The 57,554-nt window shown below is 52.6% G+C and carries 57 protein-coding genes, 1 rRNA gene and 1 pseudogene (1 of these 59 running past the window's edge); 35 read left to right on the top strand and 24 right to left on the bottom strand.

Features of this window, described 5'->3' with window-relative positions:
- Positions 1-11, top strand: partial view of an L-rhamnose/proton symporter RhaT gene (gene rhaT / locus WC7_RS01360; protein WP_016155202.1) — the 3' end only. It extends 1,024 nt beyond the left edge of the window; 11 of the gene's 1,035 nt are visible here — the last part of the coding sequence; its start codon lies off the left edge, out of view; it ends in the stop codon at positions 9-11.
- Here rhaT and rhaR read toward each other — a convergent pair.
- Together rhaR and rhaS are read right to left on the bottom strand one after the other, a co-directional pair.
- Positions 8-856: an HTH-type transcriptional activator RhaR gene (gene rhaR / locus WC7_RS01365; protein WP_016155201.1), complete on the bottom strand. Its 849-nt coding sequence runs from the start codon at positions 854-856 to the stop codon at positions 8-10. The two genes, rhaT and rhaR, sit on opposite strands and share 4 nt — an antisense overlap.
- A gap of 105 nt (positions 857-961) precedes the next feature.
- A complete protein-coding gene (gene rhaS / locus WC7_RS01370; protein WP_016155200.1) occupies positions 962-1,810 on the bottom strand; it encodes an HTH-type transcriptional activator RhaS in 849 nt (282 codons plus the stop codon).
- A gap of 300 nt (positions 1,811-2,110) precedes the next feature.
- On the opposite strand from rhaS, the gene rhaB reads away from it, so the two are divergent.
- The 5 genes from rhaB (at position 2,111) to rhaM (ending at position 7,393) form a co-directional block, all read left to right on the top strand.
- Complete coding sequence (rhaB, locus tag WC7_RS01375; RefSeq protein ID WP_016155199.1) at positions 2,111-3,580, top strand: rhamnulokinase; 1,470 nt, start codon at positions 2,111-2,113, stop codon at positions 3,578-3,580.
- Positions 3,577-4,836, top strand: coding sequence for an L-rhamnose isomerase (gene rhaA / locus WC7_RS01380; RefSeq protein WP_016155198.1), 1,260 nt, complete (start codon positions 3,577-3,579; stop codon positions 4,834-4,836). The genes rhaB and rhaA overlap by 4 nt, the downstream gene beginning before the upstream one ends.
- 143 nt (positions 4,837-4,979) lie before the next feature.
- Positions 4,980-5,807 carry a rhamnulose-1-phosphate aldolase gene (gene rhaD, locus WC7_RS01385; RefSeq protein WP_016155197.1) on the top strand — a complete coding sequence of 276 codons (828 nt, stop codon included), beginning with the start codon at positions 4,980-4,982 and terminating at the stop codon, positions 5,805-5,807.
- 126 nt (positions 5,808-5,933) lie between these two features.
- Positions 5,934-7,082: a lactaldehyde reductase gene (fucO, locus tag WC7_RS01390; protein ID WP_016155196.1), complete on the top strand. Its 1,149-nt coding sequence runs from the start codon at positions 5,934-5,936 to the stop codon at positions 7,080-7,082.
- On the top strand, positions 7,079-7,393 hold the full coding sequence (gene rhaM / locus WC7_RS01395; RefSeq protein WP_016155195.1) for an L-rhamnose mutarotase: 315 nt from the start codon (positions 7,079-7,081) through the stop codon (positions 7,391-7,393). The genes fucO and rhaM overlap by 4 nt, the downstream gene beginning before the upstream one ends.
- A 290-nt stretch (positions 7,394-7,683) precedes the next feature.
- On the opposite strand, the gene WC7_RS01400 is transcribed toward rhaM, so the two are convergent.
- Together WC7_RS01400 and WC7_RS01405 are read right to left on the bottom strand one after the other, a co-directional pair.
- Positions 7,684-9,081 carry a carbohydrate porin gene (locus tag WC7_RS01400; protein ID WP_016155193.1) on the bottom strand — a complete coding sequence of 466 codons (1,398 nt, stop codon included), beginning with the start codon at positions 9,079-9,081 and terminating at the stop codon, positions 7,684-7,686.
- A 336-nt stretch (positions 9,082-9,417) separates the two neighbouring features.
- Positions 9,418-9,966 carry a helix-turn-helix domain-containing protein gene (locus WC7_RS01405; protein ID WP_016155192.1) on the bottom strand — a complete coding sequence of 183 codons (549 nt, stop codon included), beginning with the start codon at positions 9,964-9,966 and terminating at the stop codon, positions 9,418-9,420.
- Positions 9,967-10,067: 101 nt separating this feature from the next.
- Between WC7_RS01405 and WC7_RS01410 the strand changes: the two genes are divergently transcribed.
- From WC7_RS01410 to WC7_RS01435, 6 genes are all read left to right on the top strand, one after another.
- A complete protein-coding gene (locus tag WC7_RS01410; RefSeq protein WP_016155191.1) occupies positions 10,068-10,727 on the top strand; it encodes an AzlC family ABC transporter permease in 660 nt (219 codons plus the stop codon).
- The gene (locus WC7_RS01415) at positions 10,727-11,050 is read left to right on the top strand and encodes an AzlD domain-containing protein (RefSeq protein ID WP_016155190.1); all 324 of its coding nucleotides are present in this window, start codon (positions 10,727-10,729) and stop codon (positions 11,048-11,050) included. The genes WC7_RS01410 and WC7_RS01415 overlap by 1 nt, the downstream gene beginning before the upstream one ends.
- 182 nt (positions 11,051-11,232) lie before the next feature.
- The gene (locus WC7_RS01420) at positions 11,233-11,679 is read left to right on the top strand and encodes a PTS fructose transporter subunit IIA (RefSeq protein ID WP_016155189.1); all 447 of its coding nucleotides are present in this window, start codon (positions 11,233-11,235) and stop codon (positions 11,677-11,679) included.
- Between the two features lie 10 nt (positions 11,680-11,689).
- Positions 11,690-13,135: a PTS fructose-like transporter subunit IIBC gene (locus WC7_RS01425; protein WP_016155188.1), complete on the top strand. Its 1,446-nt coding sequence runs from the start codon at positions 11,690-11,692 to the stop codon at positions 13,133-13,135.
- Positions 13,125-14,195: an aminopeptidase gene (locus WC7_RS01430; RefSeq protein ID WP_016155187.1), complete on the top strand. Its 1,071-nt coding sequence runs from the start codon at positions 13,125-13,127 to the stop codon at positions 14,193-14,195. The genes WC7_RS01425 and WC7_RS01430 overlap by 11 nt, the downstream gene beginning before the upstream one ends.
- Positions 14,195-15,940: a putative frv operon regulatory protein gene (locus tag WC7_RS01435; protein WP_016155186.1), complete on the top strand. Its 1,746-nt coding sequence runs from the start codon at positions 14,195-14,197 to the stop codon at positions 15,938-15,940. Before WC7_RS01430 ends, WC7_RS01435 begins: the two co-directional genes overlap by 1 nt.
- Before the next feature lie 56 nt (positions 15,941-15,996).
- Here WC7_RS01435 and WC7_RS01440 read toward each other — a convergent pair whose 3' ends face one another.
- Together WC7_RS01440 and fdhD are read right to left on the bottom strand one after the other, a co-directional pair.
- Positions 15,997-16,209: a YdgH/BhsA/McbA family protein gene (locus tag WC7_RS01440; RefSeq protein WP_003825262.1), complete on the bottom strand. Its 213-nt coding sequence runs from the start codon at positions 16,207-16,209 to the stop codon at positions 15,997-15,999.
- 128 nt (positions 16,210-16,337) lie between these two features.
- Positions 16,338-17,174, bottom strand: coding sequence for a formate dehydrogenase accessory sulfurtransferase FdhD (fdhD, locus tag WC7_RS01445; RefSeq protein WP_049040549.1), 837 nt, complete (start codon positions 17,172-17,174; stop codon positions 16,338-16,340).
- A 194-nt stretch (positions 17,175-17,368) separates the two neighbouring features.
- Here fdhD and fdnG point away from each other — a divergent pair, with 194 nt between their 5' ends.
- The 4 genes from fdnG to fdhE are packed head-to-tail and all read left to right on the top strand — an operon-like array spanning position 17,369 to position 22,892.
- The gene (gene fdnG, locus WC7_RS01455) at positions 17,369-20,419 is read left to right on the top strand and encodes a formate dehydrogenase-N subunit alpha (RefSeq protein WP_155849813.1); all 3,051 of its coding nucleotides are present in this window, start codon (positions 17,369-17,371) and stop codon (positions 20,417-20,419) included.
- 12 nt (positions 20,420-20,431) lie between these two features.
- Entirely contained in the window at positions 20,432-21,334 is a 903-nt protein-coding gene (gene fdoH / locus WC7_RS01460; RefSeq protein WP_016155183.1) for a formate dehydrogenase O subunit beta, read from the top strand.
- Entirely contained in the window at positions 21,331-21,966 is a 636-nt protein-coding gene (gene fdoI, locus WC7_RS01465; RefSeq protein ID WP_003028686.1) for a formate dehydrogenase cytochrome b556 subunit, read from the top strand. The genes fdoH and fdoI overlap by 4 nt, the downstream gene beginning before the upstream one ends.
- Positions 21,963-22,892: a formate dehydrogenase accessory protein FdhE gene (gene fdhE, locus WC7_RS01470; protein WP_003028685.1), complete on the top strand. Its 930-nt coding sequence runs from the start codon at positions 21,963-21,965 to the stop codon at positions 22,890-22,892. The genes fdoI and fdhE overlap by 4 nt, the downstream gene beginning before the upstream one ends.
- Positions 22,893-22,928: 36 nt before the next feature.
- Here fdhE and WC7_RS01475 read toward each other — a convergent pair whose 3' ends face one another.
- Both WC7_RS01475 and WC7_RS01480 read right to left on the bottom strand, forming a co-directional pair.
- Entirely contained in the window at positions 22,929-23,303 is a 375-nt protein-coding gene (locus WC7_RS01475) for a type II toxin-antitoxin system VapC family toxin (protein ID WP_016155182.1), read from the bottom strand.
- Positions 23,303-23,545 (bottom strand): ribbon-helix-helix domain-containing protein, encoded by a 243-nt coding sequence (locus tag WC7_RS01480; protein WP_016155181.1) that lies wholly within the window; start codon positions 23,543-23,545, stop codon positions 23,303-23,305. The genes WC7_RS01475 and WC7_RS01480 overlap by 1 nt, the downstream gene beginning before the upstream one ends.
- 205 nt (positions 23,546-23,750) lie before the next feature.
- Here WC7_RS01480 and WC7_RS01485 point away from each other — a divergent pair, with 205 nt between their 5' ends.
- From WC7_RS01485 to WC7_RS01495, 3 genes are all read left to right on the top strand, one after another.
- Positions 23,751-24,659: an alpha/beta hydrolase gene (locus WC7_RS01485; RefSeq protein WP_016155180.1), complete on the top strand. Its 909-nt coding sequence runs from the start codon at positions 23,751-23,753 to the stop codon at positions 24,657-24,659.
- 64 nt (positions 24,660-24,723) lie between these two features.
- Positions 24,724-24,966, top strand: coding sequence for a type II toxin-antitoxin system ParD family antitoxin (locus tag WC7_RS01490; RefSeq protein WP_016155179.1), 243 nt, complete (start codon positions 24,724-24,726; stop codon positions 24,964-24,966).
- Positions 24,959-25,246, top strand: a complete 288-nt coding sequence (locus WC7_RS01495; RefSeq protein WP_016155178.1) for a type II toxin-antitoxin system RelE/ParE family toxin — start codon at positions 24,959-24,961, stop codon at positions 25,244-25,246. Before WC7_RS01490 ends, WC7_RS01495 begins: the two co-directional genes overlap by 8 nt.
- 5 nt (positions 25,247-25,251) lie before the next feature.
- On the opposite strand, the gene fabY is transcribed toward WC7_RS01495, so the two are convergent.
- The 6 genes from fabY to WC7_RS01525 form a co-directional block, all read right to left on the bottom strand.
- On the bottom strand, positions 25,252-26,193 hold the full coding sequence (fabY, locus tag WC7_RS01500; protein ID WP_003825286.1) for a fatty acid biosynthesis protein FabY: 942 nt from the start codon (positions 26,191-26,193) through the stop codon (positions 25,252-25,254).
- Positions 26,194-26,237: 44 nt separating this feature from the next.
- A complete protein-coding gene (dtd, locus tag WC7_RS01505; RefSeq protein ID WP_016155176.1) occupies positions 26,238-26,675 on the bottom strand; it encodes a D-aminoacyl-tRNA deacylase in 438 nt (145 codons plus the stop codon).
- Positions 26,672-27,544 carry a virulence factor BrkB family protein gene (locus WC7_RS01510; protein ID WP_019077938.1) on the bottom strand — a complete coding sequence of 291 codons (873 nt, stop codon included), beginning with the start codon at positions 27,542-27,544 and terminating at the stop codon, positions 26,672-26,674. Before WC7_RS01510 ends, dtd begins: the two co-directional genes overlap by 4 nt.
- Entirely contained in the window at positions 27,538-28,137 is a 600-nt protein-coding gene (gene yihX, locus WC7_RS01515; RefSeq protein WP_016155174.1) for a glucose-1-phosphatase, read from the bottom strand. Before yihX ends, WC7_RS01510 begins: the two co-directional genes overlap by 7 nt.
- Positions 28,138-28,241: 104 nt before the next feature.
- On the bottom strand, positions 28,242-29,045 hold the full coding sequence (locus tag WC7_RS01520) for a DeoR/GlpR family DNA-binding transcription regulator (protein ID WP_016155173.1): 804 nt from the start codon (positions 29,043-29,045) through the stop codon (positions 28,242-28,244).
- A gap of 33 nt (positions 29,046-29,078) precedes the next feature.
- Positions 29,079-29,975, bottom strand: a complete 897-nt coding sequence (locus tag WC7_RS01525; RefSeq protein WP_016155172.1) for a sugar kinase — start codon at positions 29,973-29,975, stop codon at positions 29,079-29,081.
- A 166-nt stretch (positions 29,976-30,141) separates the two neighbouring features.
- Here WC7_RS01525 and yihU point away from each other — a divergent pair, with 166 nt between their 5' ends.
- From yihU to ompL, 8 genes are all read left to right on the top strand, one after another.
- Positions 30,142-31,032, top strand: a complete 891-nt coding sequence (gene yihU / locus WC7_RS01530; RefSeq protein ID WP_016155171.1) for a sulfolactaldehyde 3-reductase — start codon at positions 30,142-30,144, stop codon at positions 31,030-31,032.
- A gap of 19 nt (positions 31,033-31,051) precedes the next feature.
- On the top strand, positions 31,052-31,927 hold the full coding sequence (yihT, locus tag WC7_RS01535; RefSeq protein ID WP_016155170.1) for a sulfofructosephosphate aldolase: 876 nt from the start codon (positions 31,052-31,054) through the stop codon (positions 31,925-31,927).
- Positions 31,928-31,939: 12 nt separating this feature from the next.
- A complete protein-coding gene (gene yihS / locus WC7_RS01540; protein ID WP_016155169.1) occupies positions 31,940-33,181 on the top strand; it encodes a sulfoquinovose isomerase in 1,242 nt (413 codons plus the stop codon).
- 18 nt (positions 33,182-33,199) lie between these two features.
- A complete protein-coding gene (locus WC7_RS01545; RefSeq protein ID WP_016155168.1) occupies positions 33,200-34,075 on the top strand; it encodes an aldose-1-epimerase in 876 nt (291 codons plus the stop codon).
- Between the two features lie 52 nt (positions 34,076-34,127).
- Entirely contained in the window at positions 34,128-36,164 is a 2,037-nt protein-coding gene (locus WC7_RS01550; protein ID WP_016155167.1) for an alpha-glucosidase, read from the top strand.
- Between the two features lie 45 nt (positions 36,165-36,209).
- Positions 36,210-37,592 carry an MFS transporter gene (locus tag WC7_RS01555; RefSeq protein WP_016155166.1) on the top strand — a complete coding sequence of 461 codons (1,383 nt, stop codon included), beginning with the start codon at positions 36,210-36,212 and terminating at the stop codon, positions 37,590-37,592.
- Between the two features lie 46 nt (positions 37,593-37,638).
- Positions 37,639-39,060 (top strand): MFS transporter, encoded by a 1,422-nt coding sequence (locus WC7_RS01560; protein WP_016155165.1) that lies wholly within the window; start codon positions 37,639-37,641, stop codon positions 39,058-39,060.
- 66 nt (positions 39,061-39,126) lie between these two features.
- Positions 39,127-39,819 carry a porin OmpL gene (gene ompL / locus WC7_RS01565; RefSeq protein WP_016155164.1) on the top strand — a complete coding sequence of 231 codons (693 nt, stop codon included), beginning with the start codon at positions 39,127-39,129 and terminating at the stop codon, positions 39,817-39,819.
- A 69-nt stretch (positions 39,820-39,888) separates the two neighbouring features.
- On the opposite strand, the gene typA is transcribed toward ompL, so the two are convergent.
- Positions 39,889-41,712: a ribosome-dependent GTPase TypA gene (typA, locus tag WC7_RS01570; RefSeq protein ID WP_008786988.1), complete on the bottom strand. Its 1,824-nt coding sequence runs from the start codon at positions 41,710-41,712 to the stop codon at positions 39,889-39,891.
- Between the two features lie 380 nt (positions 41,713-42,092).
- Here typA and glnA point away from each other — a divergent pair, with 380 nt between their 5' ends.
- The 4 genes from glnA (at position 42,093) to WC7_RS26885 (ending at position 46,399) form a co-directional block, all read left to right on the top strand.
- Entirely contained in the window at positions 42,093-43,502 is a 1,410-nt protein-coding gene (glnA, locus tag WC7_RS01575; protein ID WP_003028638.1) for a glutamate--ammonia ligase, read from the top strand.
- Between the two features lie 203 nt (positions 43,503-43,705).
- A complete protein-coding gene (gene glnL, locus WC7_RS01580; RefSeq protein WP_016155163.1) occupies positions 43,706-44,755 on the top strand; it encodes a nitrogen regulation protein NR(II) in 1,050 nt (349 codons plus the stop codon).
- Between the two features lie 11 nt (positions 44,756-44,766).
- Positions 44,767-46,176, top strand: coding sequence for a nitrogen regulation protein NR(I) (gene glnG, locus WC7_RS01585; RefSeq protein ID WP_016155162.1), 1,410 nt, complete (start codon positions 44,767-44,769; stop codon positions 46,174-46,176).
- Positions 46,177-46,288: 112 nt separating this feature from the next.
- A complete protein-coding gene (locus WC7_RS26885) occupies positions 46,289-46,399 on the top strand; it encodes a YshB family small membrane protein (RefSeq protein ID WP_003028631.1) in 111 nt (36 codons plus the stop codon).
- An 87-nt stretch (positions 46,400-46,486) separates the two neighbouring features.
- Here WC7_RS26885 and hemN read toward each other — a convergent pair whose 3' ends face one another.
- The 3 genes and pseudogenes from hemN to WC7_RS26190 all read right to left on the bottom strand — a co-directional run bounded on the left by hemN (position 46,487) and on the right by WC7_RS26190 (position 48,912).
- The gene (hemN, locus tag WC7_RS01590; protein WP_016155160.1) at positions 46,487-47,860 is read right to left on the bottom strand and encodes an oxygen-independent coproporphyrinogen III oxidase; all 1,374 of its coding nucleotides are present in this window, start codon (positions 47,858-47,860) and stop codon (positions 46,487-46,489) included.
- A gap of 188 nt (positions 47,861-48,048) precedes the next feature.
- The gene (gene yihI, locus WC7_RS01595; protein WP_019077947.1) at positions 48,049-48,558 is read right to left on the bottom strand and encodes a Der GTPase-activating protein YihI; all 510 of its coding nucleotides are present in this window, start codon (positions 48,556-48,558) and stop codon (positions 48,049-48,051) included.
- A gap of 105 nt (positions 48,559-48,663) precedes the next feature.
- Positions 48,664-48,912: pseudogene (locus tag WC7_RS26190) on the bottom strand (hypothetical protein).
- A 209-nt stretch (positions 48,913-49,121) separates the two neighbouring features.
- Here WC7_RS26190 and yihA point away from each other — a divergent pair.
- Positions 49,122-49,754: a ribosome biogenesis GTP-binding protein YihA/YsxC gene (gene yihA / locus WC7_RS01600; RefSeq protein ID WP_005121851.1), complete on the top strand. Its 633-nt coding sequence runs from the start codon at positions 49,122-49,124 to the stop codon at positions 49,752-49,754.
- Positions 49,755-50,087: 333 nt separating this feature from the next.
- Here yihA and polA read toward each other — a convergent pair whose 3' ends face one another.
- Both polA and WC7_RS27225 read right to left on the bottom strand, forming a co-directional pair.
- Positions 50,088-52,874 carry a DNA polymerase I gene (polA, locus tag WC7_RS01605; RefSeq protein WP_016155158.1) on the bottom strand — a complete coding sequence of 929 codons (2,787 nt, stop codon included), beginning with the start codon at positions 52,872-52,874 and terminating at the stop codon, positions 50,088-50,090.
- Between the two features lie 215 nt (positions 52,875-53,089).
- Complete coding sequence (locus WC7_RS27225; protein ID WP_019077950.1) at positions 53,090-53,425, bottom strand: hypothetical protein; 336 nt, start codon at positions 53,423-53,425, stop codon at positions 53,090-53,092.
- Here WC7_RS27225 and WC7_RS01610 point away from each other — a divergent pair.
- On the top strand, positions 53,310-54,179 hold the full coding sequence (locus WC7_RS01610; protein WP_231390995.1) for an acyltransferase: 870 nt from the start codon (positions 53,310-53,312) through the stop codon (positions 54,177-54,179). The genes WC7_RS27225 and WC7_RS01610 overlap by 116 nt on opposite strands.
- 13 nt (positions 54,180-54,192) lie before the next feature.
- Here WC7_RS01610 and dsbA read toward each other — a convergent pair whose 3' ends face one another.
- The 3 genes from dsbA to WC7_RS01625 all read right to left on the bottom strand — a co-directional run bounded on the left by dsbA (position 54,193) and on the right by WC7_RS01625 (position 56,165).
- Positions 54,193-54,816, bottom strand: coding sequence for a thiol:disulfide interchange protein DsbA (gene dsbA, locus WC7_RS01615; protein WP_016155156.1), 624 nt, complete (start codon positions 54,814-54,816; stop codon positions 54,193-54,195).
- 16 nt (positions 54,817-54,832) lie between these two features.
- A complete protein-coding gene (locus WC7_RS01620) occupies positions 54,833-55,819 on the bottom strand; it encodes a serine/threonine protein kinase (RefSeq protein ID WP_016155155.1) in 987 nt (328 codons plus the stop codon).
- Positions 55,820-55,895: 76 nt separating this feature from the next.
- Positions 55,896-56,165: a YihD family protein gene (locus tag WC7_RS01625; RefSeq protein ID WP_003028616.1), complete on the bottom strand. Its 270-nt coding sequence runs from the start codon at positions 56,163-56,165 to the stop codon at positions 55,896-55,898.
- Between the two features lie 69 nt (positions 56,166-56,234).
- On the opposite strand from WC7_RS01625, the gene mobA reads away from it, so the two are divergent.
- Positions 56,235-56,819, top strand: coding sequence for a molybdenum cofactor guanylyltransferase MobA (gene mobA / locus WC7_RS01630; RefSeq protein ID WP_016155154.1), 585 nt, complete (start codon positions 56,235-56,237; stop codon positions 56,817-56,819).
- Positions 56,801-57,319: a molybdopterin-guanine dinucleotide biosynthesis protein MobB gene (gene mobB / locus WC7_RS01635; protein WP_029139699.1), complete on the top strand. Its 519-nt coding sequence runs from the start codon at positions 56,801-56,803 to the stop codon at positions 57,317-57,319. Before mobA ends, mobB begins: the two co-directional genes overlap by 19 nt.
- A gap of 121 nt (positions 57,320-57,440) precedes the next feature.
- Here the strand turns inward: mobB and rrf are convergent.
- A 5S ribosomal RNA gene (gene rrf / locus WC7_RS01640) occupies positions 57,441-57,554 on the bottom strand; the annotation flags it as partial.

Below are 57,554 nucleotides of genomic sequence, written 5' to 3'. Positions count from 1 at the left end.
TGGCCAGCTAATCATGTTGGGTACTGAGATGACGCCACTGGCTCGGCGTCATCCCGGTTTCGCGCGTGAATACCACCGAAAAGTAGTTACTATCCTCAAAGCCGCAGCGCATGGAAATCTCACTAATCATCAACCGACTATGCTTGAGCAGATACTGTGCATGGCACACCCGCACCTGGCGCTGATACTGGTTGATAGTCATCCCGGTCTGGCTGCGAAACTGCTGGCGCAAAACGCGTTCGCTGCACCGTTCACGCTCGCAAAACGTATCCAGTTCGAACGCATGCTCATGGCTACCGGCTAACGCGGTGATCAGTTTATCCAGCAGCGTTTCACTTGACGTCGCCGGGAGCGTATCCGTGGCATAACGATGACGTTTAAGGTGAGTTACCAGTTGACCAAACAGCAGCTCAGCCATGGTAAAGGCCTGCGCATCGCGCTGATTACTTTCATGCTCAAGCTGGCTTATCACCTGTCTGGCCTGGGTCATGCCAACGCTGCCTAGTCGCCAGTGCGGCTGCCTCGGCGTACCGTCAAATCCGGGGATCGCCCCTTGCCAGTCAACATTCAGCGTTAACCGCTCCGGGCAGTAGATGATATTTTGCAACACAAGGTCGTTAACGGAGGTGTAGGAGTGTTTATCTTCGGCGCGAATATAAAACAGATCGCCACGGGTTATCCGGTACGGACGATCGTTAAGGACATGCAGACCATTGCCGCGCCAGACCAGAACCAGCTCGCAAAACTCGTGGGTATGCTCAGCAAAGACATCCTGCGGATAACGATCGGCCACGGCGACAGCCTGCTGCTCATGCGCAAAAAAGTCTGATTTCAAAAGAACCAGATGATTCGCCATCACATCACCTCAACCTGTACGCTTGCCGGATGCGCTGCGCTTATCCGGCATGAAAGGGTATGATTATCAGCAAACGGACGGTAAAAAACGTTGATAGCTTTCGCGTTACTGAAGGCTGCTTCCCGCTATAAGGTCACGCCCCTGACGAATATCGCGTGGCGACCACTCGAACTCACGGCGAAAAAGCGTCGAAAAGTGGTTACTGTCACCGAAACCGCAGAGATAAGCGATATCAGTCACGCTGTCATCACTGTGGCGGAGCAGATGTCGGGCTTTAATCAGTCGTAGACGGTTAAGGTAGCGCTGCGGCGTCAATCCTGTTTGCTGTTTAAGCTGGCGATGCAGAGTGCGTAAAGAGAGCGAAAACTTCTCGGCCAGCGCCCCCCAACACACCTCTTCGGCAAAGTTATCCTCCAGCCATGCCATCAAAAGGTTAAGCCGCGCATCGTTATCGGTCGCCGCTTCCATCAGGCTGCTTTTACGCAGCAGTACCAGCAACTGCATAAACAGGATCTCGCGATTTGCCGCCGTGGGCGTATCCATCTCCTCGCCGAGCGTCTCCATCTGCCCCACCAGGTGACGAACCTGCTGCAGTACGCCCTGGTTTACGCGCCAGTGGGAGGGATACTGCCCATTTTGTTCCTGAGGTAAAAGCTGATTCAGCCCGGCCAGAAATTGAAACGCATCCGGAGAGCGATACAACACATTGGTCAGACACAGATTGTCAGTATGTTCATATAAATGCCTGTCATGATCGCGGACGAAACACACCGTACCGCCGCTGATGGTGTAAGGCTGTCCGTTGAACACATGGATCCCCGTTCCATGTTCGACCACCACAATTTCATGAAAATCATGATGATGTTCAGGAAACGCGGGCTGAGGAAGCCGCGGTTCAATAGCCACAGGCGCTTTACCTGTCGGAAAAAAATCCACGCAATGCAGTACGGTCATGACGGCTCCCCCTGATTAACGAATATGGCTGAATAGTAATTAAGGGTTCCTACCCTCACCTTAATTTTTTGACGCCAAAGTGCGTAAACACGGTTAATTCTTCAAGAAATGGCGGGAAAGATCGGGAAATGCGGAAGGCGTCACATCCGCCAAAATCCGCGCGATTAGTGGAAACTGTGAACAACATCACGTTCACCTTTGCCATGTTGCCAGCCGCTAATTGGGGCTGTCACTGTCAAGAAGGTACGCTTTATTCGGGGTTCTTAGACTGAGTGCAATAAAACTCAGAAGGACCTCGCCATGACTTTTCGCCATTGTGTCGCTGTCGATCTCGGCGCATCCAGTGGGCGCGTAATGCTCGCACGTTACGACAGTAAACACCGCACCCTGACGCTGCGTGAAATCCACCGCTTCGTTAACTGTCTGCAAAAAACGGACGGTTTTGACACCTGGGACATCGACAGCCTGGAAAACGACATTCGCCTTGGCCTGAAAAAAGTCTGTGATGAAGGCATTCGGATAGACAGCATTGGCATTGATACCTGGGGCGTGGATTACGTATTGATCGATAACGCCGGCCAACGTGTTGGTCTGCCGGTCTCTTACCGTGACAGCCGCACGACCGGCATTATGTCACAGGCGATGGCGCAGCCAGGTAAAGGTGAAATCTACCGCCGTAGCGGCATTCAGTTTCTGCCGTTTAACACCTTGTATCAGCTACGTGCGCTGGTTGAACAGCAGCCAGAACTGCTTGCGCAGGTGGCACATGCTCTGCTGATCCCCGACTACTTCAGCTTTCGCCTGACCGGCAAATTGAACTGGGAATACACCAACGCCACCACCACCCAGTTAGTCAATATCAACACCGACGACTGGGATGACACGCTGCTGGCGTGGACCGGGGCAGACAAAGCCTGGTTTGGTCGCCCGACGCATCCGGGGAACGTCATTGGTCACTGGATTTGCCCGCAGAAAAACCAAATTCCGGTTGTGGCCGTCGCCAGTCACGACACCGCCAGCGCGGTCATCGCTTCACCGCTGGCCGATAAAAATAGTGCGTATCTCTCTTCCGGTACCTGGTCGCTGATGGGCTTTGAGAGCAGAACGCCGTATACCAACGATGCGGCGCTGGCGGCGAACATCACCAACGAAGGGGGCGCGGAAGGGCGCTACCGCGTACTGAAAAACATCATGGGACTGTGGCTGCTCCAGCGCGTTTTAAAAGAGCGCCAGATTACCGACCTGCCAACGCTTATTGCCCAAACGCAAGCGCTGCCGGCCTGCCAATTCCTGATAAACCCGAACGACGATCGCTTTATCAACCCCGACGATATGAGCGCGGAAATTCAGGCGGCCTGTCGTGAATCGGGTCAACCCGTTCCCCAGCAAAACGCCGAACTGGCGCGCTGTATCTTCGACAGCCTGGCATTGCTATACGCTGACATTCTGCAAGAACTGGCACAGCTGCGTGGTGCAGCATTTAGCCAACTGCACATCGTTGGCGGCGGCTGCCAGAACGCCCTGCTGAACCAGCTGTGCGCGGATGCCTGCGGTATTCGCGTGATGTCCGGGCCGATTGAGGCCTCCACGCTCGGCAATATTGGCATCCAGTTGATGACGCTGGACGAGCTTAACAACGTCGATGATTTCCGTCAGGTGGTGCGTGCCAACTACGACCTGACCACCTTCATTCCAAATCCTGAAAGTGAAATTGCCCGCTACCAGGCGCAGTTTCCATCACTACGACAGACAAAGGAGCTTTGCGCATGACCACTCAACTTGAACAAGCCTGGGAACTGGCAAAACTGCGTTTCGCCGCGGTAGGCATTGATGTCGAGACGGCCTTACGCCAGCTCGATCGTCTGCCGGTCTCCATGCACTGCTGGCAAGGCGATGATGTCGCCGGTTTCGAGAATCCGGAAGGCTCGCTCACAGGCGGTATTCAGGCTACCGGCAACTATCCGGGCAAAGCGCGTAACGCCACCGAACTGCGCGCCGATCTGGAGCAGGCGCTGAGCCTGATCCCGGGTCCAAAACGTCTGAATTTGCACGCGATCTATCTGGAGTCCGATACGCCGGTTGCCCGTGACCAAATCAAACCTGAACATTTTAAAAACTGGGTCGAGTGGGCGAAAGCAAACCAGTTAGGGCTGGATTTCAACCCATCTTGCTTCTCTCACCCGCTGAGCGCCGACGGCTTCACGCTGGCCCATGCCGATGACACTATTCGCCAGTTTTGGATTGACCACTGCAAAGCCAGCCGTCGCGTCTCAGCGTATTTTGGCGAGCAGTTGGGTACGCCGTCGGTGATGAATATCTGGATCCCGGATGGCATGAAAGACATTACCGTTGACCGGTTAGCGCCGCGCCAACGTCTGCTTGAAGCACTGGATGAAGTGATCAGCGAAAAACTCGACCCGGCGCACCATATCGACGCCGTCGAGAGCAAGCTGTTTGGCATCGGCGCCGAAAGCTACACCGTGGGCTCCAACGAGTTCTATATGGGTTACGCCACCAGCCGTCAGACTGCGCTGTGCCTGGATGCGGGTCACTTCCATCCGACTGAAGTGATTTCCGACAAAATCTCCGCCGCCATGCTGTACGTACCGCGTCTGCTGCTGCACGTCAGCCGTCCGGTGCGCTGGGACAGCGATCACGTGGTGCTGCTGGATGACGAAACGCAGGCGATTGCCAGCGAGATCGTCCGCCACAACCTGTTCGACCGCGTACACATCGGCCTCGACTTCTTCGACGCCTCTATTAACCGCATCGCCGCGTGGGTTATCGGCACCCGCAATATGAAAAAAGCCCTGCTGCGCGCGCTGTTAGAACCGACCGAACAACTGCGTCAGCTTGAAGCCAGCGGCGACTACACCGCACGTCTGGCCTTGCTGGAAGAGCAAAAATCGCTGCCGTGGCAAGCCGTCTGGGAGATGTACTGCCAGCGTCACGACACGCCAGCAGGAAGCCAGTGGCTGGACAGCGTGCGCGCCTATGAGAAAGAGATTTTGAGCAAACGTAGCTAACCGTGACACCAGGCTTACAGGCCGGATAAGACGCCCCACGTCGCTATCCGGCAATGAATGAAAGACGATTGCCGGATGGATCTTCACTTATCCGGCCTACGTAAGACCCGATAACGATCGGGCAATCAACAGGATCACCGAATATGCAAAACATGACTAATTCCTGGTTCGTCCAGGGGATGATCAAAGCCACTTCCGACGCGTGGCTGAAAGGCTGGGACGAACGTAACGGCGGCAATCTGACGCTGCGTCTGGATGAGGCTGACATTGCGCCATTTAGCGCCGATTTCCACGAAAAACCGCGCTATATCGCGCTAAGTCAGCCAATGCCTTTGCTGGCGAACACGCCGTTTATCGTCACCGGTTCCGGTAAATTTTTCCGTAACGTTCAGCTCGATCCCGCGGCAAATTTGGGCGTGGTGAAAGTAGACAGCGACGGCGCGGGCTACCACATCCTTTGGGGCCTGACCCACGAAGCGGTGCCAACCTCCGAGTTGCCGGCTCACTTCCTCTCCCATTGCGAGCGTATTAAAGCGACGAACGGCAAAGACCGCGTGATCATGCACTGCCATGCTACCAACCTGATCGCCCTGACCTACGTGCTGGAAAACAACACCCCGCTGATTACCCGCAAACTGTGGGAAGGCAGCACCGAGTGTCTGGTGGTGTTCCCGGATGGCGTCGGCATTCTGCCGTGGATGGTGCCGGGTACGGATGAAATCGGCCAGGCAACCGCCGAGGAAATGCAGAAACACTCGCTGGTACTGTGGCCGTTCCACGGCGTGTTCGGCAGCGGTCCCTCCCTCGACGAAGCATTTGGCTTGATAGATACCGCAGAAAAATCCGCCGAAGTTTTAGTCAAAATCTATTCGATGGGCGGTATGAAGCAGACCATCACACGTGAAGAGCTGGTAGCACTGGCTAAACGCTTTGGCGTGACCCCGCTGGCCAGCGCCGTAGAGCTGTACTGATACCTGCCAACTCAACGCCGGATGCGGCTTCGCTTTATCCGGCCTACATGACGATGCACGTTTCACCGTCGGCCCGATAAGCGTAATGCCATCGGGCACCAGGGATTTTTTTTAAGGAGAATAGTGATGAGCTTTATGTTGGCACTGCCAAAAATTAGCCTGCATGGCGCCGGCGCGATTGCCGATATGGTGAATCTCGTGGCGAATAAACAATGGGGCAAAGCGCTGATCGTCACCGATGGTCAACTGGTGAAGCTGGGCCTGCTGGATAGCCTGTTTGCCGCACTGGATGAACATCAAATGTCTTACCACCTGTTTGATGAGGTGTTCCCGAATCCGACAGAAGAGCTGGTACAGAAAGGTTTTACGGCATATCAGGGGGCAGAATGTGACTACATTATCGCTTTCGGCGGCGGCAGCCCGATCGATACCGCCAAAGCGGTGAAGATCCTGACCGCCAACCCAGGCCCTTCTACCGCTTACTCCGGCGTGGGCAAAGTGAAAAATGCGGGCGTGCCGCTGGTTGCCATCAATACCACAGCTGGTACAGCAGCAGAGATGACCAGCAACGCGGTCATTATCGACTCTGCCCGCAAGGTCAAAGAAGTGATCATCGACCCGAACATCATCCCGGATATCGCCGTGGATGACGCCAGCGTGATGCTGGAAATCCCAGCCTCCGTTACCGCCGCAACCGGCATGGACGCCCTGACTCACGCGGTGGAAGCCTATGTTTCCGTTGGCGCGCATCCGCTCACCGACGCCAACGCCCTGGAAGCAATTCGCCTGATCAACCTGTGGCTACCGAAAGCGGTCGACGATGGTCATAACCTCGAGGCCCGTGAGCAAATGGCGTTTGGTCAGTATCTGGCGGGTATGGCATTCAACAGCGCAGGTCTGGGTCTGGTGCATGCGCTGGCACACCAGCCAGGCGCGACCCACAACCTGCCGCACGGCGTCTGCAATGCCATCCTGCTGCCGATCATCGAAAACTTTAACCGCCCTAACGCCGTGGCGCGTTTTGCCCGAGTGGCGCAGGCGATGGGAGTGGACACCCGCGGGATGAGCGACGAAGCGGCAAGCATGGAGGCCATCACCGCGATTCGTGCCCTGAGCAAGCGTGTAGGTATTCCGGCTGGCTTTAGTTCCCTTGGCGTGACGAAAGAGGATATTGAAGGCTGGCTGGATAAAGCGTTGGCCGATCCGTGCGCGCCGTGTAACCCACGCACCGCCAGCCGCGACGAGGTCCGCGAGCTGTATCTGGAGGCGTTATGATCCGCAAGGCCTTTGTGATGCAGGTGAATGCCGACGCGCACGTTGAGTATCAACGTCGGCACAATCCCATCTGGCCAGAACTGGAAGCGGTGCTGAAAGAGCACGGTGCCCATCACTACGCGATTTATCTCGACCAGGAACGCAACCTGCTGTTCGCCACCGTTGAGATTGAGTCAGAAGAGCGCTGGAACGCCGTTGCCAGCACCGATGTTTGCCAGCGTTGGTGGAAGCATATGCGTGATGTAATGCCGGCAAACCCGGACAACAGCCCGGTCAGCGCTGAGCTAAAAGAAGTGTTTTATCTGCCTTAACCGCTCTGTTTCCTCCCCTGACGGGGGAGGAAACCTTTTTCTCCCGTCAGCAGCATTGCGTTCGTTTGTCATCCACGCCATTTCCCCACAACCCGGCACCTGCTCAGGCATGCCGATGCTGAAAGTCTCCGGCGTCACCAAACTGGAAGATGGGACGGCATTTAACTACTCGTGTAGCTACAACCGCGCCGACAAGTTCAAAATCAAAAATAACTGGGTGGGAAAATAAAAGCCTGATGACCAGGCTCTAAGAAAAAAGCGCCTGAATCCAGGCGCCTGAGAACGGAAAATCAGAAGAAGTATTTGAAACGGAGACGCGCGCCGTAACGGTCGTCGTCGTCGGTATAATTCTCCGGATTGCTGTTATCGCTGTTAATCATCGAATAATAAGCGCCGAGATAAATATTAAAGTTCTGCATATCCATCACGTTCGGAATTAAATAAGACGCGTGAATGGTATGAATATCGTAAGTGCCCTCATTGTAGAACCAGTCATTATCATCGTGATCGATCAGACCGTTAAATTCGTCGATCTTGTTATGAGCATAGATATAGCCCAGTTCAAAGCGCTTCCACAGAACGTTGGCCGCCGCCGTAAAGTCTTTTTCGTTATCCGCATCGAGATAAGCGGTGTTCAGGTTAAACACCAGGCCATTTTCCGGATCGGCTTTCAGACCGTTCCAGGTCATCGTCATACCGTAACCGGTACGATCGGACTGATCGACAAAGTTGCCCTGAGCATCGGTATATCCATAGGCGTTATTGATAACGTTCGATTCCATGGCTGCAGAAATCGTCAGCGCATCCACCGGTGTCCAGGCGACGACCGGGCGCAGATAAGCCACGTTTTTCTCCTGCGACATTTCACGACCATGATAGCGGCTATCCTGATAAAGCGAGGTACCATCTTCCAGCAGGGTATTTAACTCGAAATACCAGTTATCGAGCTGTTTGCTCATCAGGAAGCTACCGCCGGAATCAGAACGGCCACGACCTTCTTTCATCATGTAGATGTAGCCGCTACCGTCATCATACAAATCGTTGGCGGTATGCCCTGAATGCTCAACAAAGGTATCCTGATTCAGCGGGAACATATCGTAAGCTTCGAAACGACCGACTTTTACTTTCCAGTCATTTTCCTGACCGAAGAAGAAAGCGGCGTCATCAAGATTGACCGAACCCGTCATGTCAGCCAGCGGTTGCGCTGAGAAACCGGCGAAATAGCCGTTATCCAGCTTACGCATACCGTCAAAGCCCAGCAGGATGCGTCCGTTCAGATCCCAGCGTTCATTAGTTGGGTCGCCCACATTCGAATTGGTTGCCGCCAGCACGCCTTTGTTGCTTTCCGCATCCATGTTGAATTCCACGTCGCCGTAGATTTTCAGATCGCCATAGCCGGAGAGCACCAGGTTAGGGGTGGTGGCGTTCTTTTTGGTCTCTTGTGCGGGCGTAGTGCCGTTGACTGGCGTATTCCCCTGAGCAACTTTAATTTCCTGGATTTCCGCAGCCTGCTGTACCTGCAATTGCTGCACCTGATTTTCCGCTTTTGCCGCGCGGTTTTCCGCAGCTTCCAGCCGAGCCTCCAGCTGTTCGAGCCGCTGTTCCAGAGTCATTTTTTGCGTTTTAGCAAAGCCATTATTTGCCACTAATAATAGACCTATTGCTAAAGCTAACGTCGATTTCTTCATTATTTGCTTTCCTTGAAATAAAGATCGTCCAACGTCTTCCGACCGGAAGACGCGCAACATGCAAATCCAAAAAATATTTTTATAGGTAATACGATACCGATGACTGAAATAAATTCAGAACATTAAAACGTGGCACCAGTGCAGGCTAATATTTATTATCATGCTGATTTTATTATGTGTAACGTAGATATAATTAAGAATGTGAGGGATATAACAATAGTGCTGAAATTAACGAAAAATAATAAAAACAATTTTATATGAATAACAATAAAATATAATTAAAAATAATAAAAGCGCGAACGATAATCGCCGCGCCTTTATTTAATAAGCGTTCAATTAACTCTGCTCAGAAACCAGAATCGCCTGAGTGTCAGGCTCCAGTGCTTTAAAGATATGCGCTTGATCGGCGGGGTAACAAATATAATCCCCCTCACCTAACTCTTCCGGCGCTTCCGTCAATCCCACCATCGCCTTACCCTGCGTTACGATAATATGTTCAACCGATCCCGGTGGATGCGGTTGTGAAATACGATCCGCGCCCGGCTGCGTCAGCAGCAGATAGATATCCCGCCGCGCACCCGGTGGGCAGGCGGCCAGTAAAATGGCCTGATAGTGGGCCTGCTCAGCCACGACTTTTGTCCCTTCGCCGCGGCGAATCACCTGCGTTTTTTGCTCCTGCGGTTCCAGCAGGCGCGCAAAGGGAATATCTAACGCCACACACAGCGACCAGAGCGTTTCCAGGCTAGGATTTCCATTGCCCGCTTCCAATTGCGAGAGTGTCGATTTTGCAATCCCCGCGCGACGGGCAATCTCCGCCAGCGACAAACCGGTGCGCTGACGTTCACGCACCAGACTTTTCGCGATCATACTGATGGGCTGGGTCATTCACGACTCCATGTTTTTTATATCGAACGAATTGTTCGACTTGTAAAGCCAATTGGTCGCGTTCATTATAATGGAAACTCGTTCGATATGGCTAAAACGGTATGAAACATTATTTTTCCAGTCTCAAAGGCGACACGATAAAAGCAATATTTTTAGTCTGTCTGGCCGTCGGTGTAGTCGGCATGTCATACGGCTCGCTGGCGATGGCCTACGGCTTCCCGCTGTGGGTACCGTTTGTACTCTCTATTACTGTGCTGGCGGGCGCGTCCGAGTTTATGTTTATCGGCATTATCGCCAGCGGTGGTAATCCACTGGCGGCTGCGGCTGCGGGTTTACTGGTTAACGCCCGACACGTGCCGTTCGGCGTCACCGTGCGCGATCTGGTGGGCACCCGAGCTGCCAGTTTCCTCGGCTGTCATATTATGAACGACGAAAGCGTAGTCTTTGGCCTGTCGCAAAAAACGCCTGAGCAACGTAAAGCCGCCTACTGGCTGTGCGGTCTGGGCGTCGCAATTTTCTGGCCTGTTGGCACCCTGATCGGCGCAGGCGTCGGCAAACTGCTCCCTGCCCCGGAAACCATCGGTCTGGATGCCGTCTTCCCTGCCATTCTGCTGGCTCTGGTCGTCCCGGCATTCAAAAACCGCACTACGCTGATTCGTGCCTGTAGCGGCGCCACGTTGTCGCTTGCCGCCATTCCCTTTGCGCCGGTCGGTTTACCGGTTTTGCTCTCACTCTTTGGCTTACTGACGAGGAAAAAATAATGGGCAACATGACGCTGTTTATCGTCGGTATCGCCATGTTATCTCTGGGAACATATTTAATGCGTTTAGGGGGAGCCAAGCTTGGAAGCCGTTTAGCGTTCTCAGAACGCTCGCAGGCGCTGCTTTCCGACGCCGCAACGGTATTACTGTTCTCCGTTGCGCTGGCGACCACCTTTTACGAGGGCGAACACTTTGCCGGAATGGCGCGCGTACTCGGCGTGGCTTTTGCGGTATTTCTCGCCTGGCGTAAGATGCCGCTGATCGTGGTGATCGTTGCCGCTGCGGTGGTAACCGCGCTGTTACGAATGGTGGGTATACACTAACTATATAATTACCCTGGCGAAATATTCATCAGGGTAATCACCTGTAGCGTTATGTGTTTTACCCCACAAAACCAGGCGCTAACTCTGCCTCAAATTGTCACTTCCCGCTGACATATTGCTGCTCATCTCTTCACCATCTCACCGTTAAAATCAAATCAAACAGTTTTTAACGGAGTCCCATCATGACAGCCCTTACAGCTAACTGCATTGACCTGAATATTCAGGGGAATAGCGTTTATGCCATCCTCAAGCAACTGGCGAATATGGCGCTTCAAAATGGCTACATCTCTGACCGCAGCGCCTTCCTGCAAACGCTGCTGATACGCGAAAAGCTGCATTCCACCGGCTTTGGTTCGGGCATTGCCGTCCCACACGGTAAAAGCGCCTGTATCACACGCCCCTTCGTCTTGTTCGCGCGCAAATCAGAAAAAGTGGACTGGAAAGCCAGCGACGGCGAGGACGTTAACTGCTGGATCTGCCTCGGCGTGCCACAAACGGGCGAGGACGATCAGGTCAAAATTATCGGCACCCTGTGCCGCAAAATTATCCATCAAGATTTCATCAACCAACTGAAGCAAGGCGACACCGACCAGGTACTCACCCTGCTCAATCAGACCTTAACCTCATAAGGAAGCGGCTATGGAGTCATCCTTGCGTTTAGTGGCGATTACCAACTGTCCGGCGGGTATCGCCCACACTTATATGGTGGCAGAAGCGCTGGAGCAAAAAGCGCGCTCGCTCAGCCATACGATTAAAGTCGAAACCCAGGGCTCAAGCGGCGTCGAAAACCGACTGACCAGTGAAGAAATTGCCGCTGCCGATTACGTTATTCTGGCTACAGGTCGCGGCCTGAGCGGCGAAGACCGGGCGCGTTTCGCCGGGAAAAAAGTCTATGAAATAGCCATTTCCCAGGCGCTGAAAAATATCGACCTGATTTTTACGCAGTTACCGACTCATTCACAACTTTTTGCCACTGATAGCAGCGTGAAGCTGGGAAAACAGGAGGTCCAGCACGGTAGCGTGATGAGCCACCTGATGGCTGGCGTTTCCGCCGCGCTGCCGTTTGTTATTGGCGGCGGTATTCTGGTCGCCATCGCTAATATGCTGGTGCAGTTCGGTTTGCCCTATGCCGATATGTCGAAAGGTGCGCCGTCGTTCACCTGGGTTGTTGAATCCATCGGCTATCTGGGCTTCACCTTTATGATCCCCATTATGGGGGCATACATCGCGTGGTCGATTGCCGATAAGCCCGCTTTTGCCCCAGCGTTTCTGGTGTGTTACCTGGCGAACGATAAAGGCCTACTCGGCACCCAGTCCGGCGCGGGGTTTCTCGGCGCGGTCGTACTCGGGCTGGCAATTGGCTACTTTGTGCTTTGGTTTCGCAAGGTTCGGCTCGGCAAAGCGTTGCAGCCGCTGCTCGGCTCCATGCTGATCCCGTTTGTCACTTTGCTGGTGTTTGGCGTACTGACTTATTACGTCATCGGCCCGGTGATGTCCGACATCATGGGGGGGCTGCTGCACTTCCTGAACACCATTCCACCATCAATGAAAATGGGCGCAGCCTTCCTCGTTGGCGCAATGCTGGCATTTGATATGGGCGGGCCAATCAATAAAACAGCCTGGTTCTTCTGCTTCTCACTGCTGGAAAAACATATCTATGACTGGTACGCCATCGTCGGCGTGGTGGCGCTGATGCCGCCCGTCGCGGCAGGTATCGCTACCTATTTAGCGCCAAAACTGTTTACCCAGCAGGAGAAGGCCGCCGCCAGCAGTGCGATTGTGGTGGGTGCCACCGTCGCCACCGAACCGGCAATCCCCTATGCGCTGGCCGCGCCGCTGCCGATGATTACCGCCAATACGCTCTCCGGTGGTATTACCGGCATGCTGGTCATCGCCTTTGGAATCAAACGTCTCGCGCCGGGTTTAGGTATCTTTGATCCGCTGATTGGCCTGATGTCTCCGGTGGGGTCATTTTACCTGGTGCTGGCTATCGGTCTGGCGCTGAATATTTCGTTAATTATCATCCTGAAAGGATTGTGGCTGAAACGTAAAGCCGCACAGCAGGAGCTTGCCCATGAACATTGAGTTACTTCAGCAGTTATGCGAAGCCAGCGCCGTCAGCGGTGATGAGCAGGAAGTTCGCACTCTTCTCATTAATGCGCTGGATTCCAGCGTCGATGAAATCACTTTTGACGGCCTCGGCAGCTTTGTCGCACGCAAGGGCAACCGTGGGCCGAAGGTTGCCATCGTCGGTCACATGGATGAAGTGGGCTTTATGGTCACGCATATCGACGAAAGCGGCTTTTTGCGCTTCACCACCATTGGCGGTTGGTGGAGCCAGTCGATGCTGAACCACCGGGTCGCCATCCGTACCCGCAAGGGCGTTAAAATCCCTGGCATAATCGGCTCCGTAGCACCGCACGCCTTAACGGAAAAGCAGAAACAGCAACCTCTGACATTTGACGAAATGTTCATCGATATTGGTGCCAACAGCCGCGAAGAAGTAGAAAACCGCGGAATTGCGATCGGTGATTTCGTTAGCCCGGAAGCCAATTTCGCTCGTTGGGGCGAAGATAAGATCGTCGGCAAAGCGCTGGATAATCGCGTCGGCTGCGCCCTGATGGCCGAGCTTTTACAAACCGTGGATAACCCTGAAATTACCCTGTACGGCGTGGGCAGCGTGGAAGAAGAAGTGGGTCTACGCGGGGCGCAAACCTCAGCGGAGCATATCAAGCCCGATGTGGTGATCGTGCTGGATACTGCGGTTGCGGGCGATGTGCCCGGAATCGACAGCATTAAATACCCACTCAAGCTTGGCGAGGGCCCAGGGCTGATGCTGTTCGATAAGCGCTATTTCCCTAATCAGCAGTTGGTTGCCACATTAAAAGCGTGTGCAGAAAACAGCGGTGCGTCATTGCAGTTTTGCACCATGAAAACCGGGGCGACGGACGGTGGACGCTATAACGTTATGGGCGGCGGTCGTCCGGTGGCGGCACTATGCCTGCCGACTCGCTATCTCCACGCCAACAGCGGCATGATTTCCGCATCGGATTACGACGCGCTGTTTACGCTGGTGCGGGAACTGCTCACCTCGCTGTCGACCGAAAAGGTCCGCGCGCTTACTGACTTTCGCCGGGAGAGTTAATGCTTTCGGAACGCCAGTTAAAATTGGTGGATCTTCTTGAACAGCAGCCGTGTTTGCTGGGCGACCTGGCGCGGCAAACTGGCGTTTCAGGCAGAACCATCCTGCGCGATATTGACTACCTCAATTTTACCCTCAGCGGTAAGGCCCGCATTCAGCCCGGTGGCAGTGCGGGCTATCAGTTGGAAATTGTCGACAGACGCGGTTATTTTCAGCTTCTGCAACGCCATGATAATGATGACCGGTTGCTGGCCTTTCTTCTGCTCAATACCTTTACACCTCGTGTACAGCTGGCTTCGGCGCTCAATTTACCTGACACCTGGGTGGCCGATCGTCTCCCGCGGTTGAAGCAGCGCTATGAGCGGGCCTTTTGTCTTGCCAGTCGCCCGGGCGTCGGTCATTTCATTGATGAACCGGAAGAAAAGCGCATTATCCTGTTGGCGAATCTGCTTAAAAAAGATCCCCTCTTAATTCCACTGCCGGGTATTACCCGGGACAACATCGACAGGCTCAATGCAGCATGTGAAAAACTTAATGAATTCCCGCTCATCTCGGGAGAGTACCTGGCAAGTCTGGTGCTGGCCGTCTATGCCCTGCGTAACCAGCTCTCCGGGTCATGGCCGGAGTGTCGGTATGTATCACTGAAAAACGCGGTGGAACAAGGAGGAGTCTACCTGGGCGAGAACGCCTTCAGAACACTGATCGGCCTTCTGGAAATCAGACAACGGCAGGCAATGACAATCTCTGCCGATGCGGTGACCTTGTTGTTAAAAAGCGTTCCCGGCATCGCTGCGTTGAACGTTATCGATACCCAACTGGTTGATAATATTACTGGCCACCTGCTGAGATGCGTCTCTGCCCCGGTTTGGGTACCGGAACATCGCCAGAGCAGTATGCACAACCTGAAGTCGACCTGGCCTGCCGCCTTCGATTTGAGTCTGCGTTTTATTGCCCTGTTGCGTGAAAAACTGGATATCCCACTGTTCGATAGCGACCTCATCGGGCTTTACTTCGCCTGCGCCCTGGAGCGCCATCAAAACGAGCGCCAGCCGGTCATTTTGTTATCCGACCAGAATGCTATCGCCACCATCAACCAACAGGCCATTGAGCGAGATGTTCTGAATTGTCGGGTGATCATTGCGCGAAATACGAGTGAAGTCAGCGCCATCAGTGAAGAAATCACCCCACTGTTAATCATCAACAATAGTCACTATTTACTTGATGAATCTATAAAAAATACCTTAACCATCAAGAATATCATCACCGCTGCGGGTACCGAGCAGATTAAACACTTCCTCGCGACGGCCTTTATCCGCCAGCAGCCCGAACGTTTCTTTTTACAGCCGGGCAGCTTCCATTACGCCAATATGAAGGCCGAAAGCTGGCAGAGTATCATCGGCCGGATCTGCGGCCAGCTTGTGGCACAGAGCCATATCACCGAGGACGAAGCGCTGCGCATTTGCGCCCGGGAGTATGAAGGTGAAAACCTGATCGTGAATCGCCTGGCGATTCCTCATTGCTGGAGCGAACAGGAGCGCCGCTTTCGTGGTTTCTTTATTACTCTCGCACACCCTATTCTGGTGAATAACGAACCGGTCAGCCATGTTCTGATCGCCTGTGCCGCCGCCGAGGCGCGGCATGAGCTAAAAATCTTCAGTTATTTATCCAGCGTGCTGAGCAGCCATCCGGCAGAAACTATTGCGGGATTGAAAGACTATAACGCGTTTATCGCATTGCTCAGGCAGTGAATGCCGGAAATGAAAAAAGCGCCTCAAGGGCGCTCTTTCGACAGTACTGAGGTATCTTATTTCAGCAGTTCAGCGGTCATGTGCACGCGGTTGCCGGTGTATGCCTGAGTGATTTTATAATCGCTGGCACCTGCACGTTCAGCCTGAGCGGCAATTTTTGCTTCAGCGCTTTCCAGTGTAGAACCGGTTGCGGTAACTGTCTGAGCAGCGAAAGAACCGAAAGAAGTAGCCAGAGCGATAACTGCGACAAAAGTTTTGATGCTTTTCATGATATAAACCCTTTAACTTAGTTGTTTGATTAAGGCACCATGCCTTGATGTGATAAATAATAGCCATCTCATCGCACAACTAAAAGCGGAAGGATTTGCCAGTCTTATTCAAATTAATTGAATACCGGTTACTCAGTTATCAGACGCTCGGGATGTGTATAAATCGTCGCCCGGCCCGGTTTGCAAAAACCCACCAGCGTCAGGTTACAGCGTTCGGCAACTTCCACAGCGAGCGTTGTCGCCGCAGAAACAGCAAACAGGATTTCCACGCCGCACATTGCCGACTTCTGCACCATCTCGTAGCTGGCGCGGCTGGAGACTAATACCGCGCCCTGCTGCCAGGTTTCCCCTTCGATCGCACGTCGTCCCAGCAGTTTATCCAGCGCAACATGACGTCCAACATCTTCATGCCCGCCCGCCAGATGACCTGACGGCTGTACCCAGGCAGCCGCGTGCGTGCAGCCTGTCAGTTGCCCAACAGGCTGGAAATCAGGGAGATGCCTTAAGGCGTTATCGAGATGCGCCAGATTGAATGTCTGGGTAAACGGCAGCGGCTGAACCGGTTTGCCAATATCATTAAGTTGCTCCACGCCACAAACACCGCAGCCAGTCCGACCGGCCAGTGCGCGACGACGCTCTTTCAACCCCATAAAGCGCCGGCTGGACAGCTCAACCTGCACTTCTAATCCGTTGCAGGAAGGCACCACGTCCATCCCGTAAATATCTTGCGAGGACTCAATAATGCCTTCAGAAAGTGAAAAACCCATCGCGAAGTGCTCAAGATCTTTCGGTGATGCCATCATCACCACGTGTGAAATCCCGTTGTATACCAGTGCCACAGGCACTTCTTCAGCTACCTCATCTGGCTGAGGATGTTGCAAGTCCTCGCGCTTCCAGAGGGTCAACTGACGAGATCCTGTCGGAGATGTCACATTCTTGATGTTTTCTTGAATAATCTTATTCACTTTCTTTTAACCGTATTGGAACACGCATACCAACATTGTGGTATTCTTTACAAACCCCTCCTGGACGGAGGGAAATTCACCCAATTCTGGACCTTTGCGGTCCCGTCCGCAAAGAAAAATAACAACCACTTCCCTCGCGTTCGCGTTATAGGAAAACGAAGGGAACGTGACAATGTCGAAACAAGGAGCGAACCATGCAGGTCAGCAGAAGGCAGTTCTTTAAGATCTGCGCTGGCGGTATGGCAGGCACCACGGCAGCGGCACTGGGCTTTGCACCCGGCGTAGCGCTAGCGGAAACACGGCAATATAAATTGCTGCGCACCCGCGAAACCCGTAACACCTGCACTTACTGTTCCGTTGGCTGTGGACTGTTAATGTACAGTCTCGGTGACGGAGCAAAAAACGCCAAAGCATCCATCTTCCATATCGAAGGGGACCCGGATCACCCGGTGAACCGTGGCGCACTGTGCCCGAAAGGGGCAGGACTTGTGGACTTCATCCACTCTGAAAGCCGCCTGAAATTCCCGGAATACCGCGCACCTGGCTCTGATAAGTGGCAACAGATTAGCTGGGATGAGGCATTTGACCGCATCGCTAAGCTGATGAAAGAAGATCGCGACGCTAACTACGTTGCACAAAACGCCGAAGGCGTAACCGTTAACCGCTGGCTTTCCACCGGGATGCTGTGTGCTTCCGCTTCCAGTAACGAAACCGGCTATTTAACACAAAAATTCTCCCGCGCGCTTGGTATGCTCGCGGTCGACAACCAGGCACGCGTCTGACACGGACCAACGGTAGCAAGTCTTGCTCCAACATTTGGTCGCGGTGCGATGACCAACCACTGGGTCGACATTAAAAACGCCAACCTCGTTGTGGTGATGGGCGGTAACGCCGCTGAAGCTCACCCGGTCGGGTTCCGCTGGGCGATGGAAGCCAAAATTCACAACGGCGCGAAGCTGATTGTTATCGATCCGCGCTTTACGCGAACCGCGGCGGTGGCTGATTTCTATGCTCCGATTCGTTCCGGTACTGACATTGCTTTCCTGTCAGGCGTTTTGCTGTACCTGCTGAACAACGAAAAATTCAACCGCGAATACACTGAAGCCTATACCAACGCCAGCCTGATCGTGCGTGAGGATTACGGTTTCGAAGATGGCCTGTTTACCGGCTACGACGCGGACAAACGCAAGTATGACAAAACCAGTTGGAACTACGAACTGGATGAAAAAGGCTTCGCCAAACGCGATGTCACCCTGCAACACCCGCGCTGCGTATGGAACCTGCTGAAACAGCACGTCTCCCGCTACACGCCGGACGTCGTAGAAAATATCTGCGGTACGCCAAAGGCCGACTTCCTGAAGGTCTGTGAGTACATCGCAGAAACAAGCCGCCCAGATAAAACCGCGTCGTTCCTGTACGCACTGGGCTGGACGCAACACTCCGTTGGTGCGCAGAACATCCGTACCATGGCGATGATCCAGTTGCTGCTTGGCAATATGGGGATGGCAGGCGGCGGCGTTAACGCCCTGCGCGGACACTCTAACATTCAGGGTCTGACCGACTTAGGTCTGCTGTCACAAAGCCTGCCGGGCTACATGACGCTGCCAAGCGAGAAACAAACTGACCTGCAAACTTACCTTGCCGCCAACACGCCAAAACCGTTGCTGGAAGGCCAGGTGAACTACTGGGGCAACTACCCGAAATTCTTCATTTCGATGATGAAAGCCTTCTTTGGCGATAAAGCGACAGCAGAAAACAGCTGGGGCTTCGACTGGCTGCCGAAGTGGGATAAAGGGTACGACGTCCTGCAGTACTTCGAGATGATGAACCAGGGCAAAGTGAATGGCTATATCTGCCAGGGCTTTAACCCGGTCGCATCATTCCCGAATAAAAACAAGGTTGTGGCTTCACTGTCCAAACTGAAGTTCCTGGTTACCATCGACCCGCTCAACACAGAGACCTCCACCTTCTGGCAGAACCACGGTGAGTCGAACGATGTTGACCCGTCGAAAATCCAGACCGAAGTCTTCCGTCTGCCGTCCACCTGCTTCGCCGAAGAGAACGGTTCTATCGTCAACTCCGGTCGCTGGCTGCAGTGGCACTGGAAAGGTGCGGATGCCCCGGGGATTGCCGTTACCGATGGTGAAATCCTCGCCGGTATCTTCCTGCGTCTGCGCAAGATGTATGCCGAACAGGGTGGCGCGAACCCGGAACAGGTGCTGAGCATGACCTGGAACTACTCCACACCACACGAACCGGCTTCGGAAGAAGTGGCGATGGAGAGCAACGGTAAAGCCCTGGCCGACATTACCGACCCGGCCACCGGTGCCGTTATCGTCAAGAAAGGCCAACAGCTTAGCTCGTTCGCCCAACTGCGTGACGACGGTACCACCTCCAGCGGCTGCTGGATTTTTGCCGGTAGCTGGACGCCGGAAGGCAACCAGATGGCACGTCGCGATAACGCCGATCCGTCAGGCCTTGGCAATACGCTGGGCTGGGCATGGGCGTGGCCGCTCAACCGCCGCATTCTGTATAACCGCGCCTCCGCTGACCCGCAGGGGAATCCGTGGGATCCAAAACGTCAGATCCTGAAATGGGACGGGGCGAAATGGAGCGGGATGGATATTCCTGACTACAGTGCCGCCGCGCCGGGCAGCAACGTTGGGCCGTTCATCATGCAGCCGGAAGGGATGGGACGCCTGTTTGCTATCGATAAGATGGCAGAAGGTCCGTTCCCGGAACACTACGAGCCGTTTGAAACGCCGCTGGGGACTAACCCGCTGCACCCGAACGTTATCTCTAACCCTGCCGCACGTATCTTTAAAGGTGACGCGGAAGCACTGGGTAAAGCGGATAAGTTCCCGTACGTCGGTACGACCTACCGTCTGACCGAGCACTTCCACTACTGGACTAAGCATGCGCTGCTTAACGCTATCGCCCAGCCGGAGCAGTTTGTGGAAATTGGCGAGAAGCTGGCGAATAAGCTCGGTATCTCTCATGGCGATACCGTCAAAGTCTCCTCTAACCGTGGCTACATTAAAGCCAAAGCGGTGGTGACCAAACGTATTCGCACGTTGAAGGCCAACGGTCAGGATATCGACACTATCGGTATTCCGATTCACTGGGGCTACGAAGGTGTGGCGAAAAAAGGCTTTATCGCTAACACGTTAACGCCATTCGTCGGTGATGCGAACACGCAGACGCCGGAATTTAAGTCCTTCCTCGTGAACGTGGAAAAGGTGTAACGGAGACGACCTATGGCTTATCAATCGCAAGACATCATTCGTCGTTCCGCCACTAACGGTTTCACCCCCGCGCCTCAGGCGCGGGACCATCAGGAAGAGGTGGCGAAGCTTATCGACGTCACCACCTGTATCGGCTGTAAAGCGTGTCAGGTGGCGTGTTCAGAATGGAACGACATCCGTGATGAAGTGGGCAACAACGTTGGGGTGTACGACAACCCGGCTGATTTGACCGCTAAATCCTGGACGGTAATGCGCTTCTCGGAAGTGGAACAAAACGACAAACTGGAGTGGCTTATCCGCAAGGATGGCTGTATGCACTGCGCCGATCCGGGCTGCCTGAAGGCGTGTCCGGCCGAAGGAGCAATCATTCAGTATGCCAACGGTATCGTCGACTTCCAGTCCGAGCAGTGCATCGGCTGTGGCTACTGTATCGCGGGCTGCCCGTTCGACGTGCCGCGCCTCAACCCGGAAGACAACCGCGTTTACAAATGTACGCTGTGCGTTGACCGTGTAGTGGTTGGACAAGAACCAGCCTGCGTGAAAACGTGTCCAACCGGCGCTATTCATTTCGGCACTAAAGAGTCGATGAAAACGCTGGCCGGTGAGCGCGTGGCGGAGCTGAAAACGCGTGGTTACGAAAACGCGGGTCTGTACGATCCGGCAGGCGTTGGCGGTACGCACGTGATGTACGTATTGCACCATGCGGACAAGCCGAGTCTGTACCACGGCCTGCCGGAGAACCCGGAAATCAGCGCCACCGTGAAGTTCTGGAAAGGCATCTGGAAACCTCTCGCAGCCGTCGGCTTTGCAGCGACATTTGCGGCCAGTATCTTCCACTACGTCGGCGTAGGCCCGAACCGTGCGGAAGAGGAAGAAGACAATCTGCATGAAGAAAAAGACGAGGTGCGCAAATGAAACGACGTGACACCATCGTGCGCTACACGGCGCCGGAACGCATCAACCACTGGATCACCGCCTTCTGTTTCATTCTGGCGGCAGTGAGCGGGATGGGTTTTCTCTTCCCGTCTTTTAACTGGCTGATGCACATCATGGGCACGCCGCAACTGGCGCGAATTGTGCACCCGTTTGTCGGCGTGATCATGTTTGCCTCGTTTATCATCATGTTTTTCCGTTACTGGCACCACAATCTAATCAATCGGGATGATATCTTTTGGGCGAAGAATATTCGTAAGATTGTCGTCAACGAGGAAGTAGGTGACACGGGACGTTATAACTTCGGCCAGAAATGCGTATTCTGGGCGGCGATTATCTTCCTGGTCCTGTTGCTGGTGAGCGGAGTGGTCATCTGGCGTCCGTATTTTGCGCCTGCTTTCTCAATCCCGGTGATCCGATTCGCGTTAATGCTGCATTCATTTGCCGCAGTAGCGTTAATTGTGGTTATCATGGTGCACATTTACGCCGCCCTTTGGGTGAAAGGCACCATTACCGCGATGGTGGAAGGATGGGTTACCAGCTCATGGGCGAAGAAACATCACCCGCGCTGGTACCGTGAAGTCCGCCAGAAACAGGAAAAGTCATCTGAATGAGTATTCGCATAATCCCGCAAGATGAGCTGGAGAAGAGCGAGAAACGCACGGCGGATATGATTCCGCCGTTATTATTCCCCAGACTCAAAAATTTGTATAACCGCCGCGCTGAACGTCTGCGCGAGCTGGCCGAAAACAACCCGCTGGGTGATTACCTGCGTTTTGCCGCGCTAATCGCTCACGCGCAGGAAGTGGTGTTGTACGACCATCCGCTGCAGATGGATCTGACCGCTCGCATCAAAGAAGCGAACGATCAGGGCAAACCGCCACTGGATATCCACGTTCTGCCACGCGACAAGCACTGGCAAAAACTGCTGCAATCGCTAATTGCTGAGCTGAAGCCGGAAATGAGCGGCCCTGCGCTGGCCGTGATCGAGAATCTGGAAAAAGCCTCGGAGCAGGAGCTGGAACTGATGGCCAGCGCGCTGTTTGCCTCCGATTTCGCCTCCGTCAGCAGCGACAAAGCACCGTTCATTTGGGCTGCCCTATCGCTCTACTGGGCGCAGATGGCGAGCCTGATCCCCGGCAAAGCCCGTGCGGAATACGGCGAACAGCGTCAGTACTGCCCGGTGTGTGGTTCAATGCCGGTCTCCAGCATGGTGCAAATCGGTACCACTCAGGGGCTGCGCTATTTGCACTGCAACCTGTGCGAAACCGAGTGGCACGTGGTGCGCGTGAAGTGCAGCAACTGCGAGCAGAGCCGTGATTTGAACTACTGGTCGTTGGATAACGAACAGGCGGCCATTAAAGCTGAAAGCTGCGGCGATTGCGGGACTTACCTGAAGATTCTCTATCAGGAAAAAGACCCGAAAGTCGAGGCCGTAGCCGACGATCTCGCTTCACTGATGCTGGACGCACACATGGAGCAAGAGGGCTTTGCCCGCAGCTCCATCAACCCGTTCCTGTTCCCGGGTGAAGGGGAGTAAGTTCTTCGCACTACCGGGCGGCGCAGGTCGCCCGGGTTATAACGTATACGGTGTGACCACGCCGGATATGCCTGCAAAATCCCTGGTATTACGCGTAACCAGTGTAAGACGATGAATCTGCGCAGTGGCCAAAATGATGGCATCCGGCAATTTCATCCCATATTCCTGCCTGATACTCACGCTTCGTTCAGCAATATCCTGTGAAACACCGATCACATTAAAAGCGCCTAGCGCAACGCGTGTGCGAGATTCCTGATGATATTTTTTTGCGCCCACCATCAACTCCATCCATGTAATGAGGCTGATTGCGTTCTGCGGCGGCCATGTTTCTATCGCTAGTTTTGCTTCACTTCGCCCGCTAAACAGGTCGATGAGGATGTTGGTATCAAAAAGCGCAGATCCTGTGACCATTACCATTCCTCACGGAGTTTACGCTGATAATCAACGCCATCTTCCTCACAACCTTGCCATAGCCCAAGAGCACGTGAAATTGTCGTTTCAGCTTGATCCTGCCTCTCAAGATACTGTTCAACAGCCTCCCGCAAAAGCTCGGCCCGCGGCAGATTACGCTGCACCTTGAGATCATCAAGACGTTTGATCACTTCGTCTGATAAATCGAGTAAAATTCTGCCCATATCCATCCCAGCCATCATACTCACATATACCTCCAGTATATCATTGGCGATTAATTCCCACACAACATACACCCGAGAAAAGCGAGAAAATAGCCTTCACGCGAACGATTTTTACTTTTGCGAGCCGCTTTCCAGAATCGTACACCCCACCACTTTTCCCATTCTCATTCGCGGTTATCCAGGTTATAAAACTGTATATACATACAGATAAGGAAAATAATAAATGGCACTGGAAAGCGGGATTGCACAGCTGGTTGAGGCATTTATCGCGGCGGGACGCCCTTCTTCGCGCGAGCAAAATATTGATGACCGGAGAGCAGGCTACATTGCCAGCGCGGTACTGGCAGGAGAAACTGAAACCCGCGTACAGGTTGAAGATATTGAACTCGATGCAATGACATTTCGCGTTGTTTCGCCGCGGGACGCCACGGGAAATCTCCCCTGCGTTATCTATTATCACGGTGGCTGCTTTGTCAGTGGCGGATTCGCGACGCATGATAACCAGCTAAGGCAGCTCGCCTGGTACAGCGGCTGTCGAGTCATTGCGGTGCAGTATCGCCTTGCACCAGAGCATACTTTCCCGGCTGCACATAACGACGCTGAAACGGGAGCCAATATTATCTGGAAGTATGCCCAGAAACTGGGTGTCGACCGCGGCAGGATTACGCTTGCTGGCGACAGCGCGGGCGGGCATCTGGCGCTGATCACTGCACTGCGCCTGAAAGCTGCCAATCAATGGCAACCTGCGCAGCTAATGCTGATTTACCCGATGCTGGACGCAACCGCCAGGTTTGAGAGCTACGACCGAAATGGGCAGGATTACATTATCACACGTGACACGTTGCTTTCGGGCTACGAGATGTATTTGCCGCAAACCGACCTGCGGCATCCCGAAGCCAGCCCAGTCTGGCGTGAAGACTTCAACGGTCTGCCGCCCACGCACATCATTACAGCCGAATTCGACCCACTGCGCGATGAGGGCGAGGCCCTGTATCAACGGTTCCAGGAGCAGGGCGTGGAGTGTACCTGCCAACGCTATCTTGGCGTTATCCACGGATTTTTCCAGTTGGCAGGAGTGAGCCAGGCGGCACGAAATGTTATGCGAGATGTGGCCTGGCGGCTTGGCCGTTAAGGTTGTTTATGTTTTCGTCCACGGGTGCTATCTTGTGTGAATAGATAACACAAAGGACAAACTTATGCCCAGAACTACCAGCATTACAATCGGCGAGCATCTCGATCGTTTTATTAACGAAATGATTGAAAGTGGGCGCTATGGCTCCACCAGCGAAGTTGTTCGTTCGGCATTGCGTTTGCTGGAGGAACAAGAATTGCGAAATAATGCATTACGCGACGCGCTGGAGGATGGGATACACAGTGGCACAAGCGACCTGACTCTACAGGAGGTCGCGCTCAGGAAGAAGCGCAGTCTGAATGTATAAACTCTCTAATCGGGCAGTCGAAGACTTTGAATCTATCTATGAATACACCTGGAGAAAATTCGGTTATCAACATGCAGATAAATACACGACTGAGATGGAGCAGCTTTTTTTACTATTAGAGAAAAACCCTTTGATGGGTCGCAACAGCTCTGAAATTAAGGAAGGCGCCCGTCAATACAACCACCGCCAACATGCAATTTTTTATCAAAATGCGGATTATGGCATTTTCATAATCCGCATTTTACATCAGCAAATGAATCCAATATTGCATATTAACTAGAGAAACTACTCTTCCTCATTCCCGCCCTCTTCATATGCGCCAAACGGTTTCGCGGGTAGCACAATGTAGGTACCTTCAAACACGACGCCCGGCGTGTCATCGCCAAACACCCCGACCTGCATCTGAACGCGCGCCTTGCGGCCTCTTGCCAGACGGTCCAGGTCACCGCTCAGCGAGCCCAGATCGGCAATAGCGGTAGGTTTCCCGGTAATTGGCCTGCTGTATCGGATATGCGCGTCGGCGAGGATTATCGTCCCCCCCAGATGACGCTCGCGCAGCATCAGCCAGATAAGCCCCCAGCCCGTTAACGTCGCCAGTGAAAACAGGCTTCCGGCAAACAGCGTATGGTGCGGGTTCTGATTGCCTGTCTCTGGCATCGTCGTAATAAATTTCTGCCCGGTGTACTGCTGAATGCGCACGCCCATTTTCTCACTCAATGGAATATGTTCGTACCAGGCTTGCTGTAGCTGTCCGCACCAGTCCCCGCGATGGAGAATGTCGTCCAGCGTTGCGATGGGTTTAATCATCAAAAAATGGCGCACCGGCGTGGTTTGCGGCGTGGTAATTTCGCCCTGGCTCACAAACCCCAGTTTGGCGAAAAATTCGACCGCATCTTCACGGGCGCTACAGGTTACGCGCTTTACCCCTTCCTGACGCGCCACAGACTCCAGGGTCATCGCCATCAGCGTGCCCAACCCTTTCTCCTGCACAGAGGGGTCAACGGCCATAAAGCGTATGGAGGCTTCGTTATCCGCATTGATATACAGACGCCCGACCGCGACCAGATTTCCCTCTTCGTCCACCACCATCTGGTGATGCGCCATCGCGTCCCAGGCATCCCGTTCGGAGCCTTTGGGCTGGTGCAACGGTTTACGCAACATCTCCCAGCGAAACTGGTAGTAACGCTCCAACTCTTCTTCTGTCTGCGGTACTCGAAGGTGATACATAGTCGTATTCTCTCTTGTTGCCCGCGGCCACACCGGTAGCTGGTTCATACTTGTAACCAGAACGTCACGGGGCCATCATTAACCAGTGAAACCTGCATATCCGCAGCGAATCGACCGGTTTGCGTATTAATTTCCTGTTGGCGGCAACGCTCAACAAAGTATTCATACAGCGCTTCTGCCCGCTCGGGCGCAGCGCCTTTCGAAAACCCCGGGCGCATGCCGCGTTCGGTATCTGCCGCCAGCGTGAACTGTGAAACCACCAGCACACTGCCACCTGATTGCTGCACGTTGAGGTTCATTTTTCCTTCGGCATCGCTAAAGATTCGATAGCCGAGTACGCGCTCGCACAGACGGTTCGCTTTCTGTTCGTCATCATCCCTTTCGACACCTAACAGGACCAAAAGTCCTGGGCCAATTTCACCCGTCACCTCGCCCTCCACGGTGACGCTGGCACGGGTTACGCGCTGAATTAATGCAATCATGGTTGATCTGCTTCTTCTTGTTCTGCGGCTTGTTTAAGTTTGCGGTATTCCCCGAGAGTGACAGTTATTTCCGCGCCTAGCAAGACGATACACCACGTCCAGTATACCCAGACAAATAAAATGGGGATCACCGCCAGGACACCGTAAATGAGCTGATACGACGGGAACATCGTGATGTAGAGTGCAAATCCTTTCTTTCCGGCCTCGAACAACACGGCGGCCACAAAGGCGCCAATAACAGCATCACGATTGGGCACGCGCGTAGTCGGTACAATGCTGTAAAGCAGCCAGAACGAGAGCCAGGAAAGCACCAGAGGGAAAATACGCAAGACGTCATCAATCACCGAGTTGAGATCGCTGGCCCAGCGCAATGACAACAAATAAGAGCTGATCGCCAGACTGGCCCCCGCCAGCAGCGGCCCCAGCGTTAAAATCATCCAGTAGACGGCGAAAGAGTAAACTTTGGGACGAGTGCGCTTACTGCGCCAGATAGTATTCAGAGCGTTATCAATGGCATACATCAGCAATAACGCCGTGACAATCAGCCCACATGCCCCAACGGCCGTCATTTTGTTCGAGTTGGCGACAAACTGTTCGATATAACGCTGGATGACGTCTCCCGTCGCCGGGATAAAGTTTGCGAAAATAAAATGACGTAGCTGGGCACTGACGTCGGAAAACATCGGAAATGCGGCGAAAAGAGCAAACACAACGGCGATAAGCGGCACTAATGAGAGCAGTGAAACGTAGGCAAGATTCCCTGCCAGCGTCGTCATGTTGTCCTCATCAATCCGCTGCCATAGTAGCTTCAGCCAGGCCCGTACAGGACGCGTATGGTGCCTGGCTTGTTGCTGAACATTTTTTAGCATAACAACTTCGCGAAATAGTCAGGAATGGTCGTTTTATCGACGACCTGGATACTGGTAATCCCTAACCGGTTAGCTCCTTCAATATTATCGGCGTTGTCGTCAAAAAAGACCGCATCTTCCGCAGAAAAACCTTCAGACTGCAGGACATGCTGGTAAATCCGCGCTTCCGGTTTTCGCATGCCCAGATCCTGGGAAAGATAAATATGGTCAGCAGCCTGACGAATTTCAGGATATTCATCCGGCCAAAATGTTGTGTGCAGACGGTTAGTATTCGACAAGACGACCACCCGATGCCCCTGCTCACGCAGCTTATGCATGATGTCGATGACTTCAGGGCGCAATGCCACAAAAACGGCCTGCCAGCCGTGAGAGAACTGCTCGTAACTTAGCGGCAGCGCCATGTCATGACATAGCGCCTCGGCAAAGGCTTCATCCGTTATTTCACCTCGCTCATGCTGGTGAAAAGCCTCCCCCATGGTGAAACTTTGCTTCAGCGAGGCCAGCGGTACACGGCTCAGATCGCTCCATGTGCCCAACACGCGGTTGAAGTCGATATCGACAATCACATTACCTAAATCAAAGATATAGAGCATGCCCTTCTCCTTATTCGCCGTGGATGAATAACTGTAGCGGGAAAGGAGAAGTTTGACTATGTGAGAGTGATGGCTTCGAACTTATCGAGCCATCATCTGAGGAATTACACGGCCAAAGCATCATCTTGTGAAGGACTCACCTGCACAATTTCAACCTGTTGTGACTGGAGTAAATTATGCAATGCGGGACCTGGGTATTCATCGGTAAACAGCGCGGTCACCTGAGAGACGTTACCAATTTCTACCGCGGCAGAAGCCGTATATTTCGTATGATCCGCTGCCAGCAGAATGTGTCTTGAGTGCGACATCATCGTTTTCACTACGCTGGCTTCATTGACATCAAACTCCAGCAGCGCGCCATCACTTTCGATCGCGCCAACGCTGGTTACCAGGTAGTCGGCCCGAAAATCAGCGACAAATGCCGAGGCAGAAGGACCAATGATGCCACTGTTGTGCGGGCGTAACGTTCCCCCCGGCACCATGACTTCAAAACGTGGATTGTTATAAAGAATGTGCGCCACGCGCAGACTGTTGGTGATAATGCGCAAATGATTATGGTTTAACAGCGAGCGGGCCACCTGCTCAACGGTGGTGCCAATGGTAATAAACACCGTTGACCCATCGGGAATGTAGTCCGCCACCGCTTCCGCGATGGCTTTTTTCTCCTCCGTCCACGAGACTTCACGCTGCTCAAACGCCGTATTCACCACGCTGGAGGCTCTGCCCGCGCCACCATGATGACGCGTAATTAATCCTTGCTCGCTGAGTTTACGAATATCACGACGCACGGTCTGCGTGGACACATCCAGCAGGCTGGCCAGCTCGTCGATATTCATATAACCGCGCTCGCTAATCAGCATAAGCAGTTGATCGTGTCGCGGGTTACCGGTCAGTTCGGTAAGACTCATGAAATTTCCTCGAAAAACCATTGCCCTGGCATTTTATACAAAAAGTGACAGAAAAGATCGGGTTTGATCACAGTCAGGGATTCCAGCCCTTCCTCCCGGACGCGTACATTTTAGCGCAGCAACCCCGCTGGCGAACCTGACGGCCTCTTCCGGGAGGTCGCCGCCGGCCAGGCTAAACGCGAGCGCACCGTGGAAAACATCCCCCGCCCCCGTTGTATCAACAACGTCGACTTTAAATCCAGATTGATGCTGCAACGTATTATTTTTTATCCAGTCGCAGCCTGCACTGCCCCGCGTTACATACACGTGACCATTTGTGAGCGTTTGTGCTTGTTTCAGTCCGACTTCAGGATCGTTTATCCCGGTTAAACGCGCCAGACCGGGTTCAGAAAACGCAGCATGATCGCTTAACGCCACCAGCTCGCGGATATCTTGTGGCGTTACGTCACCATCCAATACCGTCATCACTCCCGCCCGACGTGCCAATGTGAACGCCTGCCTGGCCCCTTCGTGCCAGCGAACATCCGCCAACACCACATCCCACTGGGTAAAATCGATCTCATTGAGCCAGTCAGCATCATGCAGTAAATCCGGGCTGGGATAGTTAACGATAATCCGTTCCCCTTGCGCATCAACCATAATTGCCGATTGTGAAGACTTCGCCCCCGCGTAGCGCCGGGAATAGCGGGTATTTACCCCCAGGGACTCCAGCTCCGCCAGCAAGCTATTTCCGGTGTCGTCATCGCCCACACGGCCAATAAAGTCCACCTTAGCGCCCAGCTTCGCTGCAGCCACTGCGGCCGTTGCAGCAGGCCCGCCGCCCACTTCCGTATAACGCTTCGCCACATACTTACCTCTTTCAGTCGGTAAACCTTCCACGTAATAGATGCGATCCATCACGGCAATACCTACACAAGCAATACGAATCATGGTCGTTCCTTAGGCGTTTCAAGATGGGATCATTTTAATTTCACAAAATGTTTAAAAAGTGACGGCTGTCAATTTTTTGACCATAAATTACAAATACGATCAAAAACAGACAAAAACAAACGACCTTAAATGACAAAAAATGACATCCACGTCTCAGGAGAACGTTATGGCAGTTATAGCATTTATCGGATTAGGTCAGATGGGTTCACCCATGGCGAGCAACTTGCTGAAGCAGGGTCATCAACTCAGCGTCTTTGACGTTAACCCGGATGCCGTTCAGCGCCTGGTGGAAAAAGGAGCACAGCCTGCCAGTAGCCCAGCTCAGGCAGCACAAGGTGCAGAATTTGTCATCACCATGCTGCCAAACGGCGCTCTGGTGCGCAGCGTATTGTTCGGCGAGCAGGGTATTTGCGAAAGCCTCTCCCAGCAGGCGTTAGTAATTGATATGTCGACTATTCACCCACTGCAAACCGATAAACTCATCGCCGATATGCGTGCCCAAGGCTTCGATATGATGGATTGCCCGGTTGGACGCACCTCCGATCACGCCATAGCGGGAACGCTGTTGCTGCTGGCAGGTGGAACGGCACAGCAGGTAGAACGCGCCACACCGGTTCTGATGGCGATGGGTAATGAATTGATCAATGCAGGTGGTCCCGGCATGGGGATCCGCGTGAAGCTCATCAACAACTACATGAGTATCGCGCTAAACGCCCTCTCTGCCGAAGCCGCCGTGTTGTGCGAGGCACTTGGTCTCTCCTTCGATGTGGCTTTGCAAGTCATGAGCGGCACCCCCGCCGGAAAGGGCCACTTCACTACCTCCTGGCCGAACAAAGTGCTGAAAGGCGATCTTTCCCCGGCTTTCATGATCGATTTAGCTCACAAGGATCTTGGCATCGCCCTGGACGTTGCCAACCAATTGCACGTGCCGATGCCGCTCGGCGCCGCTTCCCGCGAAGTCTATAACCAGGCACGCGCCGCTGGCCGTGGCCGGGAAGACTGGACCGCAATACTCGAGCAGGTTCGGACATCTGCCGGACTGAATTCCCAACTTTGATAAGTAAAAGGACTGAACAATGACCAAGTACACCCTGAAAGATATCACCCGAGCTTCCGGCGGGTTTGCCATGCTGGCGGTCGATCAGCGCGAAGCCATGCGCTTAATGTTTGCCGCCGCGGGTGCAAAATCCCCGGTCAATGACAGCGTGCTGACCGATTTCAAAGTCAATGCGGCGAAGATCCTTTCCCCCTATGCTTCCGCCATTCTGGTCGATCAGCAGTTCTGCTACCGCCAGGTTGTAGAGCAAAACGCGGTCGCCAAAAACTGCGCCATGATTGTGGCCGCTGATGAGTTCATTCCGGGTAACGGTATTCCGGTCGATAGCGTGGTGATTGATAAAAAAATCGACCCGCAGACCGTGAAGCAAGATGGTGCCAAGGCCCTCAAACTGCTGGTGCTGTGGCGTAGCGATGAAGATGCCCAACAACGTCTTGATATGGTGGGAGAATTCAATGAACTGTGCCATTCCAATGGCCTGCTGAGCATCATCGAGCCGGTTGTTCGCCCACCACGTCGTGGCGATAAGTTCGATCGTGAACAGGCCATTATCGATGCCGCGAAAGAACTGGGTGATAGCGGTGCCGATCTCTACAAGGTCGAAATGCCTCTGTACGGCAAAGGAACCCAACAAGAGCTGCTTAGCGCCTCTCAGCGCCTGAATGAAAACATCAACATGCCGTGGGTCATTCTCTCCTCCGGTGTGGATGAAAAACTGTTCCCACGCGCGGTCAGTGTAGCAATGACCGCTGGCGCATCCGGCTTCCTGGCCGGACGTGCGGTCTGGTCATCCGTGGTTGGCCTGCCGGATACCGAACTGATGCTGCGTGATGTTTCCGCACCTAAGTTGCAGCGTCTGGGCGATATCGTCGATGAAATGATGGCCCGGCGCTAAGAGGATCTCAGAATGAAATGGTTTAACACCCTAAGCCACAACCGCTGGCTGGAGCAGGAAACAGACCGCATCTTTAACTTTGGTAAGAACGCTGCGGTACCTACCGGATTTGGCTGGCTGGGAAACAGTGGTCAGGTCAGAGCAGATATGGGGACACATCTGTGGATCACCGCCCGCATGCTGCACGTCTACTCCGTTGCCGCGTCAATGGGTCGGCCTGGCGCATACCAACTCGTCGATCACGGCATTAAAGCGCTGAACGGTGCGCTACGCGACACACGCTACGGCGGTTGGTACGCCTGCGTAAATGACGAAGGCGTGATGGACGCCTCCAAGCAGGGTTATCAGCATTTCTTCGTTTTGCTCGGCGCGGCAAGCGCGGTTACTACCGGTCATCCACAGGCCAGACAATTGTTGGATGATGCCATCGAGGTGATTGAAAAGTACTTCTGGAGCGAAGACGAGCAGATGTGCCTGGAGTCCTGGGACGAAGCCTTCAGCCAGACGGAAGATTACCGTGGCGGTAACGCCAACATGCACGCGGTCGAGGCTTTCCTGATCGTTTATGACGTTACCCATGACCGTAAATGGCTCGATCGCGCACTGCGAATTGCTTCGGTGATTATTCACGACGTGGCCCGCAGCGGGGAGTATCGCGTCAACGAGCACTTCGATTCACAGTGGAACCCAATCCGCGATTACAACAAGGATAATCCTGCTCACCGTTTCCGCGCATACGGCGGCACGCCGGGCCACTGGATCGAATGGGGTCGCCTGATGCTGCATCTGCATGCCGCGTTGGAAGCCCGCTTCGAAACGCCTCCCGCCTGGCTGCTGGAAGATGCCAAAGGCTTGTTCCACGCCACCATCCGTGATGCCTGGGCACCGGACGGTGCGGATGGTTTTGTCTATTCGGTGGACTGGGACGGTAAACCAATCGTTCGCGAAAGAGTGCGTTGGCCGATAGTCGAAGCCATGGGTACCGCCTATGCCTTGTATACCCTCACCGGCGACAGCCAGTACGAAGCCTGGTACCAGAAGTGGTGGGATTACTGCATCACCTATCTGATGGACTACGAGACCGGTTCATGGTGGCAGGAGTTGGACACCGATAACAAAGTGACCACCAAAGTCTGGGACGGTAAGCAGGACATTTATCACCTGCTGCACTGCCTGGTAATCCCGCGTCTACCGCTGGCTCCGGGCCTTGCTCCGGCGGTTGCTGCCGGTCTTCTGGATATCAACGCCAAATAAGTCACAAGGATAGCAGCCATGCATAGTGGTGGAAAAACCATTCATCTTCAGGCCGGACACTACCAGGCGAAAATCGTCACGGTTGGCGCTGGGCTGGCAGAATTGATGCATCGTGGGCGTCACATCGTTATTCCACATAAGCCGGAAGAGATGCCGCAGGCGCATTTAGGAAAAGTGTTAGTCCCATGGCCAAACCGCGTTGCAGACGGCTGCTATCAACATAACGGCAAGACCTTCCAGCTTGCCGTTAACGACCCTATTTCGCATACCGCCATTCACGGGCTGTTGGCCTGGCGGGACTGGCAGATTAACCAGCAATCGGCATCGGAAGTGTCGCTGATGATTTTTCTGCCGCCCTCTTATGGTTATCCCTTTTCATTACTGGTTGAAACAACATATCGCCTTGATGCAATAAGCGGTCTGCACATTTTTATTACTGCGCTGAATATTGGTGATGAATCAGCGCCTTATGGTTCTGGCGCTCATCCCTATTTGACCTGTGGTCTTGAGAAGATAGATAGCTGTACGCTCACTCTTCCGACAGATGAGGTCTTTGACATTGATACCCTGGAAACGCATCGCGTTGAGAATACCGCGCTGAATTTCACCACGCCGCGCCCTGTCGCTGCAACGCAGATAGATCACACCTTTAAAACCCCTGTGTCCGGGCGTGAATGGGAAGTCAGCATGTTCAGTGCAACGAAAAATATGACGACGTACTTACGTTGCGACCAGCCGTGGCTACAGATTTACAGCGGCGAGAAATTACACCGTCTGGGGATTGCCGTAGAACCCATGACCTGCCCGCCAGATGCCTTTAATTCAGGCATCAGTCTTATCTTTCTGGCACCCGGCGAGATGCATCGGATGCATTTTTTAATCGGTGCCGAATAACCTTATCCCAAAACAAAAATTACCGAATTACCCTATTTTTACGGAGACGATAATGAATTCGCTACAACAACGGTCAACCGCTTTAGAACTAACGACGTTACAGAATGGCTTTACGCTGACATACCACCAGCGCCTGATTTTACGTCACAGCACAGAAACCCCCTGCCTGTGGATCGGCGCTGGCGTTGCCGATATTGATATGTTCCGCGGCAACTTCAGCATTAAAGACAAGCTCAATGAGAAGATTGCCCTGACCGACGCCACGGTCAGCGAGTCGCCTGACGGCTGGCAGGTGCATTTCAGTCGCGGTAACACCATCAACGCCACGCTGCACATCTCCACCGATGAACAGGGTCGCCTGAAGCTGGATCTGCACAACGATGACCTCAGCCATAACCGCATCTGGCTGCGTCTGGCTGCCAACCCGGACGATCATATTTACGGCTGCGGTGAACAGTTCTCTTATTTCGACTTACGCGGTAAACCGTTCCCACTGTGGACCAGCGAACAGGGCGTGGGCCGTAACAAAAATAGCTATGTCACCTGGCAGGCAGACTGCAAAGAAAATGCCGGTGGTGACTACTACTGGACCTTTTTCCCGCAGCCGACCTTCGTCAGCACGCAGAAGTACTACTGCCACGTTGATAACAGCTGCTATATGAATTTCGACTTCAGCGCACCGGAGTATCACGAACTGGCATTGTGGGAGGACAAAACCACCCTACGATTTGAATGCGCTGACACCTACATCTCTTTACTGGAAAAACTGACCGCGCTGTTAGGACGCCAGCCGGAGCTGCCGGACTGGATCTACGATGGCGTCACGCTCGGTATTCAAGGCGGTACTGAGGTTTGCCAGAACAAACTGGACACCATGCGTAACGCAGGCGTGAAAGTAAACGGCATCTGGGCGCAGGACTGGTCCGGGATCCGCATGACCTCCTTTGGCAAACGCGTGATGTGGAACTGGAAGTGGAACAGCGACAACTATCCTCAGTTGGATAGCCGTATTAAGCAGTGGAAAGAAGAAGGCGTGCAATTCCTCTCCTACATCAACCCGTACGTCGCCAGCGATAAAGATCTCTGCGCCGAAGCGGCTGCGCACGGTTATCTGGCGAAAGATGCCTCTGGCGCTGACTATCTGGTTGAGTTTGGCGAGTTTTACGGCGGCGTGGTGGACCTGACCAACCCTGAAGCCTACGCCTGGTTCAAAGAAGTCATCAAAAAGAACATGATTGAGCTGGGATGCGGCGGTTGGATGGCCGACTTTGGCGAATACCTGCCAACCGACACTTACCTGCACAATGGCATTAGCGCTGAAATTATGCATAACGCCTGGCCTGCGCTGTGGGCGAAATGTAACTACGAAGCGTTACAGGAGACTGGCAAGCTCGGCGAGATCCTGTTCTTTATGCGTGCGGGTTACACCGGCAGCCAGAAATACTCCACCATGATGTGGGCAGGCGATCAGAACGTTGACTGGAGCCTTGACGACGGTCTGGCCTCGGTCGTGCCTGCTGCGCTGTCACTGGCGATGAGCGGCCATGGTCTGCACCACAGCGATATCGGCGGCTACACCACCCTATTTGAAATGAAACGCAGCAAAGAGCTGCTGCTGCGCTGGTGTGACTTTAGCGCCTTCACGCCGATGATGCGCACCCACGAAGGTAACCGCCCTGGCGATAACTGGCAGTTTGATGGTGATGCTGAAACCATCGCTCACTTTGCTCGTATGACCACCGTCTTTACCACCCTTAAACCGTATCTGAAACAGGCGGTCGCGCAAAACAGCGCTACCGGTCTGCCGGTGATGCGCCCGCTATTCCTACATTACGAAGACGATGCACGGACCTACACCCTGAAATATCAGTACCTGCTGGGACAGGATGTGTTGGTTGCGCCGGTTCACGAACAAGGCCAGCAAAACTGGACTCTGTATCTGCCGGAGGATAGCTGGGTCAACATCTGGACCGGGGAAACTTACCAGGGCGGTGAAATTACCGTGGATGCGCCTATTGGCAAGCCTCCGGTGTTTTATCGCGCGAAGAGTGAATGGGCGTCACTGTTTGCCACTTTACGCAACATCTAATGCGGCTCGCCCGTGGGGAAACTCGCGGGCACATGGAGAATAATAATGAGTCAGACTTCCTCTAATCCGGCAACCCTACGCTTGCCGTTCAAAGAAAAACTCGCCTATGGGATGGGTGATTTAGGCTCCAATATCCTGCTGGATATTGGTACGCTCTATTTACTCAAGTTTTATACCGATGTCCTTGGTTTACCAGGAACTTATGGCGGTATCATTTTCCTCATCGCCAAGTTTTTTACCGCGTTTACCGATATGGGCACCGGGATTATGCTTGATTCCCGCCGCAAAATCGGCCCGAAGGGAAAATTCCGTCCGTTCGTTCTTTATGCCGCATTTCCGGTTACCTTGCTGGCGATTGCAAACTTTGTCGGTACACCGTTTGAAGTAACCGGTAAAACGGTCATGGCAACGGTGCTGTTTATGCTGTACGGATTGTTTTTCAGCATGATGAACTGCTCTTATGGTGCGATGGTTCCCGCGATTACGAAAAATCCTGACGAACGCGCGTCGCTTGCCGCCTGGCGGCAAGGTGGCGCAACCCTTGGTCTGTTGCTGTGTACCGTCGGCTTTGTTCCCGTAATGAACCTGATCGAAGGCAACTCGCAGCTGGGTTATATCTTCGCCGCCACGTTGTTTTCTCTGTTTGGCCTGCTGTTTATGTGGCTCTGCTATGCCGGGGTAAAAGAACGTTACGTGGAAGTGAAACCCGTTGATGCCGCGCAAAAACCGGGATTGCTGCAATCCTTTCGCGCCATCGCCGGTAACCGCCCGCTGTTTATTCTGTGCATTGCCAACCTTTGCACGCTTGGCGCGTTTAACGTCAAGCTGGCGATTCAGGTCTACTACACCCAGTACGTTCTTAATGACCCGATCCTCCTTTCCTGGATGGGCTTTTTTAGCATGGGTTGTATCTTCATCGGCGTCTTCTTGATGCCTGGCATGGTCAGACGTTTCGGCAAGAAAAAAGTCTACATCGGCGGTTTGCTGATTTGGGTGGCGGGCGATCTGCTTAACTACTTCTTTGGCGGCGGCTCCGTCAGTTTTGTCGCGTTCTCTTGTCTGGCGTTCTTCGGCTCGGCATTCGTCAACAGCCTGAACTGGGCGCTGGTCTCCGATACCGTGGAATATGGCGAATGGCGTACCGGCGTACGCTCTGAAGGTACGGTATACACCGGTTTCACCTTCTTCCGTAAAGTTTCACAAGCGCTGGCAGGATTCTTCCCTGGATGGATGCTGACGCAAATCGGCTACGTCCCCAATGTGGTGCAATCTGCAAGTACGGTCGAAGGATTGCGTCAGTTGATCTTTATTTATCCTTGCGCCTTGGCGGTGATCACCATTGTAGCTATGGGCTGTTTCTACAACCTTAACGAGAAGATGTATGTCCGCATCGTTGAAGAGATAGAAGCGCGTAAACAACCCGTTTGATAATAATAATGAATAGCGCTCTACGGGGCGCTATTGAGGAGCGATTATGTCTTTTCATGATCCGCTAACGCTAAAACTGAGCCTGCGTGAAAAATTCGCCTACGGAGTGGGTGACTTCGGCTCAAATTTGATGCTGTGTATCGGCACGCTGTATCTGCTTAAATTTTATACCGATGAACTAGGGATGCCGGCGTATTACGGTGGGATTATCTTTTTGGTGGCGAAGTTCTTCACCGCTTTCACTGATATGTTGACCGGTGTGTTGCTGGACTCAAGGCGTAATATTGGCGCAAAAGGGAAATTCAGGCCCTTTATTTTGTATGCATCATTTCCTGTTGCTGTCGTTGCCAGCGCGCAGTTTTTAGCGACAGATTTTACGCTAACGGTGAAAACCGGGCTAGCGACAGTGTTGTTTATGCTGTTCGGGCTGTTCTATAGCCTGATGAACTGCTCCTACGGCGCGATGGTGCCCGCGATCACGAAAAACCCGCATGAACGAGCTCAGCTCGCCGCCTGGCGTCAGGGCGGCGCTACCGTAGGCCTATTACTGTGTACTGTTGGCTTTATGCCTATTCAGGCGCTATTTGTTAGTTCACCTTCGCTGGGTTATCTGATTGCCGCACTGATCTTCTCCGTCTGCGGACTGTTCAGCATGTGGTGGTGCTTTAGCGGTGTGAAGGAACGCTATATCGAAATCGTGCCGGATCACCATAAGCCCAGCATTCTCAAGTCGTTCTGCGCCATTTTCCGTAACCCTCCACTGCTGGTGCTGTGTGTCGCCAATCTGTGCACGTTGGCGGCATTCAACATCAAGCTGGCGATCCAGGTGTATTACACCCAGTACGTGCTCAACGATATTCATCTGCTGTCGTGGATGGGTTTCTTCAGCATGGGATGCATTCTGGTTGGGGTACTGCTGGTTCCCACAGCTGTAAAACGCTTCGGTAAAAAGCAGGTTTACCTCGGTGGCCTGGCGCTATGGGCTATCGGTGATGTGCTGAACTTTTTCTGGGGCAGTACGTCATTTTTATTCGTCACGTTCTCTTGCATGGCCTTCTTCGGAACCGCTTTTGTTAACAGTCTAAACTGGGCACTGGTTCCGGATACGGTCGATTATGGCGAATGGAAAACGGGGATCCGTGCGGAAGGTTCGGTGTATACGGGTTATACCTTTTCTCGCAAAATTTCTGCTGCGCTCGCAGGCTTCCTGCCGGGCATCATGCTGACGCAAATCGGTTATATCCCCAATATAGTCCAGAGCGATGCCACACTGCTCGGTTTGCGTCAGCTTATTTTCCTCTGGCCTTGCGGACTTGCAATTATTGCAGCACTCACGATGGGCTTCTTTTATAAGCTCAACGAAACTCGTTTTGCTTTTATTATTGAGGAAATCAGCCAACGGAAGAAAAACAACATCCAACCGGACCCTATTACTAATAAAAAGAACACCTCTGCTGTAAACGTATAAAAATAATTGCCGCCTATTCCATCCCAATGGATGGCGGCCTCCCTACGCGTAAAAAATGGATTTATCATGAAAAAATTAACGACAATAATTCTCTTATCCTCTGTGGTATCAACCTCTGCTTTCGCTGGAGCCTATGTAGAAAACCGCGAAGCATATAACCTGGCATCCGATCAAATGGAAGTCATGCTGCGCGTTGGCTATAACTCCGATATGGGCGCAGGTATCATGCTCACGAATACCTACACTATGCAACGCAAGGATGAGTTAAAACACGGCTATAACGAAATAGAGGGTTGGTACCCGTTATTTAAACCAACAGATAAATTAACAATCCAGCCTGGAGGGTTAATAAACGATAAGAGTATTGGCTCAGGCGGTGCTGTTTATCTGGATGTTAACTATAAATTTACACCGTGGTTTAATCTTACCGTGCGTAATCGATATAACCATAATAACTACAGTTCAACCGACCTAAACGGTGAGCTGGATAATAATGATACCTATGAAATAGGCAACTACTGGAACTTTACCATTACCGATAAATTTTCCTATACCTTTGAACCGCACTATTTTATACGAGTCAATGACTTCAATAGCAGCAATGGAAAAGATCATCACTGGGAAATTACCAATACCTTTAAGTATCGTATCAATGAACACTGGTTACCCTACCTTGAATTACGCTGGTTAGATCGCAATGTTGAACCCTATCATCGCGAACAAAACCAGATTCGTGTTGGGGCAAAGTATTTCTTCTAATTCTCCTGATGATAAAAAAAGCCGCTGATAATCAGCGGCTTTTTATGCTTACCTGAGAAAGAGCGTTAATTACTCTTCTTTCGCGCCACGCATTGCACGGCGACGATCGTTTTCAGTCAGGTGACGCTTACGGATACGGATAGAGGTTGGGGTAACTTCTACCAGTTCGTCGTCATCGATGAATTCCAGAGCCTGCTCCAGAGTCATCTTAACCGGCGGAACCAGAACCGTTGCTTCGTCAGTACCGGACGCACGCATGTTGGTCAGTTTCTTACCGGTCAGGCAGTTTACAGTCAGGTCGTTAGAGCGGCTGTGAATACCGATGATCTGGCCTTCGTAAACTTCAGCACCGTGACCCAGGAACAGCTTACCGCGGTCCTGCAGGCTGAACAGTGCGAACGCAACTGCTTTACCCTGGCCATTGGAGATCAGTACGCCGTTCTGACGCTGACCCACATCACCCGCACGAACATCGTCGTAGTGGCTGAAGGTGGAGTACAGCAGACCGGTACCGGAAGTCATGGTCATGAATTCTGAACGGAAGCCGATCAGACCACGGCTTGGGATCACGTAGTCAAGACGTACGCGGCCTTTGCCATCTGGATTCATGTTTTTCAGGTCGCCTTTACGCTCACCCAGAGCCTGCATGACAGAACCCTGATGCTGCTCTTCTACGTCCAGCGTTACGTTTTCGAACGGCTCTTGTTTACGGCCGTCGATTTCGCGGAAGATTACTTTCGGACGGGAAACCGCCATTTCGAAACCTTCACGACGCATGTTCTCGATCAGAACAGACAGGTGCAGCTCACCACGACCGGATACACGGAACGCATCCGCATCTTCGGTTTCTTCAACGCGCAACGCAACGTTGTGCACCAGCTCTTTGTTCAGGCGGTCAAGGATCTGACGAGAGGTAACATACTTACCTTCTTTACCACAGAACGGGGAGGTGTTTACGCAGAAGAACATGGTTACGGTCGGTTCATCAACGGACAGAGCCGGCAGCGCTTCGACGTTCTGCGGGTCGCAGATGGTGTCGGAGATGTTCAGTTCGCCCAAACCGGTGATCGCGATGATATCGCCTGCTTCGGCAATATCACTCTCGATACGTTCCAGACCCAGATGGGTCAGAACTTTACCGACTTTACCGTTACGGGTTTTGCCTTCGCTATCAATGATAGTGATCTGCTGGTTCGGTTTAACTTTACCGCGTTTGATACGGCCGATGCCGATTACGCCAACGTAGTTGTTGTAGTCCAGCTGAGAGATTTGCATCTGCAGCGGGCCATCAAGGTCTACGCTTGGAGCCGGAACACGATCAACGATGGTCTGATACAGCGGAGTCATGTCTTCAGCCATATCTTCGTGATCCAGACCTGCGATACCGTTCAGCGCGGAAGCGTAAACGATCGGGAAGTCCAGTTGCTCGTCGGTAGCGTCGAGGTTAACGAACAGGTCAAATACCTGATCAACAACCCAGTCAGGACGCGCGCCAGGGCGGTCAACTTTGTTGATAACAACAATTGGCTTCAGGCCATGGGCAAAGGCTTTTTTGGTCACGAAGCGCGTCTGCGGCATCGGACCATCCATTGCATCCACCACCAGCAGCACGGAGTCGACCATGGACATTACACGTTCAACTTCACCACCGAAGTCGGCGTGCCCTGGGGTATCAACGATGTTGATACGGTAGTCATTCCATTTGATAGCGGTGTTTTTAGCGAGGATGGTAATCCCACGCTCTTTCTCCAAATCGTTGGAGTCCATCACGCGCTCTTGGGTTTCAGCACGTGCATCGAACGTACCGGATTGTTGGAGCAGCTTGTCTACCAGGGTCGTTTTACCATGGTCTACGTGCGCGATGATGGCGATGTTACGCAAATTTTCGATCACAACTTTGCCTCAGGCATTTTAGAAATAGCGCATTATTGTACACGGATTAATCGCAGTACAAAACAGGATCACAAACATCCTCCGCAAACAAGTATTGCAGAGTTTCTTTGTGATCACATTCACGGAGCGTTAAAAGGGGTAATCTGACATGCTTTGCACCAATATGGTGCTTAATGTTCACATTAAAGCACTATAATGGTGCAATACAACCTTCATGGTGCAGCCCCTTTGCACGATAGTGCGCATGATAACGCCTTTTAGGGGCAATTTAAAAGTTGGCACAGATTTCGCTTTATATTTTTTACGGCGACACGGCCAATTTTTTGCAGAATTGAAGACTTCGTTACCACGACGACCATGACCAATCCGGGAGAGTAAGTATGTCCGCTGAACACGTTTTGACGATGCTGAACGAACACGAAGTGAAGTTTGTTGATTTACGCTTCACTGATACCAAAGGTAAAGAACAGCACGTCACTATTCCTGCTCATCAGGTAAATGCCGAATTCTTTGAAGAAGGCAAAATGTTTGACGGCTCCTCAATCGGTGGCTGGAAAGGCATTAACGAATCAGACATGGTTCTGATGCCAGATGCGTCTACTGCACTCATCGACCCGTTCTATGAAGAGTCCACCCTGATCATCCGTTGCGATATCCTGGAACCAGGTACGCTGCAGGGCTACGACCGCGACCCGCGCTCCATCGCTAAACGCGCTGAAGAGTATCTGCGTTCTACCGGCATCGCAGACACCGTTCTGTTCGGGCCTGAGCCAGAGTTCTTCCTGTTTGACGACATCCGTTTCGGCGCGTCCATTTCCGGTTCCCACGTGGCTATCGATGACATCGAAGGCGCATGGAACTCCTCCACCAAATACGAAGGTGGTAACAAAGGTCACCGTCCTGGCGTGAAAGGCGGTTACTTCCCGGTTCCTCCGGTAGATTCTTCTCAGGACATCCGTTCTACCATGTGTCTGATCATGGAAGAAATGGGCCTGGTTGTTGAAGCGCATCACCACGAAGTGGCGACCGCAGGTCAGAACGAAATCGCGACCCGCTTTAACACCATGACCAAAAAAGCGGACGAAATTCAGATCTACAAATATGTGGTTCACAACGTCGCTCACCGTTTCGGTAAAACCGCGACCTTTATGCCAAAACCTATGTTTGGCGATAACGGTTCCGGTATGCACTGCCACATGTCTCTGTCCAAGAACGGCGTAAACCTGTTCTCTGGCGACAAATATGCGGGTCTGTCTGAGCAGGCGCTGTTCTACATCGGCGGCGTAATCAAACACGCTAAAGCGATCAACGCCCTGGCTAACCCAACCACCAACTCTTACAAGCGTCTGGTCCCAGGCTACGAAGCGCCGGTAATGCTGGCTTACTCTGCCCGTAACCGTTCTGCTTCTATCCGTATTCCGGTAGTGGCTTCTCCGAAAGCGCGTCGTATCGAAGTGCGTTTCCCGGACCCGGCTGCTAACCCGTACCTGTGCTTCGCAGCACTGCTGATGGCGGGTCTTGACGGTATTAAGAACAAGATCCACCCGGGCGAAGCCATGGATAAAAACCTGTACGACCTGCCGCCGGAAGAAGCGAAAGAGATCCCACAGGTTGCTGGTTCTCTGGAAGAAGCACTGAAAGAACTGGATCTGGACCGCGAGTTCCTGACTGCAGGCGGCGTGTTCACCAATGAAGCGATCGATGCGTACATTACGCTGCGTCGCGAAGAAGATGACCGCGTGCGTATGACTCCGCACCCGGTAGAGTTTGAGCTGTACTACAGCGTTTAATTAGTACCAATACTCCGTAGATTTCTTGTTGCGACCCGCGCGGCTGTAGCAAGAAAAATATAGAGTCTTTAAGTTGCCGTGGAACTTTTAGCCCATCCCAGGATGGGCTTTTTTCTCCACTAACAACCTGCTTCCTCGCGCTTTTTTGATGTAAAAGGCTATAATGCACTAAATTGGTGCAACACTTTTCAGGAGACTGCTGAATGGCAACCGGCACGCTGCCCGATGCTGGGCAGATCCTCAATTCTTTAATCAACAGCATCTTACTCGTCGACGATGAGCTGGCGGTACATTACGCCAACCCGGCGGCACAACAGCTGCTCGCCCAAAGCTCCCGCAAACTGTTTGGTACCCCACTTCCCGATCTGTTGAGTTATTTCTCCTTAAACATCGGGCTGATGCGAGAGAGCCTGGAAGCAGGCCAGGGCTTTACAGATAACGAAGTGACGCTGGTGATAGATAGCCACTCACACATCCTCTCTGTGACCGCTCAGAGGCTGCCTGATGGCCTTATCCTGCTGGAGATGGCGCCAATGGATAACCAGCGCCGTCTGAGCCAGGAACAGCTCCAGCACGCCCAGCAGATTGCTGCCCGCGATCTGGTGCGCGGCCTGGCGCACGAAATTAAAAACCCGCTGGGTGGATTACGCGGCGCGGCGCAACTACTCAGTAAAGCGCTTCCGGACCCGGCGCTGACCGAATATACCAAAGTCATTATTGAGCAGGCCGACCGCCTGCGTAATCTGGTCGACCGTCTGCTGGGACCACAACAGCCGGGAATGCACGTCACGGAAAGTATTCACAAAGTGGCGGAGCGCGTGGTGGCGCTGGTCTCGATGGAGCTGCCGGAAAACGTCACGCTGATTCGTGATTACGACCCGAGTCTGCCTGAATTACTGCACGACCCGGACCAGATCGAGCAGGTTTTGCTGAACATCGTGCGCAATGCTTTGCAGGCGCTGGGACCGGAAGGCGGCGAGATTATTCTGCGTACCCGCACCGCGTTTCAGCTCACGCTGCACGGTATGCGTTATCGTCTGGCGGCGCGGATTGATGTTGAGGATAACGGCCCGGGAATTCCCTCGCATTTGCAGGACACGCTGTTCTACCCAATGGTCAGCGGTCGCGAAGGCGGTACCGGCCTTGGATTATCTATCGCCCGTAATTTGATTGATCAACATTCCGGCAAAATTGAATTTACCAGTTGGCCGGGTCATACCGAGTTCTCGGTTTACCTGCCTATCAGGAAATAAAGGTGACGTTTATGCAACGAGGAATAGTCTGGGTAGTTGATGACGATAGTTCCATCCGTTGGGTGCTTGAACGTGCGCTCGCAGGGGCAGGACTAAGCTGCACTACATTTGAGAGTGGTAAAGAGGTACTGGACGCGCTGGCCAGCAAAACGCCGGACGTACTACTGTCGGATATCCGCATGCCGGGCATGGACGGCCTGACGCTGTTAAAACAGATCAAACAGCGGCATCCGATGCTTCCGGTCATCATAATGACCGCACACTCCGATCTGGATGCTGCCGTCAGCGCCTACCAGCAAGGGGCGTTTGATTATCTGCCCAAACCTTTTGATATTGATGAAGCCGTGGCGCTGGTCGAACGCGCCATCAGCCATTATCAGGAACAGCAGCAGCCGCGTAATGTTCAGATCAACGGCCCAACAACCGACATCATCGGCGAAGCACCGGCAATGCAAGACGTCTTTCGCATTATTGGTCGCCTGTCCCGTTCTTCAATCAGCGTATTGATTAACGGAGAGTCCGGGACCGGTAAAGAGCTGGTCGCCCATGCGTTGCACCGTCATAGCCCGCGCGTCAAAGCACCGTTTATCGCGCTGAACATGGCTGCTATTCCGAAAGATTTGATCGAGTCTGAGCTGTTTGGCCATGAAAAAGGGGCGTTTACCGGGGCGAATACGATTCGTCAGGGGCGCTTTGAACAGGCAGACGGCGGCACGCTGTTCCTCGATGAAATTGGCGATATGCCGCTGGACGTACAGACACGTTTATTGCGCGTATTAGCCGATGGACAGTTTTACCGCGTTGGCGGTTATGCGCCTGTGAAGGTGGACGTACGTATTATCGCCGCCACGCACCAGAACCTGGAACTGCGGGTGCAGGAAGGCAAATTCCGTGAGGACTTATTCCATCGCCTGAACGTCATCCGGGTGCATCTGCCGCCACTGCGCGAACGTCGGGAAGATATCCCACGCCTGGCGCGTCATTTCCTGCAGGAGGCCGCCCGCGAACTGGGAGTAGAAGCCAAGCAATTACACACTGAAACAGAGGCGGCGCTCACCCGTCTGTCATGGCCGGGAAACGTGCGTCAGCTTGAGAATACCTGTCGCTGGTTAACCGTAATGGCCGCCGGACAGGAAGTACTCATTCAGGACTTACCGACCGAACTGTTTGAAACCACCGTGCCTGACGCACCGTCCCATATGCAGCCAGACAGCTGGGCAACCCTGTTGGCACAGTGGGCGGATCGGGCATTACGTTCCGGTCATCAAAACCTGCTTTCAGAGGCTCAACCGGAGATGGAGCGCACGCTGTTGACCACCGCGCTACGCCATACCCAGGGGCATAAACAGGAAGCGGCACGGCTGCTCGGTTGGGGCCGTAATACCTTGACGCGAAAGTTAAAAGAACTCGGAATGGAGTGACGATCGGTCACTGTGTAAAGATTGATAATTGAGCGCAAATTGCTGCTATTTTGCGCTTTACTGTTCCGATGAGTTAAGTATGATCGTGCCCGGCAAACGGGGGGAAGTCATCATGCTGGAATCAATGATAAATCTGCTATCGAGCGGTGCGGTTGAAAGCCATACGCCACAAACTGCGGTTGCCGCCGTGCTGTGTGCGGCGCTGGTTGGGCTGTTCAGCTAGCGGGTTTGTCGGGTGGCGCTTCGCTTACCCGACCTACGTATTGAGATTTCGTAGGCCCGGTAAGCGAAGCGCCACCGGGCAACCCGGCTAAATAACGCGCGAGAACTGCTGCAAACGCGCTTTCTGGCGCAGATATGCATCGAAGCACATGCAAATATTACGAATCAGCAGACGCCCCTTCGACGTAACCTGAATCCCCTTCTCATCCACATCCACCAGCCCATCTTTCGCCAGCGGCGCCAGCAGTTTCAGGTCTTCGGCAAAATAGTCAGCGAAGTTCAGATCCCATTGTTGTTCCACGGCGGCATAGTCGAGGCGGAAATTGCAGATCAGGAGCTTAATAACATCCCGACGAATGCAGTCGTCGCGGGTCAGGGCAATTCCGCGCCACAGCGCATTCCCCTGCTCGTCTACCTGCTGGTAATAGTGCTTCAGCTCTTTCTGATTCTGCGCGTAGTTGTCGCCAATCATACTGATGGCCGATACGCCCATCCCCAGCAGATCGGTATCCCCCTGGGTGGTATAGCCCTGGAAATTGCGATGCAAAACGCCCTCGCGTTGAGCAATGGCCAGTTCGTCATCCGGGCGGGCAAAGTGATCCATGCCAATGAACTGATAGCCAGTTTCGGTCAGTGAAGAGATGGTCTCCTGCAGGATATCCAGCTTCTGCTGCGCGCTGGGCAGGTCGGCATCTTTAATCTTGCGCTGGGCAGCAAACAGCGTCGGCAGGTGCGCGTAGTTAAAGACGCTCAGACGGTCTGGATTCAGCTCAGCCACGCGTTTCAGGGTAAAGGCGAAGCTCTCTGGCGTCTGTTTTGGCAGACCATAAATCAGATCGATATTCGTTGAGGTAAAGCCAATCTCCCGCGCATGATTCAGCAGCGCAAAGATAAACTCCTCATCCTGCTCACGGTTCACCAGGCGCTGAACTTCTTTGTTGAAGTCCTGCACTCCCATGCTCAAACGGTTAAAACCTTCAGCGCGTAAATGATCAAGGACATCCAGCTCGATTTCACGCGGATCCACTTCGATCGAGATTTCGGCGTCGTCGTTAAAGTTGAAATTGCCACGCAGCAGTGACATCAAACGGCTGATTTGCGCTTTATTCAGATACGTTGGCGTGCCGCCGCCCCAGTGCAGCTGGCTGACATGGCGTCCGGCAAACAGCGGTGCGCGATGGATAATTTCTTGTTCCAGGGCATCGAGATATTGATCTGCTTTATGCTGCTGGCGAGTCACAATCTTGTTGCAGCCACAGAAGTAGCACAGTTTGTGGCAGAACGGGATGTGAACGTACAGCGAGAGCGGACGCTCAGGATAACGCGCCACGGCCTTTAGAAATGCTTCTGTGCCGTAGTCTTCAGAAAACTCCAGCGCGGTCGGGTACGAGGTATATCGTGGCCCGGAATAGTTATATTTCTGGATCAGGGCCAGGTCCCAGTCTATTAACTGCTCTGACATGCTCACTCCTTCCGATGGCGTCTCTGGCGGGTACGGCGTACCGGCTTAACCCCAGTGCGGGTGATAAGCCGGTTGCGCAGCCACTTCTGTCGCCGCGACAACCGCTGTAGTTTAACGAATAACCACACCAGATAACATATAACCGGAAGGGTTATAAGCAGGACGGGAAGACCCACGGTGTAAAACCGTTAGTTGCCGCCTTTCAGCAGACGCATCATGTCTTCCTGCTTTTCTTCCTCTTCCTCTTCTTCCTCGTCATCGTAAGAAAGACCCAGCTTTTGCATCAGCTCATCGATGCGGTCCAGCTTGGCATCAACCCAGGTCTGATCTTCCGCGCTCAGGGTTTCTCCTGCTTCAAGACGCTCCAGCAGCGCATCCAGGCGCTCATCCGTTTCCAGTAAATCCAACTCAGCCTGTGGTGATAGCATAGGTTTCTCACTCTTCGGTTTGTGCTGTTTGGTGACTTTTTCGGTCACGCCCAATGGAATGGGGTTTTTGCTGCCAATACGAGGATCTTTTTGCTTATTTTGGTTTCCGCCACCAGATGCGCCTTCGCTACCGGACGCACGGCTACCCGCCGCATGACCACGGTGTTTTTTCTGGCGCTTACGGTCGCGAGCTTCCTGATTAATTTCTTCGCGTGTTTTACGACGCGCTTTTGCAGGACCTTTACCGCGTGGTGTAGAAGTTGGTTTCATCATGATTCGTCTTTGGCTGTTTTATTCAGTATATAATTGCGCCGGAATCTAGCAGAAATAAAGAAAAAAGGCGACAGAGTAATCTGTCGCCTTTTTTCCTGCCTCTCAACCCTTACGGGCTCTACAATCCTTGTTGGCTATCAACACACCCTGTTTTTCCCTTAGCCTGAAACATTCCGTGTTGTTTCCATTTCCTTTTACTAACGTCTCCGGACGTTTGTCTCCCTGACAATCCTGTGTCTTCGCCTCCTGGCGCTCCTGACCCTCATCCTGAGTCGACTATCCTGTCAGCTTCCTCGCTATGGGCGCTACTTTACCGCTTTGGTTTAAACGTACAAGTAACCTGGGTAACAATTTCGGACTTTAAGAATAGTGCCTTATCTTAACTATATGATTTATTTTAGTTACGTCATTTTTTACTCTGTCATCTCGTATAGAAACTATCGGCAATGTCTCACAAAGTGCGAGGTTTTTACTTACATAGCCTACGCGTCGAAAAACCAGCCTTTTGCTGGGGTTCAGGTATAATCGCTGCAAAGCCCTGATTGATGGAGAGGACTGCTTTGACTAACTTGAATTATCAACAGACGCACTTTGTGATGAGTGCGCCTGATATTCGCCACTTACCTTCCGATACCGGTATCGAAGTGGCTTTTGCTGGCCGTTCCAACGCAGGCAAATCCAGTGCGCTAAATACCCTGACGAATCAAAAGAGTCTGGCGCGTACATCTAAAACGCCGGGTCGTACTCAGCTCATCAACTTGTTTGAAGTCGTTGACGGCAAACGCCTGGTCGATTTGCCAGGATACGGTTATGCCGAAGTTCCGGAAGAGATGAAGCGCAAATGGCAGCGCGCGCTGGCTGAATATCTGGAAAAACGTCAGAGCCTGCAAGGTCTGGTGGTACTGATGGATATTCGTCACCCGCTAAAAGACCTCGACCAGCAGATGATCCTGTGGGCGGTTGAGAGCAACGTTCAGGTTCTGGTACTGCTGACTAAAGCAGACAAGCTGGCCAGCGGTGCGCGCAAAGCCCAGTTGAATATGGTACGTGAAGCCGTACTGGCATTTAACGGTGATGTACAGGTAGAAGCATTTTCATCACTGAAAAAACTGGGCGTGGACAAACTTCGGCAGAAGCTGGATAGCTGGTTTAGTGAACTGGCGCCGATTGAAGAGATGCAGGACGGGGAGTAACCCACCGATATGCCGGATAGCGCCGCTGCGCGTCTTATCCGGCCTACAGCCTGTACGAAACTTTTCTTTCGCACAATAAAAAACGCCCCAGTCATTACTGACTGGGGCGGCTAAAATATTCAGCCAAATCCGATTACGTGAAGTAAAAGGTCTGAAAGATAGAACATCTTACCTCTGTACCCTACGTGAATAACTTTACTCTTTTTTGAGCAGCTCAGAAAGCACTTTTTGTAATTTTTTTTCATTCCTTACATAGGGAATTCTAATGGACATCACAAAAAGTTCTATCTTATGTTGCTTAGTTACGAAAAAGGGGCGTTATTCAGTAAACCCTTAGTGCGCCTGATCCCAGTTTTCGCCACTACCGACTTCCACCAGCAACGGCACATCAATCTGGGTCTCATTTTCCATCAGTTGATGGATCTTTTTAGAGACGCTTTCGAGGTCATCTTTATGCACTTCAAACACCAGTTCATCGTGTACCTGCATGATCATGCGCACACGTGGTTGCTCGGTTTGCAGCCATCCGTCCACCGCAATCATGGCTCGTTTGATAATGTCTGCGGCAGTACCCTGCATCGGGGCGTTAATTGCCGCGCGCTCTGCACCAGCGCGACGAGCGCCATTACTGGATTTAATATCCGGTAAATAGAGACGACGCCCTTCCAGCGTTTCGACATAACCTTGCTCTTTTGCCTGTGCACGGGTGCGTTCCATATATTCCAGCACGCCAGGGTAGCGTTCGAAGTAGAGGTCCATGTACTTCTGTGCTTCTTTACGCGGAATATTCAACTGGCGCGCCAAACCAAAGGCACTCATCCCGTAGATCAAACCGAAGTTGATGGCTTTCGCGCTGCGGCGTTGTTCACCAGTCACGGAATCCAGCGGTAAGCCAAAGACTTCCGCAGCCGTTGCGCGGTGAATATCTTTCCCTTCGGCAAAGGCGGTAAGCAGACCTTTATCACGCGAGAGATGCGCCATGATACGCAGCTCAATCTGTGAGTAGTCTGCGGAGACAATCACGTAGTCTTCTGGCGCAATAAACGCCTGACGAATACGACGACCTTCGTCATTACGTACCGGGATGTTCTGCAGGTTTGGATCCGTAGATGATAAGCGCCCGGTAGCGGTCACCGCCTGGTGATAGGAGGTGTGAACGCGCCCGGTTTTCTTGTTAATCATCAACGGAAGCTTATCCGTATAGGTCGACTTCAGTTTTGCTAAGCCGCGATATTCCAGGATCACTTTCGGCAATGGGTAATCGAGCGCGAGCTCTTCCAGTACCTCTTCCGACGTTGATGGCGCGCCGCCAGGGGTTTTCTTCAGCGGCTTAATACCCTGCTTTTCAAACAGGATAGTTTGCAGTTGCTTGGTGGAAGAGAGGTTAAACGCTTCTCCGGCGATCTCGTGCGCTTTTTGCTCCAGCTCGTTCAAACGCAGCGTCAGCTCTTCTGAATGTTTGTGCAGAACAGCCGGATCGATTTTCACACCATTGCGCTCAACGCGAGACAAAACAGGAACCAGCGGCATATCTATATTTTCAAAGACGTTCAGCGGTCCTTTATGCTGCTGCAATTCTGGCCACATTTTGAGATGGAGCTGTAGCGTAACGTCGGCGTCTTCCGCAGCATAACGTCCGGCTTCTTCCAGCGCTATCTGGTTAAAAGTCAGCTGGTTTTTGCCCTTTCCGGCGATCTCTTCAAAGGTGATGGTTTTATGTTTCAGCCAGCGGTCCGACAGGCTGTCCATATCGTGTCGGCCAGCGACACTGTTAAGAATGTAGGATTCGAGCATGGTGTCAAAGGTGATTCCACGCAGTTCGATGCCATAGTTCGCCAGGATACCGCGATCGTACTTCAGGTTTTGCCCGACTTTATGCGCGTTCTCATCTTCCAGCAGCGGCTTCAGCAATGCCAGCGCGCGGTCGCGAGCGATCTGATCGGGGGCGTCCAGGTAATCGTGGGCAACAGGAACATATGCAGCCACACCCGGTTCAATGGCAAAAGACAGGCCAACCAGATTCGCGGAGATGTTGTCCAGGCTGTCAGTTTCAGTATCGAAGGCAAAGACAGGCGCTTTTTTCAGCTTCGCAATCCACTCTTCCAGCGTCGCTTCATCCAGAATTGTCACATAGTTATCATACGAGAGAACCGTGGCCGGCCCCTCAGGCGTTTCATCGACGGCGATAGTTTCCTGTGGTTTTGCCGCCGGCTTCGTTCCTTTCGCCTGTAGCCATTTACCCGCTTCAACGTCAGTAACCCAACGCTTGAATTCATACTGTTTAAACAGGCCAAGTAGTTCATCCGCTGCCGGCTGACGTACTTCCAACTGCTCGCAGGTCAACTCCAGTTCAACATCCGTTTTAATGGTAGCTAATTGATAAGAGAGGTACGCTACCTCTTTATTCTGCTCAAGCTTGCCCGCCATAGTTTTCGCACCACGGAAAGTCAGCCCCGCGATTTTGTCTGATTCAGCATAGAGGGTATCCAGCCCCCCCAGCCCCTGCAGCAGAGCCTGCGCGGTTTTTTCACCTACGCCAGGAACGCCTGGGATGTTATCTGAGGAATCCCCCATCAGCGCCAGGAAATCGATGATCAGTTCTGGTGGAACACCATATTTATTCACCACTTCATCCGGGCCGAGGATCGTATTGGTCATGGTGTTGATCAGGGTGATATTCGGCGTCACCAATTGAGCCATATCTTTATCACCGGTACTAATCAGCACCGGACGACCCACCTTCTCTGCTTCCCGCGCCAGCGTACCGATGACATCGTCTGCTTCCACGCCCGAAACGGCCAGCAGTGGCAACCCCATCGCTTTTACCATCGCATGCAGAGGCTCAATCTGCGCACGCAGATCGTCCGGCATGGGTGGGCGGTGTGACTTGTAGTGTTCGAATAATTCATCACGGAAGGTTTTACCCTTAGCGTCGAATACCACCGCAGCATGGGTCGGCTGATATTGCAGAATCAAGCTACGCAGCATGTTGAGGACACCATACATCGCGCCAGTAGGTTCTCCTGCACTGTTAGTCAGCGGCGGGAACGCATGGTATGCGCGATACAGGTAAGAGGAGCCATCTACAAGGATAAGTGGGTTTTCTGGGATCTGAACCATAATGTCCGTGCCTGTTTATCAGATTATGGGTAAAGGATGCCACAGACAGGATGAAAACATGAGTTTTTCGCCGCATTTGTCGAAAAACTTTTGTAGATCTTCTGCTTTGCTCGCAAAGAAGACTGTGGATAACTTTGTGAATAAATAATTTTCAGCTCTTTAAATATAGCAATGAAATTAACACGTCATTTTATTTATATATATATTTCAGAAGCTTAAATAAATGCGTAGCATTTTATTCCATTTATACAGCTTATATCCTGATGTGGATAGATATTCCCTTTTTTTCTATTCAGGGAAGATCCATCATTTGGTTCGTTTTCTGATAAAATCAGCCCCTTGCGCCTCTTTAGCGCACTATCTATGGCTAACCTTTTGAATAATTTAATTATGACGAGAATACTCGCTGCGATAACGCTGTTGCTGAGTATCGTATTGACCATATTGGTCACGATTTTTTGTTCTGTGCCGATCATCCTTGCCGGAGTTGTAAAACTCCTTTTGCCCGTTCCCGTTGTCTGGCGCAAGGTTTCTGTCTTCTGTAATTTCATGATGTACTGCTGGTGTGAAGGTCTGGCGCTACTGCTACACCTCAATCCGCGACTGAAGTGGGATGTCGAGGGACTGGAAGGTCTTAGCAAGAAAAACTGGTATCTGCTCATTTGTAACCATTACAGCTGGGCTGACATCGTTGTGCTTTGCGTTCTGTTCCGTAAGCACATCCCAATGAATAAATATTTCCTCAAGCAACAACTGGCCTGGGTGCCCTTTATTGGCCTGGCCTGCTGGGCGCTGGATATGCCGTTTATGAAACGCTATTCGCGAGGCTACCTGCTCCGTCATCCAGAACGGCGCGGTAAAGATGTCGAAACAACGCGTCGTTCCTGCGAGAAGTTTCGCGTACACCCGACAACTATTGTGAATTTTGTCGAAGGTTCACGCTTTACCAAAGAGAAATGTGAGCAAACCCGCTCTCCTTATCAAAACTTGCTCCCTCCAAAGGCGGCCGGTATTGCGATGGCATTGAACGTACTGGGGTCGCAGTTCGATAAAATGTTGAACGTCACGTTGTGCTATCCGGAAAATAGCAGCCGACCGTTCTACGATATGCTGAGCGGTAAGCTAACGCGTATTGTCGTGCGGGTAAGTCTGGAGCCAATTCATGAAGAGTTACACGGTGATTACGTGAACGATAAGGGATTCAAGCGTCGGTTTCAGCTGTGGCTTAATACGCTGTGGAGTGAGAAAGACGCGCAGCTCGACGCGATTAAAGCCTCAAATGAAAAAGCCGGTCAGCACAAGTGACCGGCTTTTGCTTTTACTTCTGACCAACCAGATACTTCACGGTATCCGCATACTGTTGTACAAAGATATCCATGCTGCTGGTATCCATGCCCTGCGGATTTACCTGATATTTGCCATTCACGAACATTGCCGGAACGCCCTGCAGCTGTAAATCAGCCGCCGCTTTTTCCTGCTGCGCCACGAGTGATTTCACCACGAAGCTGTTCCATGCCGCATCATAGTCTTCACCTTTAATACCCGCGTCGACAAACACTTTACGGATATCAGCTACAGACTGAACGGTCTGGGTTTTCTGAACACCTTCAAACAACGGAACGGTTACTTGATCTTCAACGCCCAGCGCCATAGCAACGGCCCAAGCTTGCGTCAGATCTTTGCCCAACGGCCCCAGAAACTCGACGTGGTACTTAGTCATCTTGGTGCCTTCCGGCAGTTTTTTCTTCACGTTATCAGATACGTGAAGAACTTCTTCAAACTGATAGCAGTGCGGGCAGTAGAAGGAGAAGAACTCCAACACTTGCGGTTCACCCGCAACAGGCTTTTCCAGAGTGATGTATTGTTTGCCATCCTGGAACTGCGCTGCAGATGCGCTAAAAGCTAAAACCATACCAGCCAGCGCCAGCCATAATTTTTTCATGTTCAAATTTCTCCGATTAATACATTGGCGTTAATTGTAAGGGGGGCTCTTGCAGAATTTTTGCCTGCTCAATAAAGGTCGCGGTCTGACGATGCCAGTAATCTTCCCCGGTTAACCACGGGAAGTTTTTTGGAAACGCAGGGTCAGCCCAACGTCGAATTAGCCAAGCAAGATAATAAACTAAACGCATAGCGCGTAAAGGTTCTATCAGTCCGATTTCAGAGGTGTCGAACTCACTAAACTCTTCATAAGCCTCGATAATGGTTTCAAGCTGCATGCGTTGCTCAGCTTTATCGCCATTGAGGAGCATCCATAAATCCTGAACAGCCGGGCCATTGCGGGCATCATCTAAATCGACAAACATCGGACCATCGCGCCACAGAATATTACCGGCATGACAATCACCGTGCAGACGTAACGTGGTAAAACGTGCATGCCAGCGTTCGGTAACGACCGCGATAAGCGCATCCGTTGCCTTCAGGAAAGCCGCTTTTTGCCCTGATGGGATCAACTGTGCGTGTTCAAAAAGCTTACGCGGCTCAGTCAGGTATTCTTCAAGGCCAATCGTCGGGCGAAAGGCAAAAGTACGCTTGCATCCGGTCTGATGCATACGCCCCAGATAGCGCCCCACCGCCTCCATCTGATCGATATTGTCGGCCTCAAACTGCCGCCCGCCGACGCTGGGGAAGATCGCATAATGGAAACCCTGATGGCTTAACAGCGTTTGGCCGCTTAGTACCAGCGGTGCAGCTACCGGGACTTCATCGCTTACCAATTCCAGAGCAAACTGGTGCTCTTCCTGGATCTGCTCGACAGACCAACGTTCAGGGCGATAAAACTTAACGACAAAGCGTCGACGGTCTTCGTCCTGGAATTGATAGACACGGTTTTCATAGCTGTTAAGCGGAGTAAGCCCGGAGTCCACCCGGATCCCCTGCTCAAACAGTGCATCCATGATGGTATCCGGGTGTAGCGTCTGGAAATTAAAAGCGTTGTCGTTCATCCCATCATCCGGAAAATACTACGAATGATTCAGGATATCATTTCGCAGCGCTTTCGGTGGTGGCGATTACAAGCTTTTACTCTTTAATTACGCCACGTGCGCGGAGTAGTGCGGTTTTAAAATCTTCTTCATAATCTTTCTGAATACCTGGGATGACGGCGTCTTTCGCCGAGTCACGCATTTTCAGGTGATAGATCAGAATGTCATCAGTTAAATCTGCCAGTTCGCCGTCAAAACCTGACTCTTGCGCCAGTTTCTGTAAAAATTGCATCAGGTTAAGATCGGGTTCCTTCTGCCAGGCCGGCTGGAGGAGTTCAATAACTTCATTCAGACGTTTACATTTCATGGTTGTGCTCCTTAGGCTCAATACAGATACGTTAGCAGGGTCAATCCCACATTAAAAGAGGCGATATCAGTGATTCTGGATAGTGCAATAACAGGGGTTGTGCTGGCAGGCGGTAAGGCCAGACGGATGGGCGGAACCGATAAAGGTCTACTTGAGCTGGACGGTAAACCTCTTTGGCGGCATGTGGCCGATACCCTCGCTTTACAGGTCGAAACCGTGGTGGTTAATGCCAATCGCCACCGGGATATTTACCAACAAAGCGGCCTGAAAGTTATCCCTGATTCATTGGCCGATTTCCCTGGCCCACTGGCCGGGATGCTATCGGTATTCCTGCAGCAAGCGGGGGAGTGGTTTCTGTTCTGCCCGTGCGATATGCCTTATATTCCTCACGATCTGGTCAAACGTTTGAAGGAGGAGCGCAAAGCTGCACCGGTTGTCTGGGTGCATGATGGGGAAAGAGATCATCCGACCATTGCGCTAATGCACCGCACCATGCAACCCTTGCTACAAGATTATCTTCAGTCCGGTGAAAGACGCGTTATGGTCTTTATGCGCCAGGCTGGCGGTCATGCTGTCGATTTCAGCGATCATAAAGATGCGTTCGTGAACGTGAACACCCCTGAAGAACTTGCAAAATGGCAGGACAAATCATGATCCCATTACTCGCTATAGCAGCATGGAGTGGAACGGGAAAAACTACGCTGCTTAAAAAATTGATCCCGGAGCTACGTGCCAGAGGCATTCGTCCCGGATTGATTAAGCATACTCATCACAATATGGATGTTGATAAGCCCGGCAAAGATAGCTATGAGCTACGCAAAGCCGGTGCAGCACAAACCCTGGTCGCCAGCCAGCAGCGCTGGGCATTAATGGTAGAGACCCCTGAAGAGCCCGAACTGGATTTAGCGTACCTGGTAAGCAGGATGGATGCTTCTACACTGGATATGGTGTTGGTTGAGGGCTTTAAGCATGAACCTGTTGCTAAGATCGTTCTTTTTCGCGACGGTTGCGGGCACAGTCCAGAGGACCTGGCGTTAGACAACTATGTTATCGCGGTTGCCAGTGATATTCCGCTTGCGGTGGATGTTCCATTGTTAGATATCAACGATATACAGCAAGTTGCCGATTTTGTTACGCAATGGATAAGAAGATAGTTGCTGTGTCGTGATACGCTTTTGTAGGCCGGATCAGGCGGGAGGTCACCTCCGGCAGTTTTCACTCCCTGCAGACGCAAAAAAGCCCATCCGGCAGGATGGGCTTCTTCACTTATTTGATGCCTGGCAGTTCCCTACTCTCGCATGGGGAGACCCCACACTACCATCGGCGCTACGGCGTTTCACTTCTGAGTTCGGCATGGGGTCAGGTGGGACCACCGCGCTACAGCCGCCA

The organism is Citrobacter sp. KTE151 (genome assembly GCF_000398845.1).
In the GTDB taxonomy this organism is placed as follows: Bacteria; Pseudomonadota; Gammaproteobacteria; order Enterobacterales; family Enterobacteriaceae; genus Citrobacter; species Citrobacter braakii.
This window is presented reverse-complemented; position numbering and strand designations above follow the sequence as displayed.

Coding starts and splice junctions, on each gene's coding strand:
- rhaR (WP_016155201.1), bottom strand. CDS start 856: ATGGCGAATCATCTGGTTCTTTTGAAATCAGACTTTTTTGCGCATGAG.
- rhaS (WP_016155200.1), bottom strand. CDS start 1,810: ATGACCGTACTGCATTGCGTGGATTTTTTTCCGACAGGTAAAGCGCCT.
- rhaB (WP_016155199.1), top strand. CDS start 2,111: ATGACTTTTCGCCATTGTGTCGCTGTCGATCTCGGCGCATCCAGTGGG.
- rhaA (WP_016155198.1), top strand. CDS start 3,577: ATGACCACTCAACTTGAACAAGCCTGGGAACTGGCAAAACTGCGTTTC.
- rhaD (WP_016155197.1), top strand. CDS start 4,980: ATGCAAAACATGACTAATTCCTGGTTCGTCCAGGGGATGATCAAAGCC.
- fucO (WP_016155196.1), top strand. CDS start 5,934: ATGAGCTTTATGTTGGCACTGCCAAAAATTAGCCTGCATGGCGCCGGC.
- rhaM (WP_016155195.1), top strand. CDS start 7,079: ATGATCCGCAAGGCCTTTGTGATGCAGGTGAATGCCGACGCGCACGTT.
- WC7_RS01400 (WP_016155193.1), bottom strand. CDS start 9,081: ATGAAGAAATCGACGTTAGCTTTAGCAATAGGTCTATTATTAGTGGCA.
- WC7_RS01405 (WP_016155192.1), bottom strand. CDS start 9,966: ATGACCCAGCCCATCAGTATGATCGCGAAAAGTCTGGTGCGTGAACGT.
- WC7_RS01410 (WP_016155191.1), top strand. CDS start 10,068: ATGAAACATTATTTTTCCAGTCTCAAAGGCGACACGATAAAAGCAATA.
- WC7_RS01415 (WP_016155190.1), top strand. CDS start 10,727: ATGGGCAACATGACGCTGTTTATCGTCGGTATCGCCATGTTATCTCTG.
- WC7_RS01420 (WP_016155189.1), top strand. CDS start 11,233: ATGACAGCCCTTACAGCTAACTGCATTGACCTGAATATTCAGGGGAAT.
- WC7_RS01425 (WP_016155188.1), top strand. CDS start 11,690: ATGGAGTCATCCTTGCGTTTAGTGGCGATTACCAACTGTCCGGCGGGT.
- WC7_RS01430 (WP_016155187.1), top strand. CDS start 13,125: ATGAACATTGAGTTACTTCAGCAGTTATGCGAAGCCAGCGCCGTCAGC.
- WC7_RS01435 (WP_016155186.1), top strand. CDS start 14,195: ATGCTTTCGGAACGCCAGTTAAAATTGGTGGATCTTCTTGAACAGCAG.
- WC7_RS01440 (WP_003825262.1), bottom strand. CDS start 16,209: ATGAAAAGCATCAAAACTTTTGTCGCAGTTATCGCTCTGGCTACTTCT.
- fdoH (WP_016155183.1), top strand. CDS start 20,432: ATGGCTTATCAATCGCAAGACATCATTCGTCGTTCCGCCACTAACGGT.
- fdoI (WP_003028686.1), top strand. CDS start 21,331: ATGAAACGACGTGACACCATCGTGCGCTACACGGCGCCGGAACGCATC.
- fdhE (WP_003028685.1), top strand. CDS start 21,963: ATGAGTATTCGCATAATCCCGCAAGATGAGCTGGAGAAGAGCGAGAAA.
- WC7_RS01475 (WP_016155182.1), bottom strand. CDS start 23,303: ATGGTCACAGGATCTGCGCTTTTTGATACCAACATCCTCATCGACCTG.
- WC7_RS01480 (WP_016155181.1), bottom strand. CDS start 23,545: ATGATGGCTGGGATGGATATGGGCAGAATTTTACTCGATTTATCAGAC.
- WC7_RS01485 (WP_016155180.1), top strand. CDS start 23,751: ATGGCACTGGAAAGCGGGATTGCACAGCTGGTTGAGGCATTTATCGCG.
- WC7_RS01490 (WP_016155179.1), top strand. CDS start 24,724: ATGCCCAGAACTACCAGCATTACAATCGGCGAGCATCTCGATCGTTTT.
- WC7_RS01495 (WP_016155178.1), top strand. CDS start 24,959: ATGTATAAACTCTCTAATCGGGCAGTCGAAGACTTTGAATCTATCTAT.
- fabY (WP_003825286.1), bottom strand. CDS start 26,193: ATGTATCACCTTCGAGTACCGCAGACAGAAGAAGAGTTGGAGCGTTAC.
- dtd (WP_016155176.1), bottom strand. CDS start 26,675: ATGATTGCATTAATTCAGCGCGTAACCCGTGCCAGCGTCACCGTGGAG.
- WC7_RS01510 (WP_019077938.1), bottom strand. CDS start 27,544: ATGCTAAAAAATGTTCAGCAACAAGCCAGGCACCATACGCGTCCTGTA.
- yihX (WP_016155174.1), bottom strand. CDS start 28,137: ATGCTCTATATCTTTGATTTAGGTAATGTGATTGTCGATATCGACTTC.
- WC7_RS01520 (WP_016155173.1), bottom strand. CDS start 29,045: ATGAGTCTTACCGAACTGACCGGTAACCCGCGACACGATCAACTGCTT.
- WC7_RS01525 (WP_016155172.1), bottom strand. CDS start 29,975: ATGATTCGTATTGCTTGTGTAGGTATTGCCGTGATGGATCGCATCTAT.
- yihU (WP_016155171.1), top strand. CDS start 30,142: ATGGCAGTTATAGCATTTATCGGATTAGGTCAGATGGGTTCACCCATG.
- yihT (WP_016155170.1), top strand. CDS start 31,052: ATGACCAAGTACACCCTGAAAGATATCACCCGAGCTTCCGGCGGGTTT.
- yihS (WP_016155169.1), top strand. CDS start 31,940: ATGAAATGGTTTAACACCCTAAGCCACAACCGCTGGCTGGAGCAGGAA.
- WC7_RS01545 (WP_016155168.1), top strand. CDS start 33,200: ATGCATAGTGGTGGAAAAACCATTCATCTTCAGGCCGGACACTACCAG.
- WC7_RS01550 (WP_016155167.1), top strand. CDS start 34,128: ATGAATTCGCTACAACAACGGTCAACCGCTTTAGAACTAACGACGTTA.
- WC7_RS01555 (WP_016155166.1), top strand. CDS start 36,210: ATGAGTCAGACTTCCTCTAATCCGGCAACCCTACGCTTGCCGTTCAAA.
- WC7_RS01560 (WP_016155165.1), top strand. CDS start 37,639: ATGTCTTTTCATGATCCGCTAACGCTAAAACTGAGCCTGCGTGAAAAA.
- ompL (WP_016155164.1), top strand. CDS start 39,127: ATGAAAAAATTAACGACAATAATTCTCTTATCCTCTGTGGTATCAACC.
- glnA (WP_003028638.1), top strand. CDS start 42,093: ATGTCCGCTGAACACGTTTTGACGATGCTGAACGAACACGAAGTGAAG.
- glnL (WP_016155163.1), top strand. CDS start 43,706: ATGGCAACCGGCACGCTGCCCGATGCTGGGCAGATCCTCAATTCTTTA.
- glnG (WP_016155162.1), top strand. CDS start 44,767: ATGCAACGAGGAATAGTCTGGGTAGTTGATGACGATAGTTCCATCCGT.
- WC7_RS26885 (WP_003028631.1), top strand. CDS start 46,289: ATGCTGGAATCAATGATAAATCTGCTATCGAGCGGTGCGGTTGAAAGC.
- hemN (WP_016155160.1), bottom strand. CDS start 47,860: ATGTCAGAGCAGTTAATAGACTGGGACCTGGCCCTGATCCAGAAATAT.
- yihI (WP_019077947.1), bottom strand. CDS start 48,558: ATGAAACCAACTTCTACACCACGCGGTAAAGGTCCTGCAAAAGCGCGT.
- polA (WP_016155158.1), bottom strand. CDS start 52,874: ATGGTTCAGATCCCAGAAAACCCACTTATCCTTGTAGATGGCTCCTCT.
- WC7_RS27225 (WP_019077950.1), bottom strand. CDS start 53,425: ATGAAATTACAGAAGACAGAAACCTTGCGCCAGACAACGGGAACGGGC.
- dsbA (WP_016155156.1), bottom strand. CDS start 54,816: ATGAAAAAATTATGGCTGGCGCTGGCTGGTATGGTTTTAGCTTTTAGC.
- WC7_RS01620 (WP_016155155.1), bottom strand. CDS start 55,819: ATGAACGACAACGCTTTTAATTTCCAGACGCTACACCCGGATACCATC.
- WC7_RS01625 (WP_003028616.1), bottom strand. CDS start 56,165: ATGAAATGTAAACGTCTGAATGAAGTTATTGAACTCCTCCAGCCGGCC.
- mobB (WP_029139699.1), top strand. CDS start 56,801: ATGGCAGGACAAATCATGATCCCATTACTCGCTATAGCAGCATGGAGT.